Source organism: Emticicia fontis (assembly GCF_054779675.1).
This window is the reverse complement of the sequence record NZ_BAAGXU010000037.1, coordinates 814,440-856,246: the sequence shown is the minus strand read 5'-3', so window position 1 is coordinate 856,246 and position 41,807 is coordinate 814,440. Positions and strand designations below refer to the sequence as shown.

Here is a 41,807-nt window from a genome sequence, read left to right as displayed (position 1 = left end):
GCTATCTCCAATTGCTTACTCAATCTAGCAATTACTCAAAATTCGGGATGACTCATGTTTTGTTGGCTGTGATTGACCTGGATTTAACAAGTGCAGCTTTATCACACTTAATGTGAAAGACCAGGCTGCAACATGGTAAAAGTATTCACATTAAGTGTGATTAACCTGATAGTGTTACAGCCTGGTCTATCACATTTTGAAATGTGAACAACCTGAGTACATTGAATTAAACTTCATCACATTTAGTGTGAAAAAGCCAGGGATAAAAAGCACTGTTGGTTCACACTAAATGTGATTATCCGGCGAACAATATATGCAGCTGATTCACATTTGAAAATGTGAGTAATCAGGAACGAATAAAACTTGCAAATTCACACTTCATAATTTATCTTTGTGTGATAGATCGATACTTAATTATGCAGAATTTTTCACAGTTGGTTTTATCCCTTTTCCCGAACATAGGGCTATTAGATAAAGGTTTTGAGGAACACGGTTTTTGCGTTGTTAAAGGGCCTGAAAAATTTCTTGGTGGAGATATAAGAAACTTTACACCAATAGCAAATAGATTTGATGGTGTAATAGGCGGTTCACCTTGTCAGGATTTCTCAGTTTTAAGAAGAACCGAACCAACGGGAAACGGTATAGAAATGCTGGGTGAATTTGGTCGGGTCGTTTTACAGTCGAATTGTGATTGGTTTTTGCTGGAAAATGTTCCGGCAGTTCCTGACATTGTTATTGATGGATACTATATACAACGGTTTTCATTATCTCCCAACGACTTAGGATTTGAGCAAAGCAGAAGACGGCATTTTCAATTTGGTTCAAAGTATGGTTATATTTTAGATATTGAAAAGCAGGAATATTCAGGTAAAAAGGAAAGATGTTTAACAGCCACAGAGGGCAAACAGCAGGATAGAAGAACATGGAAAGATTTTCTATTATTACAAGGTTTACCGCTTGATTTTGAATTAGAGGGTTTCACCCGTGAAGCACGTTATAGAGCCGTTGGAAATGGTGTACACGTAGGCGTAGCTAAAGAAATAGCAAGATTGATAAAAAAGGCATTATTAGCCGAAACCCCGAAAACCTTTGCAAATTATAAAACTTGTCCGTGTGGGTGTGGTGCAGTACTTACTGGGAAACAAAAAGCGAGTTCAGCAACTTGTAGGAAACGGTTAGAAATGTTAAGGAAAAACCCTAAAACTGTGAATGTACCGGTATCATTTGCCCCGGCATTTTCACACTAAATGTGAATGATCCTGGTATAATAATCTCAGGTCACTCACACTTAACAGAAAAGCCCGATTTTGTCGGGCTTTTTTGTTTATGGCACTTATATAATTAATAATTTAAATTACCTTTGTAACCTTTTTTAGTCACAGCAAAACATATACTAAAATAGCCTGTCAATTGACGGGCTATTTTGTTATAAATTTTACTTGAATGTATATACAATTAAGAATCCAAGACCAGAGGCGCAACCAGAGCAGGGCTATTAATACATATCATCTTGTTCAATTCTACCTTTTTTCGGGTATTCACCATTTACTTTAAATCTCAGGGCTAAAAACTTTACATTGCGTTTTTCTCGAATGCTTATCCCCTGTAAAAGGCTGCCCCCAATGTTAATGTTTCCGTTTTCCTTTTCTTCAACCTGAATCACTCCATTTGCCCCAATTTTGCTTGCTTCCTTTCGCATATCTCCATAAAGGTCGGCATCAGCATCAGCGTCTTTTATTTCGATTATAGCGATGCGTTCATGTTCAGCAGGCAATTCTTTTTCATTAAGAAATATCTTAACATCTCGCGGGCTGATAGGGTAAAGCTTTTGATAATTATCTAAACGATTCACATATAAAGCAGGAGCGCAGCTATTAAATAGTAGGGCGACAGCAATAAGTACTTTTTTCATTGATTCGGCAGTTGTTTTTTAGTTTTTTAATATGCAAAATAAAGTAAAGAAATAATTAAGCAAGCTAGGTTAAAGTATTTACTTTAATCTCTATATAATCATTTTTAAATCTATTAAAAATAATCACTTTATCAAATTTGGAATCATAAGTATCTGTCAATAAATCATTATCAATATCTGAATAATCGCTAGCTTCACCAATACCACTAACAATGAGTAACAACCATAATTTTTCTACATTACCATTACCTCTGTAATTGTCAGCTTTTTTTTCTTTTTCTAAAACTTTAGGGAATATTATATCTTTTGTTAATAAATTTAAAGCGTAAAATGATGATACAACAATAGAAAACTCATTGTGAGGATAAACTATCAGGTTTTTAATAAATTTACCTGAGGATTTCTTGTCCTTGATTAGATTAAATAATTCATTTTTAACATCTTTGACATTACTTTGATACATGACATAAGGGTAAAAATCTACTGAATAAACTCCTGAAATAGTAGGATTATTAATCTTTAAATCTCTTTCAATTTCACGAAAAATCCTCTTTAATATACCATCAAATTTTCTATGTTGCTGACTTGTAATCAACTCTGTCAATTCAATACCAATATTATTTACCCCGTCATTTAATATAAAGTCTGGCCTTTCTCTATTTCCATCTACAATATTTAGATTATAGTTATATGAATAAATAAAATATCCTAAATCTGTTAATTCCAGTTTATTTTTATTTTTTTCTTTACCAGACATGGATGAAGCATCAATTTTTTTATTCCAAAATTCAATTTTATTGTTTATTAATTTAGCTTTTAACTCCTCTTCTTCTTCTCTTCTTTGTAGAAATAGTTTAAAATCCTCAATATCTTCCATATAATTATGATTTTACAAATTCTTAATTAGAGTATCAAATACAGATACTTAATTGTCCAATACCATTCTAAAGTTAAGAATTTCAGGAATAGTATGCACAAATGTCAAAAAATCTTGACAACAGCTTTTTGTTCATAGTTTTTAATATTATTACTTATTTAATAAATTCTCCAAAATAGTATCATCATATTGCCTATAATGCTTTAACTGCTTAGTCGTACTATGACCTAATTGATAAGCCGTTTGTTCGTCTGTGTGCAATTCCTTATTTACAGATATATTCGTAAATGTTTTACGACCTCTTTTAGTTGTCAGGTGCGTTTTTATCTTTAAGCGTCTGGCAACTTCCTGAATATTGCGGTTTACATTTTGAGAGTTTTTATACTTTGGCATATTGCTAATACTTCCGTATTTCTCCAAAATCATCAAGGCAGAATCTTTTAGAATAGGGCTGGCTATATTTACATTATCCGTATCATATCTATCTGTTTTATCCCTTTCGTGTTTAATCATCAATTTGCCGTTTCGCTCAATCAGGTTTTCATCTGTAAGCATTAAATAATCACAATAGTCTATTGCAGTGCCACACAAAAACAAAAATATATCTACTGCCTTTTGTTCCTTATCTGATAAATCCTTAGCGGTTTGCAGTAGTTTTAATTCGGCATCGGTTATGCCCTTATTATCGTGCTTTTCTGAATAGTTTAATTTAAGGCTTAGCAAAGGATTATGTTTAATGTGCTTTTTTAAAACAGCATAATCTAATACAGCCGACATAAAACTTACATGGCAATTACAATAGTTTTTAGAGTTTTTAATCACGTGCTTAAAGTAAAATTGAAATTCTTCCACGAAATCAAAATCTAGTTGAGACGGCAAAAATTTAGGCTGTTTAATAATACCCAGATACGTAGAAATAGTATTAATATAGGTATTGTTGTTTTTTATTGTTCTATCTGATGCTCCCGCTTTTTTCTTATTTGCCACCACTTTATGAGCCAATTCTATAAAAGTAGTTTTGTCTTGTATTACAGCTACTTTCGTTTTCTTCGCTTCGCTTTTGGTTTCTAAATAGATAGACTTAATCAAATTGGCTGTTATTGGTTTAGAATCGTCTTCTAAATCGCTTTTGATTTTCCTTAGTAGATTTTCAGTTCTGTTAATCTCCCGCCGTACCACGTCGGCAAATTCGTCATTCGTTGTTTTCTTTTTTGGTTGCCAATTTTTGGCAATTACTTTGATACCTGTTGAGAATGGCACGCATCCAGAGCCATTGATAGTAACTGTACAATAAATTGAAGTCTGACCCGATTTGTTAACAGCGTCGTTTCTTCTGATGTAGAAACACAAATCCATTTCGTAGATTACATAATTTTTTGCATTGTAGATTGGTTTTAATTGACTAAAACCATGAATCCTAACAATGTTAGTACCGACTATGTTAGTAAAGAGATTTGACAGGCAAAAACAGGTATTTTTACCTAATTGTGAAGTAAGGATAATAAAAAAAGCCCTAAAATTAGGGCTTTTAAATCGCTTATTTAATTAATTGTACCCAGAGCCGGAGTCGAACCGGCATGCCCGTGAAGGCATTGGTGTTTGAGACCAACGCGTCTACCGATTCCGCCATCTGGGCATTTACTTCGGTATTCTTTCGAATTGGGACTGCAAAGGTAAGGGTTTGAGTTTACAATTCAAAATTCATTTTAAAAAAATATTGAGTGATTGAGCAATTTAGTGATTGAGTGATTAAATAAAAAAAAACAATCACTCAATCGCTCATTCACTCAATCACTAAATTCTTACAATCTCCGCCCCTATCGCATTCAAACGGCCATCGATGTTCTGGTAGCCTCTGTCTATTTGTTCGATGTTGTCGATAATGCTGGTGCCTTCGGCTGATAGGGCTGCTATCAGTAGGGATACGCCGGCGCGAATGTCTGGTGAGGTCATGCGGATGCCTCTGAGTTTATGTTCGCGGTTTAAGCCGATTACGTTGGCACGGTGTGGGTCGCAAAGGATAATCTGCGCGCCCATGTCGATGAGTTTATCGACAAAGAACAGGCGGCTTTCAAACATCTTCTGATGAATCAATACCGTTCCTTTGGCTTGTATGGCCGTTACCAGTACAATTGAAATCAAGTCTGGTGTAAAGCCCGGCCAGGGTGCATCGTAGATAGTCAGGATAGAGCCATCAATCAATGAGCTGATTTCGTAATGGGTTTGTGCCGGAATATGAATATCGTCTCCGCGGAATTCCATCTGGATTCCCAGTTTCTTGAATACATCCGGGATAATCCCTAATTCTGGTATACGGCAGTTTTTGATGGTGATTTCTGACTGGGTCATAGCCGCTAAGCCAATAAAACTACCAATCTCAATCATATCAGGCAACATGGTGTGTTCGCAGCCGTGTAGTTCTTTTACGCCTTCGATGGTGAGTAAGTTTGAACCTACGCCTGTGATTTTCGCTCCCATGCTGTTCAGCATCTTGCTCAATTGTTGCAGGTATGGCTCGCAGGCTGCGTTGTAGATAGTGGTTGTTCCTTCGGTCATTACGGCGGCCATCAATACATTGGCTGTACCCGTTACCGAAATCTCGTCCATCCACACATAAGCGCCTTTCATTTTCGAGCCTTCTACGGTATAGAATGCGTCATTCGGGTCATAGATAAATTCTGCGCCTAATTTCTGGAAACCTGTAAAGTGGGTATCCAACGGACGGCGACCGATTTTGTCTCCTCCCGGACGAGGGGCTTTCCCTTTTCCAAAACGGGCAAGCATCGGCCCTAATAACATGATAGACCCGCGCAAAGCCGAGGCTTTGTCTTTGTATTCGGGGGTTTCGAAATAATCAAAATTAACATCTCTTGCTTCGAAGCGATACGAGCCTGCGCTTAGTTTTTCGCATTTTACACCCATATCTGCCAACAACTCGATGAGTTTGTTGACGTCTCTGATGTCTGGAATATTATTGATTATGACAGGTTCTTTGGTCATCAACACGGCGCATACAATTTGTAGTGCTTCGTTTTTTGCCCCCTGCGGTATAATTTCTCCTTGTAGTTTCTTTCCTCCTGTTATTTTAAATGATGCCATATAGATGAAGTATCAAGCTATTGTTTTTGAAAAGCACGAATGTATTTTAACGTCTTTTGTTGTTGTTTCTATTGTTATTGTTGTTTCTATCATTCCGGTCGTTTTTATAACCACCGCTGAAGTTTTTATTGCGGTCGCGGTTATCGCCGCCACCACGGTTGCGGTTGGTGTCTCTGTCGCGGTTATCACGGTCGTTTCTGTTATGGGTATGGCCACCGTGTCCGCCGCCTTGTGCCTGTTGCGGCTGCGGGATACGCTGACGGCTACCGTTTCCATCTTTCGGCGAAGACTCCATCAATCCATCGCGGCGAAGGGCGTCAATCTCTGACTGGAATCTAAAGCCGGATAATTCCAGAATCTGTTGCAGACAATCGTCTGTTTCGATGGTATCTTTGTTCCAGGTCTGATAGAAGTTTTTCATCAGACGCACCATGTATGAGATAAACGCCTTGCGGTCGTCAAGGTCTTCGGTTATCATGGCTTTCAGTATCAGTAATTCGAGATTACGGCCATAAAAACGGTGTTTCAGGTGGTGTTGGTTGTATGGTACCAACATCGGTTTTTTTCCTAAAATCTCTTTTGGAGGAGCCGGGAAAGGGCTGTCTACGTCGAGGTCAAAGTTGGCGATAATGTAAAGGTCATCCCATAGTTTTTTAGAATAGTCAATACCTTCACGCATATTTGGGTGAATCTGACGCATCAATTCTACAAGAATATGGGCATATTTAGTCCGTTGCTCTTTATCGGGCAGACTAATGATGTAATCGGTTAATTTCTGGATGTTGCTACCGTATTCTTTCACGATATATTAAAATGTAAAGAGTGATGATATATAAAGCCTGTAAAGGTATTTTTTGTTTTCGTAGAGATGCAGCGGTCGCGGTGCGATGCATTACGTCTCGTTGGCCTATTAGGCCTAATATAGTTAATTTATGTAGAATGTCTTGAAAGGATACGTAATTATTTCATCCAAACGTCTCTACAAAAACATTTGGCTAAAGCCGATAAGGTATTTGCTTTTCATTTTACCCCCATTTGAAAATGGGGGCAATTGAATAAAATGTTTTCTTCTTCAATTGCCTCCTGCTTTAGCTGGAGGAGTAGGTCTAAATTAGAGAATCAAATTGGCTTTAGCCGAACCATTCGTTCACAAAATAAAACACAATTGATTAACAATCCAATATACGAATATAATGTTAAATAAATAACCAAATGGTTATGTACAGCAAAAGTAACAAAAATTAGCCGTTGGGTTAAATTTTTATCTAATTTTGAACATAAATTTCAAAACTGATTTTAGATGTATTTGAAAAACGCTGCTTTCTATCTTATAATCTATGCTTTCCTGAGTGGTTGTAGTAAAAAAGTTACCCAGCAATTTGTTTCCAAGTCTCCCGGGCCTAAACGTGAGTTTCGGGCGGTGTGGGTAGCTACGATTGAAAATATCGACTGGCCTTCCCGCAAGGGCTTACCGTCAGAAACCCAGCAACAAGAATTCAGAACGCTTCTCGACCGACAAAAAAGCTATGGCATGAATGCCGTGCTGGTGCAGGTACGCGCCGCGGCCGATGCCTTTTATGCCCGCAGCAAAGAACCGTGGTCGGAGTGGTTGACAGGCGAACAAGGCAAAGCTCCAGAGCCTTTTTATGACCCCATGATATTTATGATTCATGAAGCCCACCAGCGCAATCTGGAGTTCCATGCATGGCTGAATATGAATCGGGGGGCGCAAAAAAATGCTAAAAGTATAATACAAGACCACCTGATTAATACCAAACCTGAGTGGTTTATGAGCTACGGGGGCTACAAACTCTTTAATCTTGGTATACCGGAAGTGAGGGCGTATATCACCGAAGTAGTGCTGAATATCGTGCGGAATTATGATGTGGATGGGATTCATTTTGATGATTATTTTTATCCGTATACGATTGCCAATGAGAAGTTGAGAGACGAAGATACTTTCAGAAAATACAAGAATGGATTCAGCAATATCGAAGACTGGCGACGGAATAATGTAGACTTAGTAATTAAGGGCATCAGCGATGGAATTAAGGAGATAAAGCCCAAGGTAAAGTTTGGGATTAGCCCCGTAGGTGTGTGGCGGAATGCTTCTGTTGACCCGAGTGGTTCGCAGACACAAGGCGGGCAGACATCTTACGATAACCTCTATGCTGATACCAGAAAATGGATACAAAAAGGCTGGATTGATTATATTGCGCCGCAGATATATTTTAGCTTTGAGTTTGGCAAAGTGCCTTATGGGGTATTGGCCGAGTGGTGGACGAAGCACAATTACCAGCGACATTTATATATTGGCCATGGTGTATACCGGGTAAAAGCAGGCAGTAATGAGGTTGGTTGGGAAAAGGCGAATCAGATACCGCGACAAGTACGCTACAACCGCAGTAAACCACAGATTTCGGGGAGTATTTTTTATAGTGCCAAGCCTTTGAGCAGGAATGAACTATCGGTGAATGATTCGCTTAGAAACATGTATTATTATCCGGCGCTCCCTCCTACTATGCCCTGGAAAGACAATGTACCGCCTAATGCGCCCGAGAATGTCATAGCCAAAAAAGTAAATGATTTCGGGATGCTCATTAGCTGGGATGCCCCTGCGCTTCCGGCAAAAGACGGTGATGAGCCGACGGCTTTCATTGTCTATCGGTTTGAGAAAAATGAAAAAATCAACCTCGACAATTCTTCAAAAATCATTGGCATTATCAGAAATGAAGGGATGTTAGGGTATACTGATAAAAAATATGAATCGGGTAAATCTTATACGTATGTGGTTACCTCACTTGATCGGTTAAATAATGAAAGTGGGATGAGTAATGTGGTTTTAGTAAAATAAGGAATTCAGAATATTTCAATGAACGTAATAAAAAAACAAGCCTTTCTTAGTACTATTTTCTCGTATGGGGGAGTATTGGTGGGCTTTATTTCACAGTTTTTTATATTTCCCAATTTTTTCAAGAAAGAAGAAATCGGCTTGCTGAATGTACTGCTTTCATATATGTACGTGATGGTGCAGCTATCTTCGCTGGGTTTCAATGCGGCGGGAAGTCGCTTTTTTGTTCATTTCAGAAATGCGAAAGAAGGGCATAGAGGCTTTCTGTTTTTAGGTATATCGATTGGCGTGGTGGGCTTTCTGATATGTAGTATAGGTGTATTCTTTCTGAAAGACTGGATGATTGCCAGCAAAGGAAAAACCAACCTGCTAGCGGCCAATTTCTACTTTCTTTTGCCCATTACCTTTGCCACATTGCTATTTAACCTGTTTGATAACTACGCCAAAAACCTGTATGAAACCGTAACGGGCACGTTCTTATCACAGTTTCTGCAACGTTTTCTGATTATGGCTTCGTTGTTTCTGGTGGTTTTCAATGTCCTTGATTTCTCTCAATATATCTGGGTGTGGGTACTGGCGATTTCTTTGTATCTGGTGCCGATGGTCTGGAAGGCTACACAGCTGGACGGGTTTTCGTTGAAACCTGATTTTTCAATTATGACGCCCGGTTTTACGAAACAATTTGCTACTTATAGTTTCCTGACTATACTGACGGGTTTTTCGTCGATGATTATTCTGTATATTGATAAAATTATGCTGGCTGAAATCTCGACTTTGCAGGAAACGGGGGTGTATAGTACGGCAGCTTTTTTTGGGAGTGTAATGGGGATGTCGTTGGTGGCTTTAAACAAAGCTTCTGCCCCTATCATCGTAGATTCTTTTGCCGCCAATGATTTAAAAAATATAGACACCATCTACCGCAAAAGCTGTACGACCTCATTGATTGTAGGTTGCTGGATTTTCTTAGGTATTTACTTAAATATTGATAACTTATTCGAGTTTCTTCCGGCTGATTTTGAGGGGGGGAAATGGGTGATTATTATTCTGAGTCTGGGCAAGTTATTTGATTTGGCTACTGGTCTGAATGGTACGATTCTGGCACTTTCGCCTTATTATCGTTACGATACCTATATCATGATTAGCCTGATTGGGTTGACGGTATTGCTGAACTGGCTATTGATTCCTCTCTATGGCATGAATGGGGCAGCCTTTGCGCTGGCTATCGCCACGGTTTATTATAATGCTGTTCGCTATGCATTCTTATGGTGGAAACTCGGCATGCAACCTTTTACGATTGATATTCCGAAAGTATTGTTGATTATGGTTGCGGTGGGTCTGGCTGTGAGTCTGATACCTGTAACCGGAGGCACTAAATTCAAAACGGTCATTGACATTGGCTACCGTTCTACGGCCATTACGCTGATTTATGGGGTGATTATCTACTGGAGTAATATTTCTCCTGAATTGAACGGGGCAATGAATAGCCTCTGGAAAGCGGTTGTTGGGTTTGGGAGGAAATCGTAGATATTTTGAAGGATTGGTTTGTGTAAAATAACAAATCTAAATAAATAATCCATTATCGTAGAGACGACATGCTGGCGTCTCCATAGGCCTGTGAGCATCAGATAATTATCTACTATGTTTTATCTCTCCAACTAAAAATTTTGGATTGCATAGACCCTAGGAGACGCCAGCATGTCGTCTCTACGATGAAGGATTGTTATTAGTTATATCTATAATTCTTTAATTTGATACCGTAGCCTTCTCCAAGGTATAAACCTTGCCCGAACTATAGTTCAGAATATACAACTCCTTATTAGCGTCTTCACCAAAGGCAGAAATACTACTGACGTTGGCGATTTTATCGCCGCTATCAGTGGCTTTTGAGCCGTTGTATCTAATAGACCAGAGTTTGCCGCTTACGTAGTCGCCGAAGACGTATTTTCCTACCAGATCAGGGAGTTTTTTGCCTCTGTAAACGAAGCCTCCAGTTACTGAACGTCCTTTGTAACCTTGTCGGTAGCTCCATACAGGTGCTACCAGATTGGCTTGTTCGCAATTACTTGTCGAGTCAAAGCAATCGTCTCCTTCTTTTATGCGCCATCCGTAGTTGCCGCCTTTTGTAATGATGTCTACCTCTTCTACTTCGTTTTGCCCTACATCGGCTACCCAAAGATTGTTGGTGGCTTCGTCAAAGCTGAATCGCCACGGGTTACGCAAGCCATAGGCGTAGATTTCTTCTCTGAAACCCTCTGTATTGCCTGCATACGGATTGTCTTTCGGTATACCATATCTATCTTCCATATTCACATCTATGCGCAGAATTTTACCCAAGAGATTTTTGCGGTTCTGTGCTCTGTATTGTGGGTCTCCGTAACTACCGCCATCACCTGTGGCGATGTAGAGGTATCCGTCGGCACCGAAGGCTAATTTACCACCTTTGTGATTGGTGTAAGGCTGTTCGATAGTCAAGAGGATTTTTTCGCTGCTGGCATCGGCTACCTGTGAGCCGGAGTTTACTTTAAATCTTGAAATGACGGTCTGGCGAGAGGGTGAATTACGGTTGTAGTTCACATAAAAATAGCCATTTGTTTCAAAATTCGGGTGAAAGGCTAGTCCGAGTAAACCCATTTCGCCATTCATGTCTACACGGGCATCAATGTCTAAAAACACAGAAGCCTGCGAGGCTGTTGACACATTGTCAAATACTTTGATAACCCCTTTTTGCTCAACGACATATACTTTGTTGGTACCATCGTAGGCATGGGTAAACTCAACAGGCGAACTGAAAGTCAGGTTCGGAAAGGCTACTATTGCCTGATACTGTCCTGCAATCTGATTAGACGTTGAATCGTCTGCTTTTCCGATTGGGTCGGTATCTGAATCACAACCAACTATAATGGAGGCACTGGTGGCAGCAAGGGCGATAAAAATGATTAGTTTTTTCATATAAGTGAGGGATTTTAAAAATAACGACCGAAACAGCCAATTAATTTAGACTATGCCCAAAATATATAAAAATAGTGTGCCAGAGTGGTTTGTAGTTATTGGAAAATTCTTGTATAAGCAAATGGGTAGTTGTAGAAATGGCTTTTTACTGACTATGCCCATTTGCTACGACCCCTGTCAGCGACTGAAACGGTCCGCCGCGCGGTCGCCGGCTAAGATAACAATGGTATTTTACTACATTGTCCTACTTAATCCGGCACATATGTTAAATAATTCCTTAGACTAATTTCTTTAATATCAAATAGGCTTATTAAAAAGATAAAAGCGGCATTTGCCGCTTTTATCAGGTATTAAGCTTTGTAAATAGATTATTTTATGGTTTTGAGTATCCTGTTTTATCAGATAAATATAATTTATGAGTATCAGTATCAACACGATAAAGAACATCACTTTCTTTTACAATATTACTTGAAAACTTGGTTCCGTATTTAGTAAGAGGCTGTGGGTAAATAAATACCTGATTAGCCTTAGCGCCAAATGAAGAATAATTAGTATCAGTAAATCCAAATGCATCTAAATTATATATTATACTGGCATAGTAAGCATGCATAAATGGTGCGGTTGTATTTGAATTGGCAGAAATTTTCGCTGGGTCTTCTGTTGCTATTGCGGCAATTTTAAAGTTACGATTTTTTTGAAATTCCTTGGCTTTTTGCCCCCTACTAATAGTTTCAGCTAATGATCTATATGCTCCATGTCCATAGCCAAAAGATTCAAGCAGAATATAATCATTATTATTAATTTTCACATCATTACCTGACAAAATATCGTCAAGATTCCAAGCATTTACAAAAACTGATAACCCCTTTGTGTGAGCATAATCTATAATAAAATTTTGTCTAGCTCTGGAAACTTTAAAATCTGAACCCATATCGTCAGCGAAAACGCCATAAACTCCTATTGCGCTGATACCATTAATGGCTTCTTTAAGTTTTGCTTCACTCAAATTCTGAATAGTTGTACTCGCATCTAGATATAAGAAAACTTTTTTACCTGCTGCTTTCAGTTGTGCAATTACCTCCTTAGTTTTTTGATAATCAAGATGACTAGTTTTCCAAAGATTATCTCCAAAAACAATTACATCAAAATTTTTATATACTTCACTTACAACGCGATTAACATCTCCATTAGCGCCATTAATCACGTCTGTCCAGGAGTAAACAATAGCTAATCTTTCTGGAGTCTTAATAGTTTCGTAAGTTGGGGCAGGTTCATCGTTTCCTTTTTTACAAGAAGCTAACGAAAAACAAATTGAAGTTAAAAGGCTAAGAGATAATAATCTAATTACTCCTCTTTTTGGGTGACATCGGTTTTCCATGGATTTAATATTTATGATTATCCTTTGTTGGAAATCCTTTCTAATTTAAAAAAAATACAAATAGTATGCAAGCATAATATTTGTATTTTTTTCGCACGGAACCAAAATTCTTTCTTCTATTAAAAAAAATCTTAATTTATTTATATTTGCTCCAACTCCCTCGACAACTCCTCCAATTCCTTCAAATCTTCCTTAAACCCTTCACTTTTACGATTCTTAAAAGCGCCCAGCTTAAAGGCTAAATAATAGACAAGCAAGCAGATAACCATCGGGATAAGGGTATCTATCAGGGCGGCAGTTAAATCTTTTTTCGCCAGTTTATTGGGTAAAAAAGACAAGGTTGCCAGACAGCCCGAGGCGAGCATCAGGATGCCGAACCAGCCTTCCAGTTTTTTGTTTTTCTCGTATTCTTTGATGACGTGGTTCAGAAATGCACCTAAGGTGGTGCTGTTCATATCTACATTTACGATGGTATTGCTTCGGTAAATGGCTACTAATGCCATGAGAATACCGACTGCCAGAAAGCCATAAGGCACAAACTGGATTGGGTAGATGAAATCAAAAGGGTTACCCAGAAAGATGGCACCTAATACGATTAATTCTATTACCATCAGAATAAAGAAGAAGACATTCTCCCGTTTGATTTGTGCGACTCTTGACCGTGAACGCTCTTTAATCATCCCTACAATCATGCGCTCGGTGAGTTGTTGAGAGGTTTGCAATTTCTGGTCGTAAACTTTCCATGCCGATTTTAAATCATCTAAGTTCATATTCCGTTCGATTTAATGAGTTTTTCTAATTTGATTTTAATTCTGTTGATTCTTACCCCTACGTTTGAGTTGGTGATACCAATGATTTCGGCGATTTCGTCATAGCTTTTATCTTCCAGATAGAGCATGATGATGGCCTTTTCAATCTCTGATAGTTTTTCGATGGCCTGTCGTAACAAGCCCAAATCCTCACTATCAGATTGGTATAAGTTCATATCCGGTATCTGCAATTCGCTGGCTGATATGGCGCTTCTTTCGGGCTTTCTGCTTTCTTTTCTGAAATTAGAAATAGCAGTATTCAGCGCCACTCTATACAACCAGGTAGTGCTTAGCGACTCTTTTCTGAAACTGGCGTAAGACGTCCACAACTGCAAAACAATCTCCTGGAAAAGGTCTTTTTTATCGTCGTCGTCACGACAATACAAATTACATACTTTGTAAATGAGGCCTCGGTTTGTATTAATCAATTGAATAAAATCCTTTTCCATTCGCTGATGCATTGTTTAAACAATTAGTCGTGGGATGAGTAAAAAACTTACATCGGTTGGGATATTTTTTTCAGGTTGGCTTTAGTGTAAATAAATCCTTATTATTTTTGCGGTACTACATCTAATATATCTAAACTACATGAGGCTCTATTTTACCATTATTTTTCTAATAGCTGTTTATACAAATCTTTCTGCGCAGACAATCACACAGGAAGTATCTAAAATTTCATTCGTGAAGGAAGATTATTTCCGCAATAAAGATAATAGCCTTATTTCTTTTATTAATTACCGGATTTATAACTACCCCGATTCAAGCCACAGTACTTATTCATTGGTTATATCAACTGTTGAGGCAAAAAAAGTTGAAGTAGGCAGTTCAAGTGGCGCATCTGTAGCGAGTGCAGGCGGAATTATGGGCTTAGGATTCTCATTTAATACTTTCTATTCTAATCAGGTGCTGGAAGGCGTATGTGAGGTAAAAGAGACAGATTTACCTAAACTTGTCGAAAAATTCAATTCTATACTCAGTACAACCGGAGAGTATAAAATAGCATTAGCTAAACAAAAGGTATCCTCTTTATTAATTACAGAGGTTTTTAACAATCTGACTTTTGGAAGTGAGATAAAAGCCAATGGTGTAACGTACTATTTCAAGATTGATAAAGCTGCTTTTATTCTGACAGAAGCAGATTTTTTTCAGATCGCCAAGTTTATAGCAAAGGTAAAAGTCAATAAATAGCAATCGCTACCAATTGTTTTTATAAGGGTGACTGATACACTTGTGAAAGTTATGCCAAAATTTTCCGTAATTCGCATCCATTACGGACATAATTAAGCGACATTTTCTTGAAAATTCTTCTCATAAATACCGACGATAGCATGGGTGGCGCAGCCATTGCCAGTTTAAGATTATTGTCGGTACTAGAAGACGAACGCGACATAGAAGCCAGGCTACTGGTGCAGGAAAAGAAGCGTAACCGGCCTGATGTAGTGCCTGTTGCCCAAAGCTGGTTGGAGAAGAAAAAGGCATTTGCCCGTTTTGTGGCCGAGCGTTTGTATTTTCGTCAGTATGAGAAAAACAAGGAAGTGCGCTTTGCTTTTTCGCCTGCCAATACGGGTATTGATATTTCGCAGCACCCACTGGTACAAGAGTCTGATATTCTGCATTTACATTGGGTAAATTTCGGCTTTCTTTCTATCAATTCTCTCAAAAAAATATTCAGTCTGGGTAAACCTATTGTCTGGACATTGCATGATATGTGGGCGTTTACGGGTGGCTGTCATCACAGCGGCGATTGTGAGCATTATCAGGCACATTGCGGGAATTGTCTGCCTTATCTGCGCAACCCTTCGCCCAATGATTTATCGGCAAAGGTGTGGCAACGCAAAAATGAAATCTTTGGTGATGTGGCTCAACTCCCTCCCATTCAGATAATTGGTTGTAGCGAGTGGCTGGCCAACAGAGCCCGCAAAAGCAGTTTGTTTAAAAATCTGTCTATCGGTGCTATTCCGAATCCTTTAGATGTGAGTGTTTTTAAGCCTACTGCCAAAGCAGAGGCGAGAGCCAAATTAAATCTGCCTGTTGATAAGAAATTGATTCTATTCGCAGCTGCTAAGGTAACAGTTATCTGGAAAGGATTCAGCTATTTTCAGGAAGCCTTGGAGATTCTAAAAAAACAAATTAATAACCCAGACGAGATTGAATTGGTGATTTTAGGGGAAAGCGACGCGGAGCTGAATCAAATGTTGCCTTTTAAAACCCACGCTTTAGGACGAATAACTGACGTAGAAAAAATTGCGCTCATCTACTCGGCGGCTGATGTGTTTACGATTCCATCTATTCAGGAAAATCTACCAAATACGATTATGGAAGCAATGGCGTGTGGCACTCCGGCAGTAGGTTTCGAAGTGGGTGGTATTCCTGAAATGATTGCGCACCAACAAACAGGTTTTTTAGCTACCTACAAATCAGCAGAGAATTTTGCGGAGGGTATTAAATGGGTATTGTTTAAGGCTGATGCCACAGTTTTAGCCAGCAATGCCCGGAAAAAGGTATTAGAGAATTATTCGCAGGAGGTGGTGAAGGAACGGTATCTGGGGGTTTATAGGAATGTATTAAATAAAAAATAGGTCTTCTTGTCAATTTCTCAATCATTCTATTCCATTATTTATACGAATCCATCAATGAATATTTCAGAAAATACAGAAATAGAAAACCCTGAGAAAAGACTAATTCCTTACAGAAAGAAAAGTCAATGGGGCTATATGGATTATGATTCCAAAGAGATAGTAATCCATTGTATGTATGATACTGCCCACAGTTTTCGGCATAGCAGAGCTATAGTCATTATTCAGAAGAAGTATGGTGTGATTGATATGGACGGGAAAGAGATATTGCCTATTGTCTACGATAATATTCCTTACGTGCATAAAGAGGGAATTTATCTGTTGGAAAAAATGGATAAGACGTGTTTTGATATTAATGGAAAGGTTATCATTTCACTTTCAGGCTATAAAGATCATTTTATCGACTTCTTTTCTGATAACGCCAGTGATCCGAAAAAAAGACATCTTTTCTTTGATGATGAAGGGAAACTGAAAATATCTAAAAGTTATTTAGGTATCGGTAATAGTGGGATAAATATAAGGGGGAATACATGGATAAACGAAGAAGGTGAAGTTTTTAAGTTACCTGAAGGATGTACTTTCGGAGGTAGGTTTCAGGAAGGTCTCGTTTGTGTGGTAAACTATAGAGATTTAAAGTATGGATTTATGAATCCATTAAAAGAATTAGTTATTCCGCTTGAAATAGAATTTACAGATTCGGGGCAATATTCGTGGGGTTGGGAAGCTGGTTTTTATAATGGACTTACGATGTCAAGAAAAAATGAAAAAGTTGGTTTCATCAATAAAAAAAATGAGCTAGTTATTCCTCGTATGTATGATGACTATGACTGTGGATATGAGTTTGAAAATGGGTTTTGTATAATCCAGAAAGATAATCGATGGGGAGTAATTAATACACAAGGGAAAACTATTATTCCTTTTGCATATGATGAGACAAGTATTAGATACTGGAATGAAAAGAGATGGATAATCTTTTACAATAATACATACTTAGTTCTCAACGAAGAAGCGCAAGTGATTATACCTGCTGATAAGTATGATAATATTGAAGGTTTAAGTCATTACAAATTTGGTAGCTATTCAAATGAATTGGCAAGAGTAAGCAAAGATGGTCTTTATGGATTTATAGATGAGGAAGGTAATGAGGTAATACCCCTTATTTATGAACAAGCATCAGCCATAGAGTATGATTTGATTACGGTAAAAAAAGACGGGTATCATGGCGTAATTGATAAAAATGGCCATATTATTCTGCCCTTGAAATATCCAGAGCCATTAAGTATTCAAGAAGGAGGGCTTTTTCAGACCAGAACGGGTTGGATAGATTATATGGGTTTTGAGTATTGGGAAGATTAGGTAGGCAGTTTCTGTAGAGACGACTTATAGGTGTCTCTACGAGTATGGATTTATATTTAGTTGTTTATTCTGCTTAACGGGTTTCTAGATTATATCCTAGTGGACGATTTGAAAAATGGTCATACCCCAGAACCCAATTCCCGCACATCCTCATACGCCTCAACCACCATCGTTTGCAAATCTTCTATCAATTGTTGGGCATTGGCTCTTTTTTGTTGCATTTGGGCAATTGTCAGATCTGCTAAGAAGTTTTTTATCTGTGCATCCAATGGTTTGTTTTCTTCTATGAGCCATGCCGCTTGGTGGAGTAATGCCCATGTGTCGGCTTCTTTGTTGCCACAGAATAGCATGCTTGCGCCGGCGCAGATAGAGCTGACAGCTTTTGAGGGAACAGCAATGTGTGTCCATTCTTGCAATAAACTTACCAGATGCACATCTATAAAATGTAACTGGCTACGTGGGACACTTTTCAGGATTGTAATACCCTCCCGACCTTGGGCATAGGCTAATACGCCATCGGCCTTTTCGCCATAAACGGCTAATATCAGGTGGTGTTTTTTTGTATCCAGATTATCGATAAATCTCAGCAGGAATTCGTCTGAGTGGGGTTTGGCTAAGTTGCCGCAATAGCCGAAATAGATTTTGCCGTCGTCTTTTTTCCAGATAGGAATGTTGGGGTCGTTTTCCTGATGGAATAATACACCACACGGTAGAATCGTGGTTGGGATTTCCTGCTGATAGCTTTGTTTAACAAATTTTGCCTGATTAGGCCCTAAGGCAATCAGGTGCTGCGGAGACTTCTGATAGGTCTTTTTCAGTATCCAGCGATAGATGGCATTTGCAGGTTTGATGGTTCCGGCGGCGGCGAATCCTTCGGGAAATAAATCCATCGACCACAATACCCAGTCTTTCAGAAACCAGGTTGCCCAGAAAGGTAATAAGGGTGGGCTGGTCATCACAATCACTTTGCCTTTCTTTAGTTTTCTGGCTTTCAACACCAGAAAAAGCCCGTCTAATGTACCTGATATTAGTTTCAGCAAGCCGTTTTTGCCTTCATAAATTGTATTAACCGGATGTAGAATACCTATGGGCTGGCGAATTTGTCCGCCGCCGTCGTAGGTGCGGTCAATGTAGACGACGTGTACTTGGGCCTGGTATTTTTCTATCAGATATTTAGCCATATCCCATGCAGATTCTCCGGTTATACCGGGATTTGGCGGGTAATGGCGGTTGATGATGGTAATGACGGGAGGTCTTATTTCGGCTGTATCAGACATTGGGTAAAGGCTTCGTTGAAGGCTTTACAAAGGTAGAGCAATAATGGGAGAAATGAAAACCAAAGGATGGCTTTGAATATACCCCTGGCGTCGTATTGCGATAGGTCTCAGCTAAAACAATAATTAAACTCTCAAAACCTTTCCATCCTATACATCCACCATTCCTTGGTTCTTTTTGTCTGTTAGTTCAGTTATTCTTTCAGGGGTTTAGTTCTGGGCTTAGTTTTGGGCATTATTCATGTTTCAAACTCTGAGGACACTCGTATATGAAAAAGCCTTTATATAGAAATAAAACATTCATCCGCATTGTAAGAATTATCTTGTTGCTGGCTATTCTGGCCTCTGCACGTATGATCTTTGCTCAAAACGTCACCATTCTACCATCAGGTATTACACCTAATCAGGGGGGGGCGGTTCCCCGTTTGAGTTACGATGCCATCATGGCCTTGTCAGCACCCAAAGATGGCGATATGGCATACGACATTTCGTTTCATTGTATGCGTTTGTATCAGAAAGATAAATGGGTAAAAATGCTTTGTGATGCCAATCACACTAGCCCTTCGATACTTGCCTGGCAGATGGGTGGTATAGGCTTTGACATGGGCAGTGCCCTGACAACGGATGCCAATGGGAATGTATACGTTGCCGGATATTTTCAACATTCTGCCCAGTTTGACGATACAGTATTACCCGGAAACGGGATAGCTGTCAAGACCTTGTTTATTGCTAAATATACCAATACGGGGCATTTGTTATGGGCAAAGCAAGCCGCCTCGGGTCCAGGAGAAGTAGAGGTTCGTGATATAGCGCTTGATGCCAGCGGCAATATTTTCATCACAGGCGCTTTCTCAACCAATATTACTTTTGGCGCAAATACCTTCACCAGTTCGGGGATAAAGGATATTTTTCTGGCAAAATATGCTACCGACGGCGCTTTACAATGGGTGCAGCAAGCAGGGGGTATTTATGATGATATGAGCAATGGGCTGGCCATTGATGGTACTGGCAATATATATATAGCGGGCGGTATTGAGGGCACTGTTACTTTTGGAGGTGCGATTTTTCCGTGGACAGGAAAAATGCATGCCTTTGTGGCAAAATTTAAGCCCGATGGTACGGTGGAGTGGCTAAGAAGAGGGGTTGGTACCACAGGTAATGATGTGGCTAATGGTGTAGTAGCAGATACTAACGGAGGCGTGACAATAGTAGGTAATCTGACAGGAACTGTTTCTTTTGAAGGTACAACCATGAGTTCAGTTGGGGGAACTGATGTACTGCTGCTCAGATATGATAATGCCGGAAATCTGGCCTGGTTGAAAAAAATGGGCGGCGCAGGTGCTGATAACGGAGCAGATATAGGGGTAGATACCAACAATAATTTATATATTCTGGGTAATTTTGAGTTAACGGCTAATTTCGACGGTAAGAGCCTGACAAGTGCCGGAAACACAGATATTTTCATCCTGAAAATGACCGATACAGGTGTGTTGACATGGGCCAAAAGAGAAGGCGGCACTTCTACAGAAGACGGTCTGTCGATAGCTATTGATACCAAACAAAATTTCTATATTACCGGAAACTTTGAAAACGCCTCGACATTCAGAAATACCATTATTGATAGTAATGGCAATCTGGATATATTTATAGCAAAATACAGCCCAAACGGTGAACTTAGCTGGGTGCAGGCAATGGGCGGAGAGTATTTTGAAATACCTATAAAGCTCGCCGCAGATACGCAGGGAAATGTATATGCAACCGGCTATTTTTATGAGAAAACCAGCTTTGGCGCTTACACACTCACCGGCGCCGGACAAGTAGATGCCTTTGTGGTGAGATTAAGGGATTGATAGATACGATTAATTAAGAGATATAGGGACTTTGCATTTAAGTAGACATTGTCATGATAATCAATGGATACTTAAATGCAAAGTCCTACTCTTTTATAGCATTATCTAAAAAACAGCCGACAAAATAAAACAACTCATTCTGGTATTTTTTGCTATTCAATCGCTCTTTCCTGCTATTAAGAGAGGTATTTTTCAGAGATTCTGGCGCGGACTTTAGTTTTGAGCATTCTTTCACGCTCAAAATTCATTTATGAAAACTACTTTTCTTTCTTTGCGGGCTTTTAGCCTTGCCTTGCAGGCTATATTACTGCTTACTCTATCTCTTTATTCACCCATGGCTTTTAGCCAGAGTGTTACCATTATGCCAGACGGTATTACGCCTGTCCAGTCAGGTACTATTCCTCGTTTGAGTTATGAGGCCATTATGGCGTTGCCTAATCCGCAGAATGGAGATATGGCTTATGATCTTTCTTTTAATTGTGTGCGTTTTTATAAAAAAACCAAATGGGTAAAATTGCTGAGTGAGTCAGAAGAAAAGAACCCAAGCACAATGGGCTGGCGGATAGGTGGCAATAATAATACTGTTGTATATGCTGTAGCAACTGATATTGATGGGAATGTATATCTGGGAGGTGCTTTTACCGAGTCTGCCATATTTGATGGCACAGAGGTAATCGGAGAAACCCCGACTACTACTAATCTATTCATAGCTAAATATACTAATACCGGAAGCCTTGTATGGGTTCAGAAAGCCGGGTACGGTGTATTCGGTTATGTGATTGACCTTGAACTGGATAGTAACGGAAATATTTTTATGACCGGACATTTTTATAACTCTGTTACTATTGGCACAAATACACTTACCACTGTAGGTGGAGGTGATTTTTACCTGTTAAAATATAACAATAGCGGTGCTTTTCAATGGGTACAGCAGGTGGGCGGATTTTCAGATGACAATGTTAAAGGTCTTTGCATAGACAGTAATGGGAATCCTTATTTAGCCGGAAATACAACCGGTAGTATAACTATTGGGGGTATCAATTATTCAGGAACCGGAAACAACGTTTGCATAATAAAATATAATACCAACGGGAATGTTCAATGGCTACGCAAAGGAGGCACTAATTCGGCTTCCTCTACTGGTATAGCGGTAGGCCCCAACGGATCAGTAACGATGATAGGATATTATACCGGTACTTCTACATTTTATGGCACTAACCTTACTTCTGCTGGCATGTCTGATGTATTTCTGGTGCAATTTGAAAGCGATGGTGATTTTGTATGGGCCAAAAGTCTGGGAGGCACTAATGATGATTATGGATATGATGTAGCCATAAACAACAATAATGACATTAGTATTTTAGGCTATTTTTTCGGCACGGCTACATTTGGCAGTAACACACTGACCAGTGCAGGGTCGGCAGATGTTTTTATTGCTCAGCTAAATAGTGCAGGCACAGTAAAATGGGCCAAAAGAGGAGGAGGTTCTAACCTTGAACTAGCCCGCTCGTTGGTCGTTGACCCGGCAGGGAATATATATATTATGGGCGAATTTACAAAACCCAGCCTATTTGGAAACATTACCCTTAGTGGCATGGGAATTTATAATATTTATGTGGCAAAGTATAACATAAATGGGGTGCTTCTGTGGGCTGAAGGGCTGGAGTCACATTATGAGAAAACAGCCTATAGATTAGCTGCAGATACCAAGGGGAATCTTTATTGTGCTGGGTCCTTTAAGGGTAACCTGAGTACGGATGATGCGCCACTCGTAGCTACAGGAACCACAGATGGTTTTGTGGTGAGAATGAGGGATTAATGAAATATAAATATGTCCGGTTAACGTAGGGGTTCAGAATTCTGAACCTCTACATACCTTGGCGCCTACTCTCAAAAACAACTCATTTCCATGTTCATGGCAACTCACTTGCGCTTTCCTGCTATTAGCTGAATCTTTTTTTAAGGCTTCCTTGGCCTGAGGTAGTTTTGGGTATTCATTTAAAAATACACTTATGAAAACTACTTTTACGATTAAGCATCGCACTATTGGTATCAGCCTGCTATTACTTCTTTTATTGATTTATACACCAGCCGTATTTGCGCAGAGTGTCACCATTCTGCCAGGTTAGGGCACTCTGAGGCTGCCAATCTTATGGATTTAAAGCTGGATAGCAACGGCAATATATTTATAACAGGTAATTTTTATACCAGGGTGCTTAATTAGACACCACCTACTCTGCATCTTCTTTATCATAATATTTATACCCCCGCAGAATATTGTACCTGAGTACCAGGCCGAAGTTGAAGCTGATACCGTTGGTGAGTTGCTGGGCTTTATCGACTAAAGCCTGATTGACCGTATAACTGACATCGGAGCGAACGAGCCCTTTCGGGGCGATATTGCCTCTGGCAAATACCACAATAGAGAGGGTATTAGATACGCGCCCGTGTAATTCAAGCTGAAATTCGGCTTGTGCAATGGCCCGCTTGCTCTGAAATGCCTCGCTGGTTATCTGCAGTTTCAGGGTATCTTTCGGATTCTGCGGGTCGCGCGCATACCCATTAAATACCCTTTGTCCGAGTTTTTTATCGGCTGCCTCCGGCGAGAGCAAGACCCCAACTCCTGCATGAATCGTGGCATTTTTGGTGATGGGATCAACGGTTAATATTTTGCGTTTGTATCGGATGGGGATAGTCTGCAAGGCTGTGCCCATCCGGTAGATATAGGGAATTGACCTGCTGGAACTCAGAGTCTGGATAAGATAGGTGGGGTTTTTATAATAGCCCAACTCGACCGACCACCTATCGTTCATGCTATATCCTAATACCACTCCCCAATATAAATCATTGCCTTTCATCTTGCCAATCAGCCCGTCGAGGTTATTGATGAGGGTTGATTGGTTGATTTCAAGCCCTCCTTCTACCCCCAGATACATATTGATAGATTTGCGGTTGAGCGATGGATACACATTGTTTTTAACGTCTGTTCGCTGCGTTGGCTTTCGGTAATACTCGTCTTCTTCCTGCCCGAAAGCCAGAAATGACCCACACACAAACGTTACAAAAAGTATAACTGACTTCATAATGGTAGAAATGATTTCAAATTTATGAAAAAATGTTGGGAAAGACCCCATCCCAACCCTTCTCCAACAATGGGGAAGGGCTAAAAAGTCCTGCTTTCCATTTTTGGAGAGTGTACCTATGCGAAGGGATTTGGGGAGTAAGACTTACTACATTAACTAAAATCCTTTCCAACTAATATTGACCTCCCTTCTATTCTTTCAAACTGAAAGACGCTCAAAAGTTAAAAATAGTTGTTAAGCAAAATAATATTTTTCATAAGCGAAGAAAAAATATAACTATTAGAAGATTTTTTGGTATTTAGTAAAAGAATCGTAGTAAAATTTCGTGAATTTAGAGAAAAGAAAATTTATATTTGTCGTACGATAATCGTCTAACCCCAAAAATGATTGAGCTAAAAAAGAATGAGTAAATTTACTCATTTGCTCAGGCTTATTACTCACTCTCTATCTATCAATGATGAAAACATTAGATACTTATGATTTCTCGGGCAAAAAAGCCCTCATTAGAGTTGACTTCAATGTGCCTCTGAACGAAAAATACGAAATCACAGATGACACTCGTATTACTGCTACAATACCCACAATCAAGAAGATTCTGAAAGATGGTGGTTCGTGTATTTTAATGTCTCACTTAGGTCGCCCGAAAGATGGCCCTACTGAGAAGTATTCATTGAAACACCTGGTAAATCCGCTTTCGGTTATACTAGGATTACAGGTAAAATTTGCTGACGATTGTATCGGAGACTCGGCTGCTGAACAAGCAGCAAGCCTGAAACCAGGCGAAGTATTATTACTTGAAAACCTCCGTTTTTATAAAGAAGAAGAAAAAGGTGATGTAGCCTTTGCAGAAAAATTATCGAAACTGGGTGATGTATGGGTGAACGACGCTTTCGGAACTGCGCACCGTGCACACGCTTCTACGGCGGTTATAGGCCAGTTCTTCGAAGACCGTGTTTGCGGATATGTGATGCAGGCTGAAATTGATAATGCGAAGAAAATCCTTGACCACGCTGAGCGTCCGTTTACGGCGATTATGGGTGGAGCCAAGATTTCTGATAAAATCTTAATCATCGAACGCTTATTGGATAAAGTAGACAACCTGATTATCGGCGGTGGAATGACCTATACTTTTACAAAAGCACAAGGCGGCGAAATCGGCAAATCATTGTTGGAAGCAGATAAACAACCGTTGGCATTAGAGCTGATCGAAAAAGCAAAAGCGAAGGGTGTGAACCTGGTATTGCCATCAGACAATGTTTGTGCAGATGCGTTTTCGAATGATGCGAACAGACAAACAGTAAAAACCGGACAGATTCCGGCTGATTGGGAAGGTCTGGATATTGGCCCTGAAACAATCAAAACTTTCACCGAGATTCTTGAGAAATCAAAAACGATTCTTTGGAATGGTCCGATGGGCGTTTTTGAGTTCCCAAATTTTGCTACAGGTACCAATGCGATTGCAGAAGCGGTGGTAAAAGCTACTGAAGAAAACGGTGCGTTCTCGTTGATTGGTGGCGGTGATTCGGCCTCGGCGGTAAACAATGCCGGTTATGGCGACCGCGTATCTTATGTATCGACGGGTGGTGGTGCCTTGCTTGAATATATGGAAGGCAAAACTTTGCCGGGTGTGGCAGCTCTGGAGTAGGCAAAAAGTCCTTTCTGGACTATTAAATAGATTTAATAATTAAGAATGAGCCCGGTACTGTATCGGGCTTATTTTTTTGGTCGGGTTGTAAGGTAAGCGCAGCATTATTAATAATATCTTTACAGAAAGAATTTGGAAAAGTATTAAATAAAAATGTACTTGCTTTTGATATTATAAGAACTGATAATAGGTGCAAAAGACTAAAAAATTTGATTTTTATTATTCGTAAAAATCATTTCAGCAAAAAAAGCATTACTTCTGCATAAGCAACTCAGCAAATTTTATTTAATAAACAACTTTTTATTGTGACAACTAAAACAATCAATGTTATGAATCCAAAATACTTTTTTGTATTTTTTTTTTATGTCTGTAACCATTTCATTCGGACAAACTATTAAATTAGAGAATGGTATACTTTTTAACTCTTATCGTAATAAATTGGGCTTAGATATTTTAAGACCTAATGCTGCATCTTATTCTATGTCTGTTGGTATAGATTACCTACAAAAAAAGAGAATTTATTTATCTTCACAGATAGGATATTTACAAATAAAAGGCAAGGATTCTTTTGATATGGGAGCAGGGAAGACAGATGTTCTGGAGGAAGCGAATTATTTACATCTCAATACTACATTCAGGTATTTGTTTCTTAAAGATAAAGTCGTAGATATCTTCTTAGGAGCAGGTCCTTTTGCTAATATTCTCTTGGGGGATAAGAAATTAAAATCATCTATCTATAATGATTTCTATCAGTATAACACTGCATATTTTGGAGGTAGGCCTGAGATAGGTATATCTAAGCAGATTAATAGATTTAGAATTGATCTGACTGGTCAGTATATGTTTAATTTGACACCTTCAATTAAAAGTGAAGGTATCAAATTAAACAATAATACTTACAGCTTTCACATAGCACTTGGTTATAAATTAAGATAAAACTTTATAAATTAACCTAAAAATTAAGGTGTATAAATGGAGTAAGAAAAAACATTGCTGGTTAAATCCTGTGGCAATGCATATTGGCTTACACTTTGCCCTGCGACATTATACACCGGAACAACTGAATAAGTATTAAATGTATGTAAACTACTGGCTTGAGTCATTGTAGAGCCTGTATTAACAAATGAAACATCTGTTGTTATTTTACCCGGTATAGATGCCGAAGTTGCTGAATCAAATAAGACAAACGAACCAGCGGCAACGATAATAGAAGCAGAAGAGGTATAGGTTTTACAGAAATAAAAGCCTTCCATATATTGCCAAAAACCTCCTATATATAACCTCACATTATTTCCGATTTGAGATAGAGATCCTGCTATGGTATGAGGTACAATTCCTCTTTTAAAAGCCGCAGCAGAGATTTTCATTTTCTTCAGTTTTACTAAATCGGAATTGGACACTAAATACTTTTTACCATCAGGTGCTAAAAAATCAACTAACTTGGCAGGAGTATCTATTTTAGATTCTGTTGTGTTAATTGCAGATAAGCTTTCAGTTTTCTTTTGTTCTACTGGTTGTAAAGTGGATTCATCTTTACACGATTGAAGAGTCAAGCAAAAAAGAATGAATGGCAGAGCCATTAATGTGAATTTTTTTTCATTTTGTGTTTCTTTTTTAGTACTATGCGAAAGTGTTTCATTCAAAATTAACCACTTATAATAAGCCCTTCAAATAAATCGTGTTAACATATGGTTAGGTTTTAAATGGAATTATTCATAAAATCTTTTTATTATATATTAATGATTCAAAAGGCAATTATCATGGCCTGTGCAGGCACAAGGTAAATCGCAATCAGAAATTTTGGTCAAAGAATTTAATAAGAAATTAGAAACCTATTAGTGAAGAAGTATTCATGATAAGAAAATGGCAGGTGAATCGGATTGGAGTATACTAAGCGACTTTTATCGATTCTGGCTTTAATTAGAAGTTGTTTCCACTCCAATAAAAATACCCCCAGAAAGTGTCTGATTTCCTGGGGGCAATACAATGAATGTCTTTTCTCAACAGTGAACTTATCTTACCACAACTTTACGTTCGTAAAATAAAGTCCAACAGCAATCACAAGTGTCAGTAGACCCACTAAAAGCAGCTCTGCATGCTTTACGGGTGATTCAGTTTTAGTAGTTTTTTGCATAATTATCCAAAGGTTTCTGGGATTTGGTTATTGATATAACGAGTTTTTTTTCAAAAAAGATGCATCTTCTCTGAAAATCAGTTCGTTTTTTTATTTAACGGCTATTGGGAGGGGGTTGCGATACTGGGTGGGAGCCGAATGGATATTAACGAATAAAGGGCCGTACAAAGCATATATCGCGAAAATATTTTACCCAGAGATAACCATTAAATAAAAAATAATTGCCTTAATAAATATTATTCAATATTTTTTTGCCCAAAATATATTTTCATAAAACACGCTTATTACCCTACAACCAAACCCTTATGAAATCATCCTTACTTATCATGGCTTTATTGCTCATGATGCTTTCTGTTGATAGCCCCGGTCAGGAACCCTACCTTATAAAAAATATCAATCAGAGCAGCCAGTTCAGCAATAAGCTGATCGACGTAAATGGGGTCTTGTATTTTACCAAAGAAAACGAAGACACCACCATCGAGCTATGGAAGGCCAATGCAAGTCCACAGGGATCTGCTACTTTTATCAAAACAATTTCGTATTATACCTCTTCTGAATACCAACTCCATTTTGCCGTTATAGGCAATACACTGTACTTTAATGTATTGAATTATCCAGGCGGAGGGCTCTGGAAAACAGACGGCACAGTGGCAGGCACGCAGCAGTTAAAAGAGGTGTCAACCATTCAGGAACTGATGGTGATTAATCAGACACTATACTTTGGCGCTTCGTTATTTAATGGGCAGGAGCTATGGAAGTCGGACGGGACAGAAAGCGGAACCGTGCCAGTAAAAGATATATGGCCCGGCTCACAAAATAGCCTGCCCAAAAACCTGACGAATGTAAATGGGGTTTTGTATTTCAGTGCCGATGATGGCACGCATGGCAGGGAACTCTGGAAAAGTGACGGAACAGAAGCCGGAACAGTGCTTGTAAAAGATGTGCGGGTAGGCTCAGCAAGCGGCATTGAAGACTTTCCGGGTTTTTGTGCGGCAGGCACAAAGCTCTTCTTTCTGGCCAATGCCGGCACCTCAGGCAACGACCTGTGGGTATCAGACGGTACTGCGGTTAATACCGTTCTGGTGAAGGATTTCGCCTATATCCGTGAAGAGCTGCACGCGCGAAACAATAGCGTATTATTTTCGGCTTATGTAAACGGAATAAACTCCGAAGAACTCTGGATATCAGACGGCACACTGGCGGGAACGGTTCAAGTAAAAGAAATTGCTCCTTCTACATATGCGGGTAGTTACCCGACCAATTTTATCACTGCCGGAGCCTATACTTTCTTTAGTGTGACGAACGACCCTACCTCGGCCAATGGTGAAGCGCTTTGGCGAACCGATGGTACCGAAGCCGGAACTTTGCGTGTAACGGATATACGCAGAAGTAACCCAGGCCAGAGCTTTAACAAAGGGGTGATGGGGACAGATGGCACACGCTTGTTTTTTTCTAATTATGACCCTGTAAATGGCGATGAGGTGCGCATGACAACGGGTGTAGGCAGTACGCTCTTAAAGGACATCAGACCGGGAGGTGACGACGCCCTACCCCAAAACTATACCCGGGTGGGGAATCTGGTCTATTTTGAGGCTCATGCAAACGAAGGCCTGAGGAGGGTTTTCAGAACAGATGGCACGCTGGCAGGCACAACCCAGGCACTGAACGATGCTATTTATCAGAAAGACCTCGGCTCTGTTGAAATCTTTGGCAACCTCTACGATAACATAAATATGATTGATATGGGCAGTGGAAACCTGTTTTTTACGGCCCAAAATATGTATGGAGTCTGCCTCTATAAAACCACAGGAACAACAGCCTCAACGGTAAAGCTTAAATGTTTTGACCCCTACTATACTCACCCGAGGCGGTTTGCCAATATGAACGGAACTCTATATTTTGCCGCTACTGAGCGGGAAAAAGGCGAAGAGCTGTGGAAATCTGATGGTACACCCGAGGGAACAGTGATGGTAAAGGATATTTATGAGGGTTCTACGGGAGGTACTCCGAATTTTATGACCTGGGCTAATGGGAGTGTCTATTTTATAGCCACGCACCCATATAGTGGCCGGGAACTCTGGAAAACCGATGGCACAAGCCAGGGTACGGTATTGGTAAAAGATATTTATCCCGGATCATACTATACTGACAATACGATTCCGATAAACCTGACCGAAATGAACGGCTTGCTGTATTTTATGGCAGCCGACGCCACCTTGGGTCGCGAACTCTGGAAATCAGACGGCACAGAAGCAGGCACAACCCTTGTTAAGGATGTTAACCCCGGAAGTGCTATTGGTTTTTATAGCAATAGTTATATGATAAACGGGGGAGGCACCCTTTATTTTAGTGGATACAGTGATGCTAACGGATTTGAACTCTGGAAGTCGGATGGTTCAACGGCCGGCACAGTATTAGTAAAAGATATTGTTCCGGGTACTGGCAGTGGGCTGAACGAGTATTCTTCTGGTGGTTGTTACTTTACATGGATAAACGGTACGCTATATTTTCAGGGCATCACCACCGAAAATGGCGAAGAACTCTGGAAATCGGACGGCACATCGGCAGGTACTGTCATGGTGAAAGACATTGCCACCGGAAGCCGTGGTTCGGGGCCGAATAACCTTGTGGAGAACAACGGTGTGTTATACTTTGCTGCCTATGATGAGCTAACAGACCGAAGCCAGCTCTTCAAATCAGACGGCACCAGTGCGGGTACGGTACGTGTGAAGGATATACCGGGGAGTTCCGGGCCTTATTATATGACAGCCGCCCAAGGAAAAGTATATTTTGCCGTAGCTGCAACGGACTTCGACAGGGTTTTCAGGTTATGGGAATCAGATGGCACCGAGGCAGGCACGATTGAGATTTCTGATAGCCTTACATTGAGAAATTTAGCGGCCTTTCTTGGTAATGATCAGGGGGTGTTTATCAATACTCATTATAAAAAGGTATTGATACCATCGGGTGATCGCCTGTATTTTTTTGCCGATAATGGCTCTCTGGGTCCGGAACTCTGGGCTTTTTACAGACCGCCTTGCGCTACAAACCTGACGATGGTAAGCCCCACAGATGATATTCTGGCCGGGCTTGTGGCCAAAGAAGCAAATGCAGCTACGGGTAGCATTAAGGCTAGCAATAAAATAAGCGGAGCCGGAACCAAGGTAAGCTACAAGGCCCGGAAAATAGAACTCCTGCCTAGCTTTAAAGCTGATACAGGAGTGGTATTCAAGGCAGAGATAGGTGGATGTAATTAAATTTGAAAATCAAGGAGAAGTCTCAATCACTCAGCAGGATTGAATAGCTTTTTTAATAAGATTTGCATTCGTAATCTGATTAAAAGAACTATTCAACTCTGCCCTGTGGTAAGGCGCCTATTTTATTAGTATTTCTCAAATATCATTTTTTGGGTTGTATACACCGATAGACCATCCTATTGCCAGCACAATCGTTCGGCCAATAATCTTCACTGAAAAACAATACAGAATCGGGCGTTCTTTTTTATGAAAATATTATCTTTGCGCCTTGTTTTAAACTTTAAGAGATTTAGTTAGTTGATTAACTAATATTTACTCATCCTCCAATATATAAAAATGTCAAAAGTAATTATCATTGGTGCCGGTGGAGTCGGCAGTGTAGTGGCGCATAAATGTGCCATGAACTCCCACGTTTTTACGGAAATTCTATTAGCAAGTCGTACCCAATCGAAATGCGATAAAATTGCAGCCGATATTCAGGAAATGCACGGTGTAAAAATACAAACCGCTAAAGTTGATGCCGATAATGTGCCTGAATTAGTGGCTCTCATTAAGAGCTTTCAGCCTAAAATGGTGATCAACGTAGCACTCCCTTATCAGGATTTAACGATTATGGACGCTTGTCTGGAGACAGGGGTACATTATCTTGATACGGCCAATTATGAACCAAAAGATGTAGCTAAATTTGAATATAGCTGGCAATGGGCGTACCAAGACCGTTTCAAAGAAGCGGGTCTGATGGCACTATTGGGCTGCGGTTTCGACCCGGGCGTTACGCAGGTTTACTGTGCCTATGCCAACAAACACCAGTTCAGCGAAATGCACTACCTTGATATTATCGATTGTAATGCAGGTAATCACGGAAAAGCATTCGCCACCAACTTTAACCCTGAAATCAACATCCGTGAGATTACGCAGAATGGCCGTTATTGGGAAAATGGGGAATGGGTAGAAATTCCGCCCATGTCGATTCATAAACCAATCGATTATCCGGGTATCGGGCCAAAAGAATCTTATGTATTGTATCATGAGGAATTGGAGTCGCTGGTGAAAAACTTCCCGACTTTGAAACGTGCCAGATTCTGGATGACTTTCGGACAGGCGTATCTGACACACCTAGAGGTATTGCAAAACGTAGGTATGACACGCATCGACCCTGTGAAATTCAATGGTATGGACATCGTGCCTTTGGAGTTCCTGAAAGCGGTATTGCCTGCGCCTGATACTTTGGGCGAAAACTATACAGGCCAGACCTCTATCGGTTGCCAGATTAAGGGTCTTGACAAAGAAGGTAAAGACAAGACTTATTATGTATGGAATAACTGCGACCACGCCGAGTGCTACCGCGAGGTAAGAGCGCAGGCGGTTTCGTATACTACTGGTGTGCCGGCCATGATTGGCGCGATGTTGATGCTGACTAACCCTGAATGGCAAAAACCAGGTGTTTGGAATTGCGAAGAGTTGAATCCGGATCCGTTTATGGATTTATTGAACACACAAGGTTTACCTTGGCATGAGCAGGTGAATATTGCATTGCCGCATGAATATTGATTAGAGGCCTGTGTTATCCTTGACACGGGGTTTAGAAAAATATATAGAAAATCCGCTAAGCATTTGGCGGATTTTTTTCGTTTTAGCTATATTGCATTACTTAAACCTGACAATCTAATGAAAGCTATTTCTTTTGCAGCCATCTTCTTTTTTAGTGTGACCACTCTTTTGGCACAGGAAAATAAAATGCAGGATGCGATGGTTTTTAATAATTTACCAAATTCGGATGGCACTCCCGGTAGAACCCAGAATACACTGGCTGCCTATGATACACGCTACGAAGGCGTAAAAGGCTCCAGGTATTTTATAGATGAGTGGCTTACGGGTCAGTTGGTGTTTGTGAAAGAAAACACCAAAGCACCTAAGAGTGTACCTTTAAAATACGATACTAATAAAAAAGAAGTATTATTTAAACGCTCTGTCGGAGACTCAATCATCGTCAATCCCGCACAGATTACGGGTTTTATTATTAACGATGCTGCCCATAATATTAGCTATCCGTTTGTAAAATTTGAAGGTTTGAAAACCGAAGGCGGTACTGTGCCTGTGGCTTATCTGATGGTATTGTATAAGAATAAAACTTCCTTGCTGAAATATGTAAGCAAAATGATGCAGAAAGCCAATTATTCAGGTGCTTTCAGTGTCGACCGCCGCTATGATGAGTATCTGGATAATTCAGAGTTTTTTATTCAGAAGCCGGATGGCTCGTTGAGCCGTGCGAAATTGAAGAAAAGTTCTGTGGTAAAAGCATTGAGCGATAAAGAAGAGCAGATAGAGGCGTATATCAAGAAAGAGAATATTTCGTTTAAAAATGAATATGATCTGGCGCGGGTGGTGGATTATTATAATGGGTTGTAATATTTTGTTTTTTTAAGCGAGCTTCCTTTTCATTCCTAAACACATAATCCTGTGACAGCGACTTCCAGTCGCTGACACGGGCCGTTGCGAATCCTTTTAATTGTAAAACTTTCTTCCCTATTCAAATTTAGACAACCGTCTAACAATACATCTCATTAGCCAACGCCCCTCTCCTATCTTTTATATAATTTCCGTTTCAAAACCTCAGTTTTATCTTATAAAATTCATCATAAAATTTCTTCAAAATAAATATTTAGATAATTATCTAAATATTTATAGATTTTCCTTGCAGGAATCAATTTTGTTTCTTAATGTTGTATTGTAGTTCCAACAAAAGCTACGAATGTTCAACTTAAACTTTACAAAAAATGGAAACCCCTGTGACGGCAATAGTGCCTGTGACGCTCGATGAGATTTTGTTCGAGCACCGAAACAAAGATTACGGCGCCTATGAGCTTCGTAAGACTTATACTTCAACCGTGAATCGTGCCATGTGGATTGGCATCACCGCTTTTTCAGCACTTTTTATTACTTCTTACATTTTTGCTCATCAGAAGGAGGATGATAAAACGCTGATTGCTCATGAATACATTTTACAAAATTTTGAAGAACCAGATCAACCTCCCGTTGAAAAAATTCCTGAACCCGAACCGCCAAAACCAATTGAACAAAAGCAAACTATTAGATATGTAGCACCTGAAGTGGTAAACAACCCTGAAGTTGAAGTAGTGCCCCCTACTCCAGAAGAGATGGAAAAGTCGATTATCAGTAACGTAACAACACCTGGTGAAGAAACTGAAGGTATTGCAGAAACTCCCCCACCGGTTGCTCCTCCTGTTGAAACGAAGATTGCAGAGGTGGAAGACGAGAATAAAGAATTTTTATCAGTAGAAGTGAGTCCTTCATTTATGGGAGGAGTGAATGAAATGTATAAATTCTTGGGCAAAACATTGAAATACCCGTCGGCGGCACAAAGACAGAATGTAGAAGGACGTGTGTATATGAGTTTTGTGGTGGAGAAAGACGGTAGTATTACAGATGTTCACGTGATGAAAGGAATAGGATTTGGCTGCGATGAAGAGGCAACAAGAGCCGTGAAATTGATGCCAAAATGGATTGCAGGAAAACAAAACGGCAGAAACGTGAGAGTACGATTTACTATACCAGTATCATTTAAATTAGATCAGTAAAATGAGCACACAATTAATGCCCCGAAGCCCCCCGAAATAGCGCTTATTTCGATTTCGTCAAAATTTTTTATTTGAGGTAATACCGACAGTCCGGATGATTTTCGTCCGGACTGTTTTTTTGCTATCAAATATCAGCCCATGAAACGTTCTATCGAAAGATTCGGCTAAAGCCAAATAGGACGATTGTTTTCTTGTTACTATTGATTCAATTTTTCTTTTTTCAATTGCCTCCAGCTTTAGCTGGAGTTTAACAAATTGTATCATCCTACTGGCTTTAGCCAAAATATCTCTATTATGCATTTGATGCCACACCATACAAACATTAGACTATATTATATTTCTGCAAACCCAATCAAATCCCTTTAATCTGATAGAAAATGAGTAATTTTGTGGGTAAATAGATTTATTTCAGAAAATGCCCATTGATATAGCTAAAATCCCGTCGCCGTCTTATGTTTTAGAAGAAAAACTATTACGCCGGAATCTTGAATTACTAAACCGTGTACAGACCGAATCAGGCGCGCAGATTATTCTGGCCCTGAAAGGGTTTTCGATGTATGCCACTTTTCCGACAGTAGCCAAATACCTTTCAGGTGCTACGGCCAGCTCGTTGAATGAGGCCCGCCTGATTGTAGAAGAAATGGGTTGTCTGGCGCATACGTATTGCCCGGCTTATAAACCCAGTGAGTTTGCCGATATGATGCGTTATAGCAGCCATATTACTTTCAATTCATTGAACCAATGGAATCAGTTTAAGCCACAGATTGAAAAGAATCGTAGAAAAATCTCGTGTGGATTGAGAATTAATCCGCAATATGCCGAGGTGTCTACTGATATGTATAACCCTTGTATTCCGGGGTCGCGCTTGGGTATTACCCGTGATTTATTGGGCGAGAAACTGCCCGAGGGCATTGAAGGTTTGCACTCGCATACGCTTTGTGAGAATGATTCTTATACCTTGGAGCGAACGCTGGTGCATATCGAAGAGAAATTCGGTGATTTATTGCATCAGATTAAATGGTTGAATCTGGGTGGTGGACATTTAATGACTCGCGAGGGATACGACCATGCCCACCTCATCAAACAGATTAAACGCCTGAGAGAAACCTATAATATTGAGGTGATTCTGGAGCCGGGCTCGGCTATCGGCTGGCAAACGGGTTACTTAGTCTCAACGGTTCTGGATATTGTTGATGCCCAAGGCATTGATGTAGCCATCTTAGACGTATCTTTTGCCGCTCACATGCCCGATACGCTTGAAATGCCCTACAAACCACGTATCTGGGGAGCTACCGATGCTGTACAAGGTAAACCAACTTACCGCATGGGCGGCATGACTTGTCTGGCAGGTGATTTTATGGGAGATTACTCTTTCGACCAGCCTTTGAAAATCGGTGATACGGTTGTGTTTGATGATATGATACACTACACAATGGTAAAGACTACGACTTTCAACGGTGTAGGACTTCCATCTATCGGTATCTGGAAAGAGAATGATGAATTTCAGTTGTTGAAATCTTTTGGGTTTCGGACTTATAAGGATAGGATATAAAAAACAGGATAGGCTCTCGCCTATCCTGTTACATAAACCACCTCATGCGCTTCATCAGGTTGGGGAATTCAATTAAATTTGATTATATACCAACAAAAAAGGCCTTCCTCTGACGAGAAAGACCTTTTTTAATATACCGTATCTGATACGATTACGCTTCAGCAACTACTTTTACAGTTACTTTTTGTTTCACTTCTTTGTGAAGGTCAACGATAGCTACGTATTCGCCTACGTTTTTGATATCTTCTAAAGCGATTTTCTTACGGTCGATGTCGAAACCTTTATCTTTCAAGGCATCAGCCACCTGTGTGTTAGTTACACGACCGAAGATACGACCACTTTCACCGGTTTTCATCGGGATAGTGATTTCGATAGTGCTGATTGCTTCTGCTATAGTTAAAGCTTCAGTTTTGATTTTCTCGGCTTTGTGAGCCACTTGTTTAAGGTTTTCTGCTAAAACCTTACGATTCGACGCAGTGGCTAATTGTGCAAAGCCCTGCGGAATAAGGTAGTTACGGGCATAACCTGGTTTTACTGCAACCACGTCATTTTTGTAGCCTAACCCTACTATATCAGTTTTTAATATTATTTCCATTTTAATAATTGTGAATGAGTGAATGGCGAATGGCGAATGCGGCGCCGCGCGGGTGAATTTGAGCAAAATATTCGCTAATTCACTAATCCGCTAATTCGCTAATTATTTCAATCCGTCTGCTACGAATGGTAATAGGGCCAGGTGACGAGCACGTTTGATGGCTACCGAAACTTTGCGTTGGAATTTAAGGCTATTGCCCGTCAGACGACGAGGAAGGATTTTACCTTGCTCATTCACAAATTTCAATAAGAAATTCGGGTCTTTGTAATCTACAAATTTGATACCTGCTTTTTTGAAGCGGCAATATTTTTTACGAGCTGTATCTTTTCTGTCTACAGGATCGTTTACCAATGACATTGTGTTATTTCTCATTATGCGTTTTCTTCGGTTGTGGCTTCTGCTTTGTCAGCTTTAGCTGGTTCTACATTTTTCTTTCCGATCTGGCCTTTGCTACGGCGGTCGCTATAGTCAAGAGCATATTTGTCTAGTTTGGTAGTCAAATAACGCATAACACGCTCATCACGTTTGAAATCGGTTTCCAATACTGCTACGATTTTCGCATCGGCTTTGTACTGGAACAACTGATAATAACCCGTATTCTTGTGCTGAATGGTATATGCTAATTTGCGAAGACCCCAATGCTCTTCGTGAACTAACTCAGCACCATTATCAGTTAATGTTTTTTTGAATTTGTCGACAGCTTCCTTTATCTGGGTTTCAGATAAAACGGGAGTTAGAATGAAAACTGTCTCATACTGGTTTTGAAACATACTAAAAACAGTGTTTAATTAAAATTAAAGATTTGTTCTCAAAAATGAGGGTGCAAAGGTAGTGATTTTTGATTAGAATGAAAAGTATAGTGGAAATATTTTTTTGTAAGTGGTTGTGATTGAAGGGGATAGCTAGTTGGCAATATATTTAACCACGGAGTAACACAGAGTTTAGCACGGGGTTTCACGGTTAAACTCTGTGGTTAAAAAATTTTATCAAACCATTCTCCTCGGTATATCCTGCAATTGCCTGAAACCCTGCGTAACGAAGTCAATCTCAAAACAAAAGGTCTTCAACCCATTGGTGATAGCAATATGCCGACATTTGAGCGTATGATTATAACGGGAGGCCTGTTCGATCACTGCCTGATTGATAGGCACTTCGGGGGCTTTGCATTCGATCAGGAGGAATGGTTGGCCGTCGTTATCGAAAATGACGATGTCGGAGCGTTTTTGTAGCTGGTTGTATTTAAGGCCGCCTTCGAGGCGGATGAGGCTTCTGGAATATTGGTAATGGTTGATGAGCAGGTGCACAAAGTGTTGCCTGACCCACTCTTCGGGCGTGAGAACGAGGTATTTTCGACGTATAGTATCAAAAATGCAGATTTTTCCCTCAATTTCCTTAATTTTGTGTTCGAAAGGTGGTAGGTTTAGCTGTATCATCTTTTCAAATTAACAAAGCGTTAAATTATCGACTCCCCTATTCGGGTTCGGATAATTCACCTAATTTTAAAACAAAAATAGATTTATTATGGAGAAAAAAGAAGAGATTGTTGCAAACTGGCTTCCCAGATACACCGGTACTGCCCTATCGGAGTTTAAACCGTATATTTTATTGACGAATTTTCATAATTACGTAGATATGTTTGCCGAGATGCACGGAGTAGAAGTGAAAGGCAAAGATAAACCTATGCAAACGGCTTCGCATGGCAACATTACCATCATTAATTTTGGGATGGGGAGTGCGATGGCTGCTACGGTGATGGATTTACTCTCGGCGATTATGCCTAAGGCGGTATTGTTTTTGGGTAAATGCGGTGGTTTGAAAAAAACAACACGTGTGGGAGACCTGATTCTGCCGATTGCGGCCATTCGTGGCGAGGGAACAAGTAATGATTATGCGCGCCCGGAGATTCCGGCACTACCGTCGTTTCGTTTACAGAGGGCCGTTAGCTCGATGATTAAGAAACACGAGCTGGATTACCTGACCGGAACGGTCTATACCACCAACCGCCGTGTGTGGGAGCATGATACGGTTTTCAAGGATTATCTGCGTGAAATCCGTGCGATGGCCATTGATATGGAAACCGCTACTATTTTTATTGTTGGTTTTGTGAACTCGATTCCGCATGGTGCATTATTGCTGGTATCGGATAGCCCAATGACGCCGGATGGTGTAAAAACCGAAGAAAGCGACAAAAAAGTAACAGGCAGTTTTGTAAAAAACCACTTACAGATTGGAATTGATGCGTTGGAAGAATTAGCTAATTCAGGGGAGTCTGTGAAGCATTTGCGGTTTGAGTAACCCCTAACCGTGCGGCGGACCGCCCTAAAGGGGGATTTTAACAGCCAGTAACAACGTAAACAGCTTTATGGCTGTTTTTTTTGTTGGCTGGTAGTTTGTATATTTGCCATGATTCATAGCTAATTTCTGTTTTATGAAATTAGCCCATTATAAACAGAACGTGACTAAAATTTAAATTATTCTTTATATGAAAAAACCTCTTCTTTTTCTCTTTTCTTTAAGTATAACCTGTTTCCTGGTAATTAGTTGCACAACTTTTAAAGTAGGTCAACGTGACCCCAAAACCGGTTATTTTAAAACTAATTCGAGTGCCCCCATTATTGAATCTAAAGATAAAATTAACCTGGATTCTTTGAAAAGTCTTGTGCTTGTGCCCAATAATCAGTTTTTGATTGGAATGACTAAAAACTTAAAGTTTTTTGACGAGGTGATTAGTTTTGAGGAAATGGAACAAAAAATTATTGCTCAAAATCTTCAAAGTGAAATTCCGACCATTAATAGTTTGATAGGTTTAAGTAATGCTGCTAAAAAATACAAGCCTTTTTTATATTTAACCATGTTATCAGTACCAAGAGATGGGCAGGTTTTTGCACAATTAAAACTATTTAATCCTAAAACGGGTGAATATTTATTTGTTTCCGAAATGCGACTTGCCTATCCAAGCGATCAGGGTGTTTTTTATCCATTGTATAATGCTTTAATTGACTATTTGCAGACACATTCCGGTAATAAGTGAGCCTATCTAAAGCTGGCGGCAATTGATTCAAGAGCCTCGGTATTAAACCCCAACAGCCTTAAAAGGGCTGTTTTTTTATTTTAAGGCACCTGAAATATTCAATTAAATACCTATTTTTGAGAAGCAGATTTATACCTAACCCCTATTAACCTTTTTGCTATGTCTGAATTAGCTTTACGATTGATTGAAGAAAACAAAAAAACGAAAGACACTTTTCTGGATTTGGGGAAGTGTGGACTTGAATATGAATTGCCAAAAAAGCTATTGGATTGCGTTTGGTTAGAAAAATTATGTTTAATGTCCAGTCAGAATCTCCCCTGTGCGATTGCTAAAGCCAAGCCAGAGGGCTCTGACTGGCTTTGAACGATGAATTCAATCAATCTTTTAGATTCTTCTGAAAACGCAAAGACCCTTGCGGCAGAGTCCCATAGCTATATGTGGGCTTAAGCACACGGGAGACTCTGCCAGGGCATTAAGTTGAAACTGATTTGGCTAAAGCCAATTAGGTGATATATTTCAGCGGCGTCCGCAGCTAAAGCTGGTGGCAATTGATTGAATAAACAATTTATCAAAATTCAAAGCGTTAGATTATCTTTACTATTTTCGGGCTTTGGAATATGCAAACGACCATTCAGTAGATTCTTCTTAAATATCAGTCAATATATGAAGATACTATTTATAGGGACAATTCTGGTTCTGGCGGCTGTGGGCTGTGCTGAAAAAAAGGCATCCAAAGATGAAAAACTCAAAGTTCTGAAAACCGGGCAGAAAACAGAAAAAATATTTAAACCGATGGCAGATTTCCCGATAATAAAGGATACTGCTCAGTTTATCGCTGAACTCAGAGAAACTTTTGATCTTAAAGTATACGAAAGCCCGATTCAAACAGCGCGCGAAAAAATTACTGCCTTTAAAAAGGTAAAAATCTATGGCTCTGAAAAAGACTTTATTTTGATTGAGTATTATTGGGGAGCAGGAGCAACGGTTGAATATCCGTGGGCATATCAATTTATTCTGACAACGGATGGAAAACTGCTAAAGCTACTGTCTAAAGAACGATATGAATTTGTGAAGATTTTGCCGAACCAATTGCCGTTTTTATTGACTGTGACAGCAACGGCAAGAGGAAATGGCGGGCACCAACTTTATAAGGTATCGGCAGATACGTTAGAAAATGTATATGAGGGATACTATGCCTATAAGGTAAAAACGTATGATGCGGAGGAGGACTCGTGGGTATATGAACCGAACGAGTTAAAATTGAAGATTAAGGATTTTAATAAAGATGGTTTCAACGATATTTCTTTTCATGGTAATCGCGTATTTATTGAAGGCGTAACGAAAGAGGGAAGATGGTTTGACGTAGAAATTATAAATGGGAAAACCGTACGTTATTCAGTTGACCATCCTTTCAGGAAAATTCCGGTAGAGTTTATTTTTCTTTATGATAATCAAACGGGACATTTTAAAGCAAAAGAAGATTATAGCAAGAAATTTGAGTTGCAGAATTAATGAATAAAGGGCTGGCTATCCATTTTACCTTAGCTATCTGTAAAGATATTTTGGCTAAAGCCAATTAGTTCTAATGTCCACTCAGAGTCTCCCGTATGCGATTGCTAAAGCCAAGCCAGGGGACTCAGCCGGGGCATAGAAACTCATTCGGCTAAAGCCTATTAGATGTTATTTCAGTACCACCCGCGCGGCGTCCGCAGCTAAAGCTGGCGGCAATTGATTCATAAATTTTGCTATATTCCATTCAATAGACCCCATTTTCAAATGGAGGTAACAGGAAAACATTCTTCCGAATCGGCTTTAGCCAAAATACTCTTTTATTACCTAATCAGAATCTCCCCTGTGCGATTGCTAAAGCCAAGCCAGAGGGCTCTGAGTGGCTCTGAACGATGAATTCAATCAATTTTTAGATTCTTCTGAAAACGCAAAGACCCTTGCGGCAGAGTCCCCTGGCTATATGTGGGCTTA

35 protein-coding genes and 1 tRNA gene are annotated in these 41,807 nt (G+C 39.7%); 19 read left to right on the top strand and 17 right to left on the bottom strand.

All coding sequences use genetic code 11. The features are described from left to right. The first annotated feature begins 416 nt into the window (after positions 1-416). Positions 417-1,247 (top strand): DNA cytosine methyltransferase, encoded by an 831-nt coding sequence (locus ACYVFA_RS19570; protein WP_460473543.1) that lies wholly within the window; start codon positions 417-419, stop codon positions 1,245-1,247. Positions 1,248-1,495: 248 nt separating this feature from the next. On the opposite strand, the gene ACYVFA_RS19565 is transcribed toward ACYVFA_RS19570, so the two are convergent. The 6 genes from ACYVFA_RS19565 to ACYVFA_RS19540 all read right to left on the bottom strand — a co-directional run bounded on the left by ACYVFA_RS19565 (position 1,496) and on the right by ACYVFA_RS19540 (position 6,690). Beyond that, positions 1,496-1,912, bottom strand: a complete 417-nt coding sequence (locus ACYVFA_RS19565; RefSeq protein ID WP_460473542.1) for a hypothetical protein — start codon at positions 1,910-1,912, stop codon at positions 1,496-1,498. A gap of 64 nt (positions 1,913-1,976) precedes the next feature. Continuing rightward, entirely contained in the window at positions 1,977-2,789 is an 813-nt protein-coding gene (locus tag ACYVFA_RS19560; RefSeq protein WP_460473541.1) for a hypothetical protein, read from the bottom strand. Positions 2,790-2,939: 150 nt separating this feature from the next. Continuing rightward, positions 2,940-4,145 carry a phage integrase SAM-like domain-containing protein gene (locus tag ACYVFA_RS19555; protein WP_460473540.1) on the bottom strand — a complete coding sequence of 402 codons (1,206 nt, stop codon included), beginning with the start codon at positions 4,143-4,145 and terminating at the stop codon, positions 2,940-2,942. 196 nt (positions 4,146-4,341) lie between these two features. Beyond that, positions 4,342-4,425, bottom strand: a tRNA-Leu gene (locus ACYVFA_RS19550). Between the two features lie 158 nt (positions 4,426-4,583). Beyond that, the gene (gene murA / locus ACYVFA_RS19545; RefSeq protein ID WP_460473539.1) at positions 4,584-5,888 is read right to left on the bottom strand and encodes a UDP-N-acetylglucosamine 1-carboxyvinyltransferase; all 1,305 of its coding nucleotides are present in this window, start codon (positions 5,886-5,888) and stop codon (positions 4,584-4,586) included. Between the two features lie 46 nt (positions 5,889-5,934). Continuing rightward, on the bottom strand, positions 5,935-6,690 hold the full coding sequence (locus ACYVFA_RS19540; protein WP_460473538.1) for a DUF4290 domain-containing protein: 756 nt from the start codon (positions 6,688-6,690) through the stop codon (positions 5,935-5,937). A 498-nt stretch (positions 6,691-7,188) separates the two neighbouring features. Between ACYVFA_RS19540 and ACYVFA_RS19535 the strand changes: the two genes are divergently transcribed. Together ACYVFA_RS19535 and ACYVFA_RS19530 are read left to right on the top strand one after the other, a co-directional pair. Beyond that, complete coding sequence (locus ACYVFA_RS19535; RefSeq protein WP_460473537.1) at positions 7,189-8,742, top strand: glycoside hydrolase family 10 protein; 1,554 nt, start codon at positions 7,189-7,191, stop codon at positions 8,740-8,742. Between the two features lie 18 nt (positions 8,743-8,760). Continuing rightward, entirely contained in the window at positions 8,761-10,263 is a 1,503-nt protein-coding gene (locus ACYVFA_RS19530; protein ID WP_460473536.1) for a lipopolysaccharide biosynthesis protein, read from the top strand. 219 nt (positions 10,264-10,482) lie between these two features. On the opposite strand, the gene ACYVFA_RS19525 is transcribed toward ACYVFA_RS19530, so the two are convergent. From ACYVFA_RS19525 to ACYVFA_RS19510, 4 genes are all read right to left on the bottom strand, one after another. Continuing rightward, positions 10,483-11,688, bottom strand: a complete 1,206-nt coding sequence (locus ACYVFA_RS19525) for a PQQ-dependent sugar dehydrogenase (RefSeq protein WP_460473535.1) — start codon at positions 11,686-11,688, stop codon at positions 10,483-10,485. A 373-nt stretch (positions 11,689-12,061) separates the two neighbouring features. Beyond that, the gene (locus ACYVFA_RS19520) at positions 12,062-13,066 is read right to left on the bottom strand and encodes a hypothetical protein (protein ID WP_460473534.1); all 1,005 of its coding nucleotides are present in this window, start codon (positions 13,064-13,066) and stop codon (positions 12,062-12,064) included. Positions 13,067-13,206: 140 nt separating this feature from the next. Continuing rightward, entirely contained in the window at positions 13,207-13,836 is a 630-nt protein-coding gene (locus ACYVFA_RS19515) for a hypothetical protein (protein ID WP_460473533.1), read from the bottom strand. Further along, positions 13,833-14,324 carry an RNA polymerase sigma factor gene (locus ACYVFA_RS19510; protein ID WP_460473532.1) on the bottom strand — a complete coding sequence of 164 codons (492 nt, stop codon included), beginning with the start codon at positions 14,322-14,324 and terminating at the stop codon, positions 13,833-13,835. The genes ACYVFA_RS19515 and ACYVFA_RS19510 overlap by 4 nt, the downstream gene beginning before the upstream one ends. Positions 14,325-14,463: 139 nt before the next feature. Here ACYVFA_RS19510 and ACYVFA_RS19505 point away from each other — a divergent pair, with 139 nt between their 5' ends. The 3 genes from ACYVFA_RS19505 to ACYVFA_RS19495 all read left to right on the top strand — a co-directional run bounded on the left by ACYVFA_RS19505 (position 14,464) and on the right by ACYVFA_RS19495 (position 17,807). Further along, on the top strand, positions 14,464-15,063 hold the full coding sequence (locus ACYVFA_RS19505; RefSeq protein WP_460473531.1) for a hypothetical protein: 600 nt from the start codon (positions 14,464-14,466) through the stop codon (positions 15,061-15,063). 107 nt (positions 15,064-15,170) lie between these two features. Continuing rightward, a complete protein-coding gene (locus tag ACYVFA_RS19500; RefSeq protein WP_460473530.1) occupies positions 15,171-16,454 on the top strand; it encodes a glycosyltransferase family 4 protein in 1,284 nt (427 codons plus the stop codon). A 54-nt stretch (positions 16,455-16,508) separates the two neighbouring features. After that, the gene (locus tag ACYVFA_RS19495; RefSeq protein ID WP_460473529.1) at positions 16,509-17,807 is read left to right on the top strand and encodes a WG repeat-containing protein; all 1,299 of its coding nucleotides are present in this window, start codon (positions 16,509-16,511) and stop codon (positions 17,805-17,807) included. Positions 17,808-17,926: 119 nt separating this feature from the next. Here the strand turns inward: ACYVFA_RS19495 and ACYVFA_RS19490 are convergent, their stop codons facing one another. Beyond that, positions 17,927-19,084 (bottom strand): glycosyltransferase family protein, encoded by a 1,158-nt coding sequence (locus ACYVFA_RS19490; protein ID WP_460473528.1) that lies wholly within the window; start codon positions 19,082-19,084, stop codon positions 17,927-17,929. 266 nt (positions 19,085-19,350) lie between these two features. On the opposite strand from ACYVFA_RS19490, the gene ACYVFA_RS19485 reads away from it, so the two are divergent. Next, positions 19,351-20,931: an NHL repeat-containing protein gene (locus tag ACYVFA_RS19485; RefSeq protein WP_460473527.1), complete on the top strand. Its 1,581-nt coding sequence runs from the start codon at positions 19,351-19,353 to the stop codon at positions 20,929-20,931. 250 nt (positions 20,932-21,181) lie between these two features. Next, positions 21,182-22,750, top strand: a complete 1,569-nt coding sequence (locus tag ACYVFA_RS19480; RefSeq protein WP_460473526.1) for an SBBP repeat-containing protein — start codon at positions 21,182-21,184, stop codon at positions 22,748-22,750. A 412-nt stretch (positions 22,751-23,162) separates the two neighbouring features. On the opposite strand, the gene ACYVFA_RS19475 is transcribed toward ACYVFA_RS19480, so the two are convergent. Further along, complete coding sequence (locus ACYVFA_RS19475) at positions 23,163-24,014, bottom strand: hypothetical protein (RefSeq protein ID WP_460473525.1); 852 nt, start codon at positions 24,012-24,014, stop codon at positions 23,163-23,165. Positions 24,015-24,471: 457 nt separating this feature from the next. On the opposite strand from ACYVFA_RS19475, the gene ACYVFA_RS19470 reads away from it, so the two are divergent. Both ACYVFA_RS19470 and ACYVFA_RS19465 read left to right on the top strand, forming a co-directional pair. Then, positions 24,472-25,659: a phosphoglycerate kinase gene (locus ACYVFA_RS19470; protein ID WP_460473550.1), complete on the top strand. Its 1,188-nt coding sequence runs from the start codon at positions 24,472-24,474 to the stop codon at positions 25,657-25,659. Positions 25,660-26,022: 363 nt separating this feature from the next. Further along, the gene (locus tag ACYVFA_RS19465) at positions 26,023-26,595 is read left to right on the top strand and encodes a hypothetical protein (RefSeq protein ID WP_460473524.1); all 573 of its coding nucleotides are present in this window, start codon (positions 26,023-26,025) and stop codon (positions 26,593-26,595) included. A gap of 23 nt (positions 26,596-26,618) precedes the next feature. Here ACYVFA_RS19465 and ACYVFA_RS19460 read toward each other — a convergent pair whose 3' ends face one another. Further along, positions 26,619-27,302 (bottom strand): hypothetical protein, encoded by a 684-nt coding sequence (locus tag ACYVFA_RS19460; protein WP_460473523.1) that lies wholly within the window; start codon positions 27,300-27,302, stop codon positions 26,619-26,621. A 796-nt stretch (positions 27,303-28,098) separates the two neighbouring features. On the opposite strand from ACYVFA_RS19460, the gene ACYVFA_RS19455 reads away from it, so the two are divergent. The 5 genes from ACYVFA_RS19455 to nspC all read left to right on the top strand — a co-directional run bounded on the left by ACYVFA_RS19455 (position 28,099) and on the right by nspC (position 36,201). After that, a complete protein-coding gene (locus ACYVFA_RS19455; protein ID WP_460473522.1) occupies positions 28,099-31,050 on the top strand; it encodes an ELWxxDGT repeat protein in 2,952 nt (983 codons plus the stop codon). A 336-nt stretch (positions 31,051-31,386) separates the two neighbouring features. Next, complete coding sequence (locus ACYVFA_RS19450) at positions 31,387-32,601, top strand: saccharopine dehydrogenase family protein (RefSeq protein WP_460473521.1); 1,215 nt, start codon at positions 31,387-31,389, stop codon at positions 32,599-32,601. A 117-nt stretch (positions 32,602-32,718) separates the two neighbouring features. Next, positions 32,719-33,459, top strand: coding sequence for a hypothetical protein (locus ACYVFA_RS19445; protein ID WP_460473520.1), 741 nt, complete (start codon positions 32,719-32,721; stop codon positions 33,457-33,459). 368 nt (positions 33,460-33,827) lie between these two features. Continuing rightward, positions 33,828-34,649: an energy transducer TonB gene (locus ACYVFA_RS19440; protein WP_460473519.1), complete on the top strand. Its 822-nt coding sequence runs from the start codon at positions 33,828-33,830 to the stop codon at positions 34,647-34,649. A 415-nt stretch (positions 34,650-35,064) separates the two neighbouring features. Continuing rightward, positions 35,065-36,201 carry a carboxynorspermidine decarboxylase gene (gene nspC / locus ACYVFA_RS19435; RefSeq protein ID WP_460473518.1) on the top strand — a complete coding sequence of 379 codons (1,137 nt, stop codon included), beginning with the start codon at positions 35,065-35,067 and terminating at the stop codon, positions 36,199-36,201. Positions 36,202-36,352: 151 nt separating this feature from the next. Here the strand turns inward: nspC and rplI are convergent, their stop codons facing one another. The 4 genes from rplI to ACYVFA_RS19415 all read right to left on the bottom strand — a co-directional run bounded on the left by rplI (position 36,353) and on the right by ACYVFA_RS19415 (position 38,229). Continuing rightward, positions 36,353-36,796, bottom strand: a complete 444-nt coding sequence (gene rplI / locus ACYVFA_RS19430; RefSeq protein ID WP_460473517.1) for a bL9 family ribosomal protein — start codon at positions 36,794-36,796, stop codon at positions 36,353-36,355. A 102-nt stretch (positions 36,797-36,898) separates the two neighbouring features. Then, the gene (gene rpsR / locus ACYVFA_RS19425) at positions 36,899-37,153 is read right to left on the bottom strand and encodes a 30S ribosomal protein S18 (RefSeq protein WP_116982542.1); all 255 of its coding nucleotides are present in this window, start codon (positions 37,151-37,153) and stop codon (positions 36,899-36,901) included. A 14-nt stretch (positions 37,154-37,167) separates the two neighbouring features. Further along, positions 37,168-37,566 carry a 30S ribosomal protein S6 gene (rpsF, locus tag ACYVFA_RS19420; protein ID WP_460473516.1) on the bottom strand — a complete coding sequence of 133 codons (399 nt, stop codon included), beginning with the start codon at positions 37,564-37,566 and terminating at the stop codon, positions 37,168-37,170. A 216-nt stretch (positions 37,567-37,782) separates the two neighbouring features. Beyond that, positions 37,783-38,229, bottom strand: a complete 447-nt coding sequence (locus ACYVFA_RS19415) for a type I restriction enzyme HsdR N-terminal domain-containing protein (protein ID WP_460473515.1) — start codon at positions 38,227-38,229, stop codon at positions 37,783-37,785. Between the two features lie 88 nt (positions 38,230-38,317). Between ACYVFA_RS19415 and ACYVFA_RS19410 the strand changes: the two genes are divergently transcribed. The 4 genes from ACYVFA_RS19410 (at position 38,318) to ACYVFA_RS19395 (ending at position 41,339) form a co-directional block, all read left to right on the top strand. Further along, positions 38,318-39,091 carry an AMP nucleosidase gene (locus ACYVFA_RS19410; protein WP_460473514.1) on the top strand — a complete coding sequence of 258 codons (774 nt, stop codon included), beginning with the start codon at positions 38,318-38,320 and terminating at the stop codon, positions 39,089-39,091. A gap of 187 nt (positions 39,092-39,278) precedes the next feature. Continuing rightward, positions 39,279-39,827, top strand: coding sequence for a hypothetical protein (locus ACYVFA_RS19405; RefSeq protein WP_460473513.1), 549 nt, complete (start codon positions 39,279-39,281; stop codon positions 39,825-39,827). A 159-nt stretch (positions 39,828-39,986) separates the two neighbouring features. Beyond that, positions 39,987-40,190 (top strand): hypothetical protein, encoded by a 204-nt coding sequence (locus ACYVFA_RS19400; protein WP_460473512.1) that lies wholly within the window; start codon positions 39,987-39,989, stop codon positions 40,188-40,190. Positions 40,191-40,490: 300 nt separating this feature from the next. Further along, positions 40,491-41,339 carry a hypothetical protein gene (locus tag ACYVFA_RS19395; protein WP_460473511.1) on the top strand — a complete coding sequence of 283 codons (849 nt, stop codon included), beginning with the start codon at positions 40,491-40,493 and terminating at the stop codon, positions 41,337-41,339. Positions 41,340-41,807: the final 468 nt, after the last annotated feature.

Bases quoted from the DNA above. Each gene is read 5' to 3' on its own strand.
- ACYVFA_RS19410 (WP_460473514.1), top strand. From the start codon at position 38,318: ATGGAGAAAAAAGAAGAGATTGTTGCAAACTGGCTTCCCAGATACACC.
- rpsF (WP_460473516.1), bottom strand. From the start codon at position 37,566: ATGTTTCAAAACCAGTATGAGACAGTTTTCATTCTAACTCCCGTTTTA.
- ACYVFA_RS19485 (WP_460473527.1), top strand. From the start codon at position 19,351: ATGAAAAAGCCTTTATATAGAAATAAAACATTCATCCGCATTGTAAGA.
- ACYVFA_RS19555 (WP_460473540.1), bottom strand. From the start codon at position 4,145: ATGGATTTGTGTTTCTACATCAGAAGAAACGACGCTGTTAACAAATCG.
- ACYVFA_RS19530 (WP_460473536.1), top strand. From the start codon at position 8,761: ATGAACGTAATAAAAAAACAAGCCTTTCTTAGTACTATTTTCTCGTAT.
- ACYVFA_RS19405 (WP_460473513.1), top strand. From the start codon at position 39,279: ATGAAAAAACCTCTTCTTTTTCTCTTTTCTTTAAGTATAACCTGTTTC.
- ACYVFA_RS19510 (WP_460473532.1), bottom strand. From the start codon at position 14,324: ATGGAAAAGGATTTTATTCAATTGATTAATACAAACCGAGGCCTCATT.
- ACYVFA_RS19470 (WP_460473550.1), top strand. From the start codon at position 24,472: ATGAAAACATTAGATACTTATGATTTCTCGGGCAAAAAAGCCCTCATT.
- rplI (WP_460473517.1), bottom strand. From the start codon at position 36,796: ATGGAAATAATATTAAAAACTGATATAGTAGGGTTAGGCTACAAAAAT.
- ACYVFA_RS19505 (WP_460473531.1), top strand. From the start codon at position 14,464: ATGAGGCTCTATTTTACCATTATTTTTCTAATAGCTGTTTATACAAAT.
- ACYVFA_RS19535 (WP_460473537.1), top strand. From the start codon at position 7,189: ATGTATTTGAAAAACGCTGCTTTCTATCTTATAATCTATGCTTTCCTG.
- ACYVFA_RS19570 (WP_460473543.1), top strand. From the start codon at position 417: ATGCAGAATTTTTCACAGTTGGTTTTATCCCTTTTCCCGAACATAGGG.
- ACYVFA_RS19495 (WP_460473529.1), top strand. From the start codon at position 16,509: ATGAATATTTCAGAAAATACAGAAATAGAAAACCCTGAGAAAAGACTA.
- ACYVFA_RS19515 (WP_460473533.1), bottom strand. From the start codon at position 13,836: ATGAACTTAGATGATTTAAAATCGGCATGGAAAGTTTACGACCAGAAA.
- ACYVFA_RS19490 (WP_460473528.1), bottom strand. From the start codon at position 19,084: ATGTCTGATACAGCCGAAATAAGACCTCCCGTCATTACCATCATCAAC.
- ACYVFA_RS19475 (WP_460473525.1), bottom strand. From the start codon at position 24,014: ATGAAGTCAGTTATACTTTTTGTAACGTTTGTGTGTGGGTCATTTCTG.
- ACYVFA_RS19445 (WP_460473520.1), top strand. From the start codon at position 32,719: ATGAAAGCTATTTCTTTTGCAGCCATCTTCTTTTTTAGTGTGACCACT.
- rpsR (WP_116982542.1), bottom strand. From the start codon at position 37,153: ATGTCATTGGTAAACGATCCTGTAGACAGAAAAGATACAGCTCGTAAA.
- murA (WP_460473539.1), bottom strand. From the start codon at position 5,888: ATGGCATCATTTAAAATAACAGGAGGAAAGAAACTACAAGGAGAAATT.
- ACYVFA_RS19520 (WP_460473534.1), bottom strand. From the start codon at position 13,066: ATGGAAAACCGATGTCACCCAAAAAGAGGAGTAATTAGATTATTATCT.
- ACYVFA_RS19525 (WP_460473535.1), bottom strand. From the start codon at position 11,688: ATGAAAAAACTAATCATTTTTATCGCCCTTGCTGCCACCAGTGCCTCC.
- ACYVFA_RS19455 (WP_460473522.1), top strand. From the start codon at position 28,099: ATGAAATCATCCTTACTTATCATGGCTTTATTGCTCATGATGCTTTCT.
- ACYVFA_RS19400 (WP_460473512.1), top strand. From the start codon at position 39,987: ATGTCTGAATTAGCTTTACGATTGATTGAAGAAAACAAAAAAACGAAA.
- ACYVFA_RS19440 (WP_460473519.1), top strand. From the start codon at position 33,828: ATGGAAACCCCTGTGACGGCAATAGTGCCTGTGACGCTCGATGAGATT.
- ACYVFA_RS19415 (WP_460473515.1), bottom strand. From the start codon at position 38,229: ATGATACAGCTAAACCTACCACCTTTCGAACACAAAATTAAGGAAATT.
- nspC (WP_460473518.1), top strand. From the start codon at position 35,065: ATGCCCATTGATATAGCTAAAATCCCGTCGCCGTCTTATGTTTTAGAA.
- ACYVFA_RS19560 (WP_460473541.1), bottom strand. From the start codon at position 2,789: ATGGAAGATATTGAGGATTTTAAACTATTTCTACAAAGAAGAGAAGAA.
- ACYVFA_RS19565 (WP_460473542.1), bottom strand. From the start codon at position 1,912: ATGAAAAAAGTACTTATTGCTGTCGCCCTACTATTTAATAGCTGCGCT.
- ACYVFA_RS19465 (WP_460473524.1), top strand. From the start codon at position 26,023: ATGTCTGTAACCATTTCATTCGGACAAACTATTAAATTAGAGAATGGT.
- ACYVFA_RS19480 (WP_460473526.1), top strand. From the start codon at position 21,182: ATGAAAACTACTTTTCTTTCTTTGCGGGCTTTTAGCCTTGCCTTGCAG.
- ACYVFA_RS19395 (WP_460473511.1), top strand. From the start codon at position 40,491: ATGAAGATACTATTTATAGGGACAATTCTGGTTCTGGCGGCTGTGGGC.
- ACYVFA_RS19450 (WP_460473521.1), top strand. From the start codon at position 31,387: ATGTCAAAAGTAATTATCATTGGTGCCGGTGGAGTCGGCAGTGTAGTG.